Raw genomic sequence first — 56,499 nt, forward strand, 5'->3', positions numbered from 1 at the left:
GCGAGCCGCCGGCCGTGTAGCCGATCACGGTAATAAAAGCGGTGCACCGGTATAACTGGATACGACCGCATCAGTTCAACCAGGGACTGGCGCCGGCTGTCGCCGAAGAAAAACTTAACGTAGTGTCCGGGATGGGTTGACCACTACATTCCCGCAAAAAGACACGCGTCAACTCATAAACAGTGGCAATACTACTCGGATCGACATTGATTTACAGGAGGAGATGATGTGTCGAAAGTTTTGCGGGTATGAGTCGGCACGGGGTCAAAGTCATACCCGCATCCATACCCAAAAAAACACCGGCTTTCAGCGTACTGCTGTGCACGCTAGCGGACGCCGGATAACAAAAAACCCCCAGGCTTCACTATGAGCGGTGGGGGTTTTAGGACGTTGCTGAAACTCAGCGAACGTTTAACTGGCGGAGACGGTGGGATTCGAACCCACGATACAGGTATAAGCCGTATGCATCCTTAGCAGGGATGTGCCTTCGGCCACTCGGCCACGTCTCCTAGTCGATCACTCAACTATGTCTGCTTCACCAAACTACGCTGCAGCAGACGACCGTCATAGTATAGACCAGGACCGTTTCGGTCAAGGCTAGCCAACGGTTTTTTTAGAAATATTTATGCTTTTTCCAGTTCGAACGCTTTGTGCAGCGCGCGCACGGCCAACTCCATGTACTTCTCGTCGATCAGTACCGAGATTTTGATTTCCGACGTCGAGATCATCATGATGTTGATGCCCTCTTCCGACAGCGTACGGAACATCTGCGAGGCCACGCCCACGTGCGAGCGCATGCCTACGCCCACCACGGAGATTTTCGAGACCTTGGCGTCGCCGGTCACGCTGGCGGCGCCCAGTTCTTCGCGGGTGCCGTTGAGGACGTCGATGGCGCGCTGGTAGTCGTTGCGCGACACGGTGAACGTGAAGTCGGTTTTACCTTCGACCGACTGGTTCTGTATGATCATGTCCACTTCGATGTTGGCATCGGCCACTGGTCCGAGGATGTGGTATGCCACGCCTGGACGGTCTGGCACGCCCAGCACGGTGATTTTGGCCTCGTCGCGGTTGAACGCGATACCGGAGATGACTGCTTGTTCCATGTGTTTGTCTTCCTCAAACGAAATCAGGGTGCCAGAGTTGGCTTCTTCTTCGATGTCGAGCATCGGGTCGGTCAGCGACGACAGCACGCGGGTAGGCACGCGATAGTTGCCGGCGAATTCCACCGAACGGGTTTGCAGCACTTTCGAACCCAGCGATGCCAGTTCCAGCATTTCTTCGAACGTGATCGCCTTGAGGCGGCGCGCTTCGGACACCACGCGCGGATCGGTCGTGTACACGCCGTCGACGTCGGTGAAGATCAGGCATTCGTCGGCCTTCATGGCGGCGGCAATCGCCACGGCCGAGGTATCGGAACCACCACGGCCGAGCGTGGCGATATTGCCGAGGTCGTCAACGCCCTGGAAGCCGGTGATGATGACGATCTTGCCGTCGTCGAGGTCGCGGTTGACCTTGGCGTCGTCGATCGACTGGATGCGGGCCTTGGTGTAGGCGGAATCGGTTTTAATCGCGACTTGCCAGCCGGCGTAGGAAACGGCTTGCTTGCCGATCGCCAGCAGCGCCATGGCCAGCAGGCCGACCGAGACTTGCTCGCCGGTGGAGGCGATCATGTCCAGTTCGCGTGGATCGGGCTGGGATTGAATTTCTTTGGCCAAGCCGATCAGGCGGTTGGTCTCGCCCGACATTGCCGAAGGTACCACGACGATGCGGTGACCGGCGTCATGCCACTTGGCGACACGCCGCGCGACGTTCTTGATACGGTCCGTCGAACCCATCGACGTACCGCCATATTTGTGCACGATTAAAGCCATAACAGAGAGTTTTCCGCTCATTAAAGGTAAATGGAACCCTAAACTCTACATGCGGCAGTGCAAAATAACAAGTCACAAAGCTCATATTCTCATACCGTATAGGCATATGCACATACAAAATTCGGCAAATGTGCCGAATTCCTACACAGCCTGCCAACGCAGCCGGATCCGCCCTGCTCCGGCGCCCAAATGCTTGCAATCCATGCCGATGCCGGCCGCGAAAATCAGCTCCTTGCCTGCGTGGACAACCGGCAAACGGCCGCGCTCCCAGGCCGGGATATTGAGTTCCTGGAAGTGGTACTTCAGGGGCCGGGTCGGGCGGTTTTCGGCACGTTTGAGGCGTTCGCCGCCACGGCGGAACTCGATCAGTAGTGGCTGGCTGCGCAGCCAGTTTGCGTCGACGCCGGGCGGCAGCGCGTTTGCGGTATCGAGGCCGGCCGACAACGGATTACCGGCATCGATGCTGGACGGCGCTGAAACGATGACATCGACAGCAGCGCTCGGAGCTGCGGTGACGTCAGCGCCCTCGCCCGGCTCCGCAGCGACCGCCGCCACCACATCGAAGTGCAACACACCGCCGTAAGCGGGAAACGCCATCTGCGCCTCACCATTCCAGCGGAACGGCGTGCCCGGGGTCTGGTCGAACTGGTCTTCGCGCGTGCCTTCCAGGTCGGCCAGCTTCGGTGTCAGGTGCAGGCGGTCGCGGTAGCGGCGCACGTGGCAGTCGGGATGCGTGACCAGCACTTGGGCGTCGTCGCGGGCTTCCAGCAGCTGGGTGACGGTTTCCGCCAGCCAGGCCGCGCTCGGCATGCGCAGGCCACGGGTGCCGAACCAGTGGCGCAACAGGTTGTGGATGCGATCCAGGCTAAGCAGGCGCAGCTGACGCATGTCGAGACAGTCGCCATCGAGACACAGGGCCAGGTCTTGCTGCGCCAGTTCGGTCAACAGGCGCTGGGCGGACTGGGCGTGCGATGCGCTGCGCGCCAGCCGCTCCTGGAAGCCGGGGAAGGCATCGGCCAGGGCCGGCATGATGGTGCGGCGCAGCGCATTGCGGGCGAAGCGCGGGTCGTCGTTCGATTCGTCGTAAATATGGGTGATACCGTGCGCGGCCACGTACTGGTCCAGCTGCTTGCGCGATGCGGTGAGCAGTGGCCGCGCCATCACCAGCTGGTCGTTGGCCAGCAGGCTGGCGGCGGTGTTGGCGGCGTCCATGCCCGACAGGCCCGCAGGGCCGGAGCCACGCAGCAGTTGCAGCAGCACGGTCTCGGCCTGGTCGTCCTGGTGGTGTGCGGTAAGCAGCAGTTCGATGCCTTGCTCGCGGCACAGTGCGCCCAAGGCGGCGTAGCGGGCCTTGCGGGCCGCTTCCTCGGTGCCGGTCTTGTCCTTGCGTACCAATTCGACGCGACGTGACTGGAACGGCACGCCAAGGGCGGCGCAGGCTTGTTCGCAGTGGGCCAGCCAGGCGTCGGCGTTGGGGCTGATGCCATGGTGGATGTGGAAGGCGTGCAGTTCGACGCCTTGCTCGGCGGCGTGGGCGTGGGCCAGGTGCAGCAGGGCCGAGGAGTCGAGGCCGCCGCTGAGGGCGATGGCGACTTTTTCGGTGTTGCCGGCTTGTGCGCGGGCGGCGCTGACCGCCTGGGCGAAGGTGCTGGCGAGCGTGGGGATTTGCTGCTTCATTATGTGATTCCAAATGCGAACCGGGGGCGACGCGTTTGCGTGCCCCCGGTTAGGTTCTATGGGTCCCCGCGTGCGCGGCGGTCGGCCGGTGCGGGACACTGATGCTGACGGTCGCGCTGCTGCACCGGCTGACGGCGCATGCGCTCGGTTCTTATTCCTGCGGCGTGGTTTCCTTGAACTTGCCGTAGCCCAGCAGCTTCTGGTGGCGGGCTTCGATCAGGTCCTTGGTTTTCATGCCGTGGAACTGGCGCAGCGAGTCGGCCAGTGCGCGCTTGAGCATGGTGGCCATGGCTTTCGGATCGCGGTGGGCGCCGCCCAGCGGTTCGTTGATGATCTTGTCGATCAGGCCGATGGCTTTCAGACGGTGCGCGGTCAGGCCCAGCGCTTCGGCGGCATCGGCCGCGCGCTCGGACGTTTTCCACAGGATCGAGGCGCAACCTTCGGGCGAGATCACCGAGTAGGTCGAATATTGCAGCATCAGCACCGAGTCGCCCACGGCAATCGCCAGCGCGCCGCCGGAGCCGCCTTCGCCGATGATGGTGGCGATCAGCGGCACTTTCAGTTCCGCCATCACGTACAGGTTGTGGCCGATGGCTTCGGACTGGCCGCGCTCTTCGGCGTCGATGCCGGGGAACGCGCCCGGGGTATCGACGAACGTGAAGATCGGGATGCCGAATTTTTCAGCCAGCTTCATCAGGCGCATGGCCTTGCGGTAGCCTTCTGGCTTCGGCATGCCGAAGTTGCGCATGGCGCGCTCTTTCGTATCGCGGCCCTTCTGGTGGCCGATCACCATGCAAGCCTGGCCGTTGAAGCGAGCCAGGCCGCCGACGATGGACTGGTCGTCCGCATAGGTGCGGTCGCCGTGCAGTTCGTGGAAGTCGGTAAAGATTTCGTTCACATAGTCCATGGTGTATGGACGCTGCGGGTGGCGCGCGATTTGCGCGACCTGCCAGGGCGTGAGCTTGGCGTAGATGTCTTTGGTCAGCTGCTGGCTCTTCTTGGCCAGACGGTCGATCTCCTCCGAGATGTCGACGGCCGAATCGTCCTGAACGAAGCGCAGCTCTTCGATTTTGCCATCGAGCTCGGCAATCGGTTGCTCAAAATTGAGGAAAGTCGTTTTGGTCATTGTACCTCCGGGATTATTCTTGGCTGCGCCCCTCAAGGGAACCGATCAGGACGGGCAAAAACGGCCTCGCACAGCGATAAAAGGGGACCTCGAAAAACCGTAGCGAGCGGTTCGTTATCGTCGCGAGTAGCGCAAGCGTACGGAGGTACGCTGAGCAACGCAGCGGCGATAGCGGACCGCGCAGTAGGTTTGTCGAGGTTCCCTAGAGTGGTTATTCTACAGTAACCGGGTCCAGACTACGCCATAAGTACCACGTTGCCACGGTGCGCCAGGGTTCCCAGTTGGCCGACACTTCGCGCGCATCGCTGCGCGAAACAGGTTCACCTGAGAAATAGTTCTGGCTGATGCCCTGGATCAAACCTGGGTCATCAAGCGGCAAAACATTGGGACGCAGCAAATTAAATATCAAAAACATCTCCGCTGTCCAGCGCCCGATACCACGAATTTGCACCAGCTCGGCAATCACGGCTTCGTCTTCCATCTGGCCCCAGAGGGCGCTGTGGACCCGTTTGTTCTTGAAGTGGTCGGCCAGGTCGAGAATGTACTCGGTCTTGCGCTTGGACAAGCCACAGGCGGACAGCTGCTCGGCGCCGGCCTTGATCACTTGCGCGGGCGTGCACTTGGGACACGCGAGCAGCAGCTTGCGCCAGGCGGCGTCGGCCACCTTGGGCGTGACCTGCTGGCCCACGATGGAGCGCGCCAGCGTGGTAAACGGGTCGTCGTGCCCCACCAGGTGCAGGTCGCCGAACTGCGGGATCAGCTTTTTCATGATGCGGTCGCGCTTCATCAGCTCGATCTTGGCCTGTTCCCAGTACGGCGGCACGGCCGATAGCGGACCGGTGGCATCGGGCGCGGAGGCCCCGTTATCCTTGGCGGTGACCATTATGCGCGGCGCCAGTTGGTCGTGCCGTCGGGTTTGTCCTCGAGGATGATGCCGGCGGCCAGCAGGTCGGCGCGGATCTGGTCCGATTCGGCGAAGTTGCGCGCCTTCTTGGCTGCTGCCCGCTGCGCGATTTGCGCGGCAATGGCGGCGTCGCCGGTGGTATCGGTTTCACCGACAGCCGCCTGCAGGAATTGCTGGGCGCTGCGGCCCAGCAAGCCAATCACGTCGGCCAGGCCTTTCAATTGACGCACCAGCGCCGGCGACTTGCTCTTGTTGATCTCGCTGGCGAGGTCGAACAGCACGGCAATCGCCACCGGCGTATTGAAATCGTCGTCCATTGCTTGCGCGAAGCGCACGGCGTGGGCTTCGGTCCAGTCGAGGTGGGCGCCATCGCCGTCCACGCCGTCAAGCGCGGTGTACAGGCGCGTCAGGGCCACGCGGGCGTCGTCGAGGTGGGCATCGGAGTAATTGAGCGGGCTGCGGTAGTGGGCGCGCATGATGAAGAAGCGGATCACTTCGGCATCGAATTTTTTCAGCACGTCGCGGATGGTGAAGAAGTTGCCCAGCGATTTGGACATCTTTTCGTTATCGACGCGCACAAAGCCGTTGTGCACCCAGTAATTGACCATGGTGCGGCCGAACGCGCCTTCGGACTGGGCGATCTCGTTTTCGTGGTGCGGGAACTGCAAGTCAGCGCCGCCGCCGTGGATGTCGAAATGTTCGCCGAGCAACGCCGAGCACATGGCCGAGCACTCGATGTGCCAGCCCGGACGGCCCTTGCCCCACTTGGAATCCCATTTTACTTCTTCCGGCTCGGATTCCTTCGACGCTTTCCACAGCACGAAGTCGAGCGGATCGCGCTTGCCGGTGTTGACATCGACGCGCTCGCCGGCGCGCAGGTCGTCGAGCGACTTGCCGGACAGGCGGCCGTAATTGGGGAAGTTGCGCACCGCGTAGTTGACGTCGCCGTCGGTGCCCTGGTAAGCCAGGTCTTTTTGCTCGAGCGTTTCGATCAGCGCCAGCATTTGCGGCACGTATTCGGTGGCGCGCGGCACCAGCGTGGGCGGCAAAATGCCGAGCGCGCCCGTATCTTCGTCCATGTATTGCGTGAAGCGCGTGGTCAGCTGCGAGATGGTTTCGCCGTTTTCCACCGCGCGGCGGATGATTTTGTCGTCGATGTCGGTGATGTTGCGGGCGTACGTAACGTCGTAGCCGGTGGCCAGCAACCAGCGGTACATCACGTCGAACGCCATCATCATGCGCGCGTGGCCAATGTGGCAGTAGTCATAAATGGTCATGCCGCACACATACATGCGGACTTTGCCAGCCTCGATGGGAACGAACGTCTGCTTGTCACGCGCCAGCGTGTTGTAAATCTTTAAATTGCTCATCGGACTCTTGCGTATTCTTGTCGTGATGCCACGTGCTTCGACAATACGAAAGACGGGCGCGGCACCGTAAGGGCGCACCTGGATTCGCTTTGCCTTGGAAGACTGCCGGGCCTCGGTCGTGTTATTGTTTCCACCTGCCAGCAGGTAGAATGGCATGGTTTTGGAGAAGTATAGCATTGATAAAAACCGCATAGTCCACTAAAGGAAGTCCACATGCATCAAACCCAGCCTTCATTGTTCGGCCGTGTCGGCGCCCTGCTCGCCGGCCTGGCCCTGTCCGGCGCTGTCGCCATGACCGCTACCGCTGCAACAGCAGCCCCGGCCGAGCCGGCCACCCACCCGCAGGTGGAACTCAAGACCACCATGGGCAACATCGTGCTGGAGCTGGACCGCGAGAAAGCGCCTAAGTCGGTTGACAACTTCCTCGCCTACGTCAAGTCGGGCTATTACAAGGGCACCATCTTCCACCGCGTGATCGACGGCTTCATGATCCAGGGCGGCGGCTACGATGAAAAACTCAAGAGCAAACCAACGCGCAAGAATGTTCCGAGCGAATCGCAAAACGGCCTGACCAACGATGCCTACACCATCGCCATGGCGCGCATGGACGATCCCAATTCGGCCAACTCGCAGTTTTTCATCAACGTGGCTGATAACCAGGGCCTCAATTTCCCCGGCAGCGACGGCGTCGGCTACACCGTCTTTGGCAAGGTAATCGACGGCCGCGAGACCGTTGACAAGATCAAGGGCGTGCTGGTGGACGACAAGGGCATGTTCCAGAATATCCCTGTCACGCCCATCTTCGTCAAGTCGGCCACCATTTTGAAAACCCCGATCGTGCCCAAAAATGTAGAATAGCGCCCTGCCGCTGCTTCGATACTTATTGATAAATTAATTAAGGAATATCATGACCAAAGTCATCATCACCACCAACAAGGGCAAAATGGTTGCCGAGCTGAACGAACAACTGGCGCCTAAATCGGTGGAAAACTTCCTGGCCTACATGAACGCCGGCCACTACACCAACACCATCTTCCACCGCGTGATCGACGGTTTCATGATCCAAGGCGGCGGTTTCGAACCAGGCATGAAGCAAAAGCCAGCTGATGCCACCGTGGAAAACGAAGCCAAGAACGGCCTGAAAAACGAGCCATACACGTTGGCCATGGCCCGCACCTCGGCGCCGCACTCGGCCTCGGCCCAGTTCTTCATCAACATCAAGAACAACTCGTTCCTCGACTACCCGGGCCAGGACGGCTGGGGCTACGCCGTGTTCGGTAAAGTTGTCGAAGGCACCGAAGTCGTCGACGAAATCCGTAAAGTCAAAACCACCCGCAGCGGCATGTTTGCCGACGTGCCAGCAGAAGACGTGATCATCGAAAGCATCGAACTGGCTGCCTGATTCTTGATGAGCAATACCCTGACCGGCGCGCGCGCGTCCGACGTAAGCGCGCTGTTCATTTCAGACCTGCACTTGCAGGCCGCGCAGCCCGCCATCACGGCAGCGTTCCACGACTTCCTGGAACGCCATGCGCGGCATGCGCCCCAGCTGTACCTGCTCGGCGACCTGTTCGAGTACTGGGCCGGCGACGACGACCTCGACGATCCCTTCAACCGCGACATCATCACCGCGCTGCGCCGCGTCAGCGATGCGGGCACCGCCATCTACTGGATTGCCGGCAACCGTGATTTTCTGGTCGGTGCGGACTTTGCCGCAGCCGCTGGCGTGACCTTGCTGCCGGAAGTGTTCGTGACGAACATCGGCGGCCAGCGCCTGGTGCTGGTGCACGGCGACGCCCAGTGCACCGAAGACGTCAAATACATGGAATTTCGCGCCATGGTGCGGCAACCGGCATGGCAGCAGCAGTTCGTGGCAATGCCGCTGGCGCAGCGCAAGGCCATCATCGCCGGCATGCGCGAAAACAGCCGCAAGGATCAGGGCGCCAAGACCATGGAGATCATGGATGTGACGCCGCAGGCAATTGCCGACCTGTTTGCGCAAACCAATACGAACATCATGATCCACGGCCACACCCACCGCCCTGCCCTGCACTTGGCGGGCGCTACGCGCCGCTACGTGCTGCCCGACTGGGAGCCGGAAGCGACGCCGCCGCGCGGTGGCTGGATTGCCATCGATAGTGCTGGCGTAATCACGCGCCACGATGTACGTGGCGCAGTTATTTCCTGAGTTTTAACGCAACGCCGCCATTGCCGCATTCAGCCGCTTGATCAGCGGCTGGTTCAGATCCCGCGTTTGCGGCGTCCAGCGCTCGATGGTGCGGCGCAGTTCCACTTCCAGCGCGCGCGCCTTGTCGGCATCGCCGGCGCCGGCCGCCCAGATCGCGTATTCCGCCTGGGTGGTAAAACCGCTGTAGCGGCTCAACGCGTGCTCGAACTCGGCGCGCGCCTCGTCCTGGCGCCCCGCCGCTGCCCACGCCTGCGCCAGCAACAGCGACACTTGCTCGGCCCGGAAGCCGTCGTTGGCGGCGCGGATGGTTTGCAGGTGTTTTACCGCATCGTCGGCGCGGCCGGCAGCGAACGTGGCGCGCGCGGCACCAAAGCGGATTTCCAGGTCGCCCGAGAACGGGCCCTGCAGGCAAGCCTCATAAGTTGTCGCCGCCTCCGCAGCATTGCCGCCTTCGAGCAGCGCGCTGGCCAGGCGCATCTGGTTTTGCGCGGTGGGCGTGTAGTCGTAGGCTTCGCGCGCTTCGCGCAGTTCGCGGCCCGGGTCCAGGGTCTTGACGGCCACGTTGGCGACCTTGCGCGCGCCCTGGTTGATGCGCGAGCTGGGCAGGTAGATGGCGATGAAGTAAACCACGCTGCCGATCAGCGGAAACATGAACAGGATCAGCAGCCAGTAAATCGGCTGGCCATTGCGCACCGCGTGCACGGCAAAGAAGATCGCCACCAGGATGTGGATGCCGATGCCAAAAATTTCCATTTGCTGCCTCTACAGTATCGTCAAGGGAGCGATTGTAGAAGCTTCGCCGCGCCATCACAACCCTGGTTAATTAAGGACGGGGCCGCGCATGGCGAAACTGAAGGTCGTGGCGGCGTCATCGGACACCACGGCGATCTCGCCACCATGCGACTTGGCAATCTCGGCGACGATGAACAAACCGAGGCCCAGGCCCTTTTCGCGGCTGCCCGGATTACCACGGAAGAACGGTTTGAATAGCTGGGCGGCCAGCTCCGGGGCAATCGGTTCGCCCTGGTTGGAGACCTTTAAGTCGAGCTGCCCGTCGGCCTGGCGCACGGTGACCAGCACCGGCTGCGCCGGGTCGCCGTGCACCAGCGCGTTTTTAAGTAGATTGGACAGCAGTTGCCCGAGCCGCCCGGCGTCGGCCATCACGCCGCCCTGCATATCGAACTCGGCGACGATGGCGCTGTGCGGATGGGCGCCGCTCAGCTCGGCAATCACCTGCTCGAAACTCGCTTGCAGCGCATGCTGCGGTTCCATCGTCACCGCGATGCCGCCGCCCATGCGGCCCCGGGTAAAGTCCACGACATCGTCCACCAGGCCGGCGATGCGCATGGCGCTGCGGCGGATACGGTCCACCACCTTGCGCGACGCCGGCGTCAGGTTGCCCATGCCGAGCAAATCGGCGCCGCTGACGATGGAGCTGAGCGGCGTGCGCAAATCGTGGCCCAGCACCGCAATGAACTGCTCGCGCAACTCGCCCGACAGCTGCTCGTTCGACAGCGCGTGTTCCGCCTCGGCCAGCTTGCGGTCGTTTTCCAGCTGCACCGAGATAAGCTGGGCGAACAGCTTGAGGGTACTGGTCACCTTGTGCGTGGATAACTCGTTGGGTACCGGGTCGAGCCCGCACAGGGTGCCGAAATAGGCGCCGTCGGGGCGGAACAGCGGTATCGAAAAATAACTCTGAAAGCCGTAGATGCGCGGCGTGTGATGGTGGCGGTAGCGGTCGTCGTCGGCCACGCTGTCAATCACCACCGGCAGCCGGGTATCGCGCACTTCCTCGCAAATGGTGGTGGTAATGTCGAGGCCATCGCCTACCTTGAGACCGATGTCGAGCCGGTCGAGCACCGCACAGGTGGTCCACGAATCGGCCGTCACCCGCGCCACGCAGACGAAGCGCAGCCCGGTCAGGGCCGCCACCGTTTCGAGAATGGTGGGGACGGCCTCGATCGACTGGATCTGCGCAATGTCGGCGGCGATGCCGTGCTGCAACGGTAAGCCGGGCATGTCAGCGGCCACCGGGGGCCGATTCCGCCGGCCGCAGCCGCGCCACCAGCGCGCCGGGACGGGTATCAATGGCCGTCAGCTCGAACTGCACGCCGGCATAGCGCAAGTCTTCCGGCTTGAAGGTGTGCAAGGCCACGTTTTTCACCAGGGTGTCGCTGAGCAGGTTGGCCACGCTGGCCAATTGCGTCTGCTTGCCGGCGTCCATATTATCGAGCGCAAACCGGTCCACATGGGTGTCGGCGATGTACACGGTATTGCGCACAGGATCGACGTTAAGACGGCCCGACACCGCCATCGCGCCGCGCCACGACTGCCGCCCCAGCAGTGGCGTGACGTTCAGATCGAAGGTCAGCGCCACCCGGTTGTTCTCGGCCAGGATGGCCAGTTGCGGACGACTGAGCTCGACGTCGAAAATGCCCAGCACGCGGTGGTGCATGGGAAACTTGCGGTCCAGGTTCTGTTGCAGCTTTTCCTGCCTGACTTCGACGTCGCGCGGGCCGATCAACCCGGCGCAGGCCGACAGCACGCCGGCCAGTACCAGCAACGACAGGGACAGCGAAAAATAGCGTTTCAGCTTGGTCATGGTGGTTCCATCGATGAGATAGCGCCATTATGACCCACCTGCCGCGCGGTGTCGCGGGAACTAGGCCGCGATGTGGAGCGGACGCTGCGGATCGAAGGTATCGGGCGCCACCAGCTCGCCGAACGCCACGTTGCGCGAGGCGATGTCGTGGAAGGCGCCCACCAGGCCGATCTCGCCGCGCCGGATGGCGGACCGCAGGAACTCGCTGCCGTCGATAATTTCCGCTAAGGAATTTTCGACGTTGTGGCGCGCCACGCGGTCGCGCAGTTCCTTGTCGCCCAGATGGCTGTGTTCGCCGCATTGGTGGATCGCCCACTGGATCTTGCCGGTGATGGCGCCGATGCTGTGCGAACCTTCCTGCTGCATGGCCAGGCCGATTGCGCCGCACGACGAGTGGCCTTTCACCACGATCAGCTTGGCGCCAAGCTTGGCGGCGATTTCCAGGCTGCCGATGATTTCGCGGCTGATCACGTTGCCGGCAATGCGGATAGTGAGCAGGTCACCGAGGCCCGCATCGAAAATGATTTCAGGCGACGTGCGCGAGTCGATGCAATTGACCACCACCGCCATCGGATGTTGGCCGCCAGCCGTGGCGCTTGCCTGGTGCACATAATCGTTCTCGAAGCGCCGTCCCTCGCGAAAGCGCTGGTTGCCCTCCTTGAGCACTTGCAGCACGGCCTCGGGCGCCAGCTTTTTCTGGGTGGCGTGGTCGAGCACCGGTACGAACTGGTCGGGCGCATCCTGGCGATACACCTCGCGCAGGCCCACCACGCTCAGCTGCACGTCGCGCTCGGCCGCCACGGTGCGGTAGTCTTCGATCACTTCCATCGCATCGTGGTCGATATAGTCGGTGCCAGATGCGTTGATCACCACCTGCGAGCCGGCAGGGATGTTCCACAGCGCTTCCTTGATGGTGGCCTTGTTCAGGAACGACACCTGGTTCGGCAATTCCATCTTGATCACGTCGCCGATATGCAGCTTGTACTGCTGCAGCGAGTACGGGTTGCGGAAGTTGCTGCGCAGCAGATAGAACAGGCCGGCAACCAGGCCGATCACCACGCCGGTCAGGAGGTCGGTCGCGACAATCGCCACCACGGTGATCACGAACGGCATGAACTGCGTGCCGCCTTTGCCGTACATCTCGCGGAACACGGCGACGTTGGCCAGCTTGTAGCCGGTGGTGATCAGGATCGCGGCCAGGGCCGCCAACGGGATCATGTTCAGCACGGGGCTGAGCAACAGCACGCCGCCCAGCAGGAACACGCCGTGCAGCACGGCCGAGACCTTGGTCCGGTTGCCGGACTGGACATTGACGGTGCTGCGCACGATGACGGACGTCACCGGCAAACCGCCGAGCAGGCCGGCCAGCATATTGCCCACGCCCTGGGCCAGCAGTTCGCGGTTGGCCGGCGTTTCTCGTTTTAGCGGATCGACCTTGTCCACGGCTTCTACGTTGAGCAGGGTTTCCAGCGACGCCACGATGGCAATCGTGATGCCCACCAGCCAGACGTCGAGGTTGGCCAGGTGGCGCAGGTCGGGCAGCAGCAGGAAGGCGCCGGGGTTGCTGGCGTCAAGCGGCGGCAAATCGACCAGGTGGGTCGCGGAAATTGCCAGCGACGGCACAAAGGCAGCGAAAAAGGCGTTCAGTCCGATGGCAAACGCCACCACGAACAGCGGCGCCGGCAGCATCTTGAATCGTCCGAGCGGCGTTTTGCCCCAATACACCAGCATGAGGATCGACAGCGCCGAAATGAGCAGCGCGCCCGGCGTGATGAACTCGACCGCCCGGCCCAGCATCGAGACCAGGTTCTCGCCATTGCCCTGGAAGAAGGAGAAATTGTCGGCGTTCTTCGGATCGTAACCGAACGCGTGCGGAATCTGGGTCAGGATCAGCAAGATGCCGATCGCCGCCAGCAGCCCCTTGATCACGCTCGACGGCACGTAATTGGCGATAAAGCCGGCGCGGCACCAGCCCATCACCACTTGCAGCGCGCCGGCGATCAGGATTGCCACCAGCAGGATCTCGAAGCCGCCGAGCTTGGTCACCGACGCCAGCACCACCGCCGCCAGGCCGGCCGCCGGGCCGCTGACACTGGTTTGGGAGCCGCTGAGAGCGCCCACCACGATGCCGCCGATAATGCCGGAGATAATCCCCGACATCAGCGGCGCGCCGGAAGCGAGCGCAATGCCCAGGCAGAGCGGCAAAGCCACGAGAAAGACCACGAGGGCGGCCGGAATATCATATTTAAGATTCTTCATGATGGGCGTCCATATTAAAAATGTGAATGGCGGCCGGCGCAATAAATCAAGGCGCAGGACGTCCTCCCGGGTAAGATGGGATAAAACAGAAACAAGGAGGAATACAAAGTTTTTATATTGCGCTGCGGTTATTCCGCGCGCAATGTCCTGCTCTGTCATGCCGAAGGATCACCTGGCATTGATGGAGGACTTGTCTGGCGTTGAGCTTGAAAAGAAATATAGCATGGACTTTTGCAGTGCACAAAAGTTTTTCACGTGAATTTGCATTAATATTTTTATTGCCAGCACTTAAAATTTTTCACTCAGATATTCAAATTATCCATTGGAAATTAAAAGATTTTTATTCTCGGCAATGTGAATAATCTTTATGCAAATCCAAATAAAACCATGCTCAGTATTATTACGTAGTTGATTGTACGTAGTGAATCGTGGCGTGGCATGGCGTCATAAACAGAGTCGGGCGCCGCGTTTGCGCGCAGCGCCCTACAATGCTGAATGAACAACACCATCCGCATCGGCTGTGCCGGCTGGAGTATCGGCCGCGACGTGGCCCCCTCCTTTCCCGGCGCCGGCAGCCATCTCGAACGCTATGCGCGCGTGCTGAACGCGGTGGAAATCAATTCGTCTTTCTACAAGCCGCACCAGGCTTCCACGTACGCGCGCTGGGCCGCCAGCGTGCCCGACGGTTTTGGGTTTGCCGTGAAGCTGCCGCGCAGTATCAGCCACGACCAGCGGCTGGTCGAAATCGAGGCGCTGCTGGCCGCGTTTGCCGGGCAAGCCAAATCGCTTGGCGACAAGCTTGGCTGCATCCTGGTGCAACTGCCGCCCAGCCTGCGATTCGATACCAGCGTGGCCGAGGATTTCTTCACCCGCCTGCGCCGGCACTTTGCCTGTGCCCTGGCCTGCGAGGCGCGCCATGGCAGCTGGTTCGGGGACGACGCCACGGCGCTGCTGCGCGCCCACGGCATTACCCGCGTGATCGCCGATCCGCCGGCAGGTGCACCGGGGCCGTTCGTGCCCACGACCGACATGGTGTACGCGCGCCTGCACGGCAGTCCGCGCATGTATTACTCGTCGTACGCCGACGCGTACCTGGACCAGGTGGCAGCCTGGATCACCGGGCGCGATGCCTGGTGCATCTTCGACAATACGGCCTCCGGCGCGGCGCTGCCGAACGCGTTGGACCTGCAACGCCGCGGTGTAGAGCTTCAACGTTAACTTTGCCCTGGCAGTTTGGACAGCAGCTTATCGAGCGTGATCGGATAGTCACGCACGCGGGCGCCGGTGGCGTTGTAGATGGCGTTGGCAATGGCAGCGCCCACGCCGCACAGTCCCAGCTCGCCCACGCCCTTGGCCTTCATCGGCGACGACAACGGATCGGTTTCGTCGAGGAAGATCACCTCCTGGTGCGGAATGTCGGCATGCACCGGCACTTCGTAGCCAGCGAGGTCGTGGTTCACAAAAATGCCGGCGCGCTGGTCCACCGCCAGTTCTTCCATCAGCGCCGCGCCCACGCCCATGGTCATGGCGCCGATCACCTGGCTGCGCGCCGACTTGGGGTTGAGGATGCGGCCTGCCGCGCACACGGCCAGCATGCGGCGGATGCGCGTCTCGCCCGTGTCAACATCCACGCCCACTTCCACGAAGTGCGCGCCGAACGTCGATTGCTGGAATTTTTTGGCCAGGTCGCCGTATTCCATCATGTCTTCGGCCACGAGTTCGCCCGCTTCGGCCGCCTGGCGCAGCGGCAGCGATTTGCCGCCGGCGCTGACCTGGCCGCCGCTGAACTCGGTGGTCTCGGGATCGAGCCCCAACTGGCGGCTCACTGCCTCGCGCAGCTTTACGCACGCGGCGTATACGCCGGCCGTGGAACTGTTGGCGCCCCACTGGCCGCCGGAACCGGCCGACACCGGATAGTCCGAGTCGCCCAGGCGCACGATCACGTCTTTTACGTCCAGGCCCATCATCTCCGCTGCCGTCTGGGCAATGATGGTGTAGCTGCCGGTGCCAATGTCGGTCATGTCGGTGTCCACCGTCACCTTGCCCTGGCGATCAAGTTTGACGCGCGCGCCCGACTTCATCACCATGTTGTTACGGAAGGCCACCGCCACGCCCATGCCGACCAGCCAGCGGCCGTCGCGCACCTGGCCCGGCCTGGCCTTGCGCGCACTCCAGCCGAAGCGCTCGGCGCCAGTGCGCAGGCACTGCACCAGCTGGCGCTGCGAAAAGCGCCGCTCGCGCTTGGCGGGATCGACCTTGATGTCGTTGATGATGCGGAACTGCACCGGGTCGAGCTTGAGCTTTTCCGCCATCTCGTCCATCGCCATTTCCAGCGCCATCAGTCCCGGCGCCTCGCCCGGCGCGCGCATCGCATTCCCTTCGGGCAGATCGAGCAGCGCCAGGCGCACGCCGGTCAGGCGGTTGGCGCCTGCGTACAGCAGGTCGGTCTGCTGCACCGCGTTCTCGGGTTTGCCGCCATCGAGGTTGCCGGACCAGCTTTCATGGCCGATGGGCTCGCCCGGTTCGAGCACCGTATCGAGGTGCGGAGTGTCGCCCGGCAGGCGGTGGAAGTCGGCAATCGGAATTACCCGCGCAGTGCCATCGGCGCGCACCGTTTCCACGGTGGCGTCCAGCACGCGCATGGCCACGGCCATATCGCTTGGATGGGTGGCGATGCAGGCGCTGCTCGAGCCGATCACCGCGTGCTGGCGATTGACGCCGCCGATGGCCGAACAGCCGCTGCCCGGCACGCGCTTGTTGCACGGCTGGTTCGTGTCATAGAAATACGGGCAGCGCGTGCGCTGCAGCAGGTTGCCGGCCGTGGTGGCCTTGTTGCGCAACTGCCCCGACGCGCCGGCCAGCAGTGCACGCGACAGCACGCCGTAATCCTGGCGCACGCGCGGATCGGCCGCCAGGTCGGTATTGCTTACCAGCGCGCCGATGCGCAGGCCGCCGTCCGGCGTGGCTTCGATTTTGTCGAATCCCAGGCCGTTGACGTCGATCAGGTGCGAAGGCGTCTCGATCTCGAGCTTCATCAGGTCCAGCAGATTGGTGCCGCCAGCGATAAAGCGGGCGCCGGGCGTGCGGACAAACGCCTCGGCGGCGGCGGCCGGGGTAGCGGCGCGCTGGTAGGCGAACGCTCTCATGCTGTACCGACGGCTGGGCGCCGGCCAGCGATGGCACGACGGCGGCAGTCGCCGATGCAGCTCCCGCTTTCAGTACGTCGCGCCGGCTGAGTTTGAAATCGGTAAGGTCATTCATGTGGGACTCCCTGAGGTAGTACATCTGACGGCATTATTTGGCTGGCTGCTGGTCCAGCGCCGTACGCGCACGGGCAGCGGCTTCCGGTCCCACGCGTTTGGCCAGCACCTCGGCAAACTGGCGCAGTTGCTGGTGCGTGAGTCCCTGATGGAGACTGATCTGCGTATGCGACAGCAGTTGCGGTTCCACGCCAGTCATGGCGGCCAGCGCAGCAACGGTGGCCAGCTCGCGGCTTTGCCAGTCGAGATTGGTGCGCGCAAAAATATCGCCGAACAGATGGGTTTTCAGGTACTGGTCGATGGCCGGGGCGAATTCGAACACGGGGCCCTTGACCGGGGCGCCGGTCAGCCTGGTCTGGTTGGCGGTGCCCACGGCCAGCAATTCTGCACCCTCCGGTATCGGTCCGGGGCCGGCGCCTTCCGGGTCGTTGATGCCGCGCTGCTTGCGCGCTTCCACGGTTTTCATCAACACTCCGAGCGCATTGAGGGCGCGCGGGAAGCCGGCATAGGCATACATCTGCACCAGGATTTCCTTGCAGTCGCCCACCGACAGGCCGGCATCGAGGCCGCTGTCGAGCGCAGCGCCCAGGCGTGGCAGGTCGCCGGTGGCGGCAAAGGCGGCAATCGGACCGATGGCCTGCTGTTTGGGGGAAAGGCGGGAAGTGACGGTTTCAGTAGTCATGGAAGCTTGCTCCGGTGGGGCTGCGCTGGCGGAAGTGGTGAATGCCATGAGCGCCAACATTACCGGCAACACAGCAGCGCAAAAATTAACGGGACTGATATTGTTCATCGGTGACCTTTTCTTGCCATTGGACGCTCTTGCCAGCCTGGCTGCCGGTGACGGCAATATGGGTGAGCGCGGTGGTGGGACCAGCGCCATGCCAGTGCTTGACGCCCGGCGGGCACCACACCACGTCACCGGCCCGCAGTTCCTGCACCGGCTTGCCCCATTCCTGGGTCAGGCCGGCGCCAGCCGTGACCACCAGGTACTGGCCGGCCGGATGCGTATGCCAGGCCGACCGCGCACCGGGCTCGAAGGTGACGTAAGCGGTAGAGGTGTTGATCGACTCGTTGGTGGCGGTGAGCGGATCCACCCGCACCCGGCCCGTGAAATTCTCGGCCGGGCCGGCCACCGAGGCCACCGTGCCGGACTTGATGATGCGCTGGGCCGGTGCGGTAGCAGCCGGTTGCTGCGGTTGAGCCTGGGCCAGGCCGGCCAGCAGCGTCACCGCCAGCGGCAGAATGCGCCAGATACGTATAACCATGTGTGAGTTCCTTGATCGAATAGTGTCAACGTGCAGAAAACCCAATGTAGCTGCTCCGCTATCGAGCGCATAGAGGCAAAAAGCGCATGGGCTTATTAGCGTGGCTCATCAATCCGACAATTCAGGGTAATGGACGTTGGCCAAAGCCGATTAGCCTCACGGCATGCCAGGAGTTGCTGGTATCCTTGCAGATCACGAAATTCCCCCCTCGCCACTGTGATACAGCTAGATCCTACGACCATCGTTCTGACTTCGACTCTCATGGCGGCGGCGATGACCATCGTGTTGTTTTCCGCCTACCGCAGCTTCCCTGCCGACGTGCGAGGGTTGGGCCATCAGTCGCTTGGCATGTTATCGCTGACGGCGAGCGGCTTGCTATTCTGCGCAGGGCCACTGATGCCGGAGGCGGTGTTGCTGTTCGTGGCCAATAGCACGATGCTGGGCGCCGCCGGGCTAATGCTGATCGGCACCCAGATCTTCTACGGCCGCAAGCCAAGCTGGTGGTGGCTGGCGCTGGCGTGGGTAGCCGGCATGGTCTGTCTGATCGGCTGGTATGTGATCACCCAGGACTACGCGTTGCGGGTGGCAGTGTTTTCATCGTTGACGCTGTCGTTCTACGTGGCGCAACTGGTGCTGCTGGTGCGCCATGGCGAACGCCACTTCTCCAGCTGGTTCTTCGGCGCGCTGTTGCTGGTGCAGTCGCTGGTGCTGCTGGTGCGGTTGCTCGCGGCGCTCAGCGGCGCGGTCGGCACCAGCAACGCCAGCAACGGCGCGGTACAGGGCATTTTCCTGTTGACCGCCAACTTCATGACGCTGATGTTGGCGGTCGGCTTCATGACCGTCGCCACGCGGCGCCTGCAGGTTGTGATGGAGCATCGCTCCAACTCGGACCCGCTGACCGGGGTGCTGAACCGGCGCGGTTTCGCCGACGCCTACCGCCGCGAGGTAGCGCGGATGAAACGCCATGGCCAGCCGATCACCCTGCTCAGCATCGACCTCGACTACTTCAAGGCCATCAACGACCAGCACGGCCACGCAGTCGGCGACCAAGTGCTGGTGCATGCGGCACGCACTACCGTCTCGGCCCTGCGCGAGATCGACCTCGTTGCGCGCTTCGGCGGCGAGGAATTCATCGTGCTGCTATCGGGCACCACGGCCGAGCAGGCCAAAGCGATGGCGCAACGCATCCATGGGTTGCTGTTCGCAGCGCGCGGCGGCAACGTGCCGGACTACACGGTCAGCATCGGCATCGCCAGCCAGCAGTCGCCAGACGAGAGCCTGGAAGCGCTGATGGCGCGCGCTGACGCCGCCCTCTACCGCGCCAAGGCCGCCGGCCGCGACCGCAGCGAGACGGTGTAAGCGCGCAGGCCGGCGCTAGCCGGCCGAGACCATCCCCCTGTGCAAAATGATTGTCTTTTTGATTTTTGGTGTTATAGTTCACTACAACACCATATCAAAAGGACTCCATGTATGTCAGCGACAGACTGGAATGACAACGCGCCGATTTATCGGCAGTTGAAGGACAAGGTGGTCGGCATGATGCTCGACGGCTTGCTCAAGGCAGGCGATGCCCTGCCGTCGGTGCGCCAGGTGGCGGCCGATTATCAACTCAACCCAATCACGGTGTCGCGCGCCTACCAGGAACTGGTGGACGAGGCGCTGGTGGAAAAACGCAGGGGGCTAGGCATGTATGTAACCGAAGGTGCACACGACAAACTGCTGGCGAGCGAACGCGAGCGCTTCATGCGCGAAGAATGGCCGGCCATGCTCGAACGCATCCGCCGCCTCGGCCTCGACACTGCTGCCCTGCTCGGCGCCGCCGCGCCGGCACCATCGGGAGCGCAGCCATGAACGCCGCACTGAATCCGGATGCCGTGATCACCGCCACCGGCATCAGCAAGTGCTACGGCAAACATACCGCGCTCGACAACGTCAGCTTTACCATTGGCGCCGGCCGCATCGTCGGCCTGGTCGGACCGAATGGCTCGGGCAAGACCACCACGCTCAAGGCCATCCTGGGCCTGACGCCGTTCGAGGGCGGCTTGTCGGTACTGGGCCGCGACCCGCGCACCGAGCGCGAACTGCTGATGAACGACGTGTGCTTCATCGCCGACGTCGCCATCCTGCCGAAGTGGCTCAAGGTCAAAGACGCGATCGACTTCGTGGCCGGCGTGCACCCGCGCTTCGACCGCGCCCGCGCCGAGCAGTACATTGCCAACACCAAGCTCACGCCGAACATGAAGGTCAATGCCATGTCCAAGGGCATGGTGGTGCAGCTGCACCTGGCGCTGGTGATGGCGATCGACGCCAAATTGCTGGTGCTCGACGAACCCACGCTGGGTCTGGACATCCTGTACCGCAAGCAGTTCTACCAGAACCTGCTGGAAGACTATTTCGACGAACAGAAGACCATCGTCATCACCACCCACCAGATCGAGGAAGTCGAGCACATCCTGTCGGACTTGATGTTCATCGAGAACGGCCGTATCGTGCTGGCCGCCAGCATGGATGAAGTGGGCGAACGCTATGCCGAGGTGATGGTCGAGCCGCAGTTCGTGGCCGTGGCCAGCGCCCTGGGCCCGATCTCGCAGCGCACGGTGTTTGGCAAATCGGTGATGCTGTTCGACCGCGCCGACCGTACCCAACTGGCCACCTTCGGCGAAGTGCGCACGCCCAGCGTGGCCGACCTGTTTGTCGCCACCATGAAAGGACAACCACAATGAAGACCATGAAATGGCTGATCAAGCGCGAATTGTGGGAGCACAAGGGCATGCTGGTGTGGACGCCGCTGGTGATTGCGGGACTGATCGCGGCGCTGGCGCTGCTGGCGGTATTCATCGGCAAGGACATCCAGTTGTCCGGCGACGCCATCACCGCGCAAAGCTTCACGGTCAGCATCCAGGGCCAGGCGCGCGCTACCCTGGTGAGCACGCTGGCCCAAGGCTATATCGTCTCTGCCGTGCCGGTGTACCTGGTGCTCGGCTTCCTGGTGTTTTTCTACTGCCTCGGTGCGCTCAACGACGAGCGCCGCGACCGCAGCATCCTGTTCTGGAAATCGTTGCCGGTATCGGACCAGACCACGGTGCTGTCCAAGGTTGTCACGGCGCTGGTGGTCGCGCCGCTGATCGTGGTCGGTATCGCAGTTGCGCTGTCGCTGGTACTGCTGCTGGCGGTGGCGGCCAAGCTGTCGCTGCACGGCACGGTGCTGTTCGGCGACCTGCTGGCCTCGCCCGAGCTGTACCTGACGCCGCTGCGCGTGCTCGGTCTGCTGCCCGTCTACATGCTGTGGGCGCTGCCCACGGTGGGCTGGCTGCTGATGATCTCGAGCATGGTGCGCTCGAAAGTGTTCGTGTGGGCCGTGGGCCTGCCGGTAGGCGTGGGGCTGCTGCTGGTGTGGATGCAGAAGGTGCTGGGCTTCGATCTCAACGTCGGCTGGTTCATCAGCAACGTTACCAACCGCCTGTTGCTGGGCGTGGTGCCGGGATCGTGGATGTGGTTCGACCGCAGCCGGCTGGCGCTGTCGGAAGAACACGGCCTGCCCACGCCGACCGACGCCTTCCTGTATTCGTGGTCCACGCTGGCTAACGTGGGGTTGTGGGTCGGCGTGGTCGCGGGTGTGGCGATGATTGCGGTGGCAATACGCGTGCGCCGCCGCCGCGAAGAGGGCTAAGCGCCTGATCCAGCCTCCAGCGCGGCGTTGCAACTCCTAGCCGTACGTTCGTACTGTCTTCGTCGCTGCGCCTTGCTCTGAAGGCTAGATCAGGCGCTTGCAGCGTTTCTGATTATTCAAACTGCTGGCGGAAGGCGGCGAACTGCGCCGTCAAGTCCTCGACCTGGCGGCGCAGCTGCTGCACTTCCTGCTCCAGCGCGCCGATTTTTGTCCCCTGCCCCGCACCGCCGACCGAGCCGCCCAGGCTGGTGGCGGTTTCCTCGCGTGCCAGCGCTTCTTCACCGGCCAGCAGGTGGCCGTAGCGCGGCTCCTTGGTGCCGGGCGCCAGCGGCAGTTTCGACACCAGCGGCGGATATTTATCGATCAAAAACTGCAGCGCATGCTCCACCTCGGCCACCGACTTGAAGTCGTGCAGGCGGCCGCTGCGGGTGCGGATTTCGCCGGCCGTCTGCAGGCCGCGCAGCATCAGCATGGTCAGCACGGCCAGCTTGTCCTGCTCCAGCGTGAACTTGATGCGCAGGCGGTGCTCGTACTTGGTCACGCGCGCGCCGGCCTGGGTGATGCCGTTGACGTACTTGGCCTGCATCAGCCGCTGCAACACCTCGGCCACCGTGTCTTCCGAAATCGACATCACCGGGTCGCGGCTCGACAGCTGGTTGCAGCCATTGACCAGCGCGTTCAGTGACAGCGGATAGTTGTCGGGCGTGAGCGCTTCCTTCTCGGCCAGCACGGCCAGCACGCGCAACTCGAACGGATCCAGAATGTCAGTGCCTTCGGGCGTTGTTTCCATGTGCAGCGTTCCTTCTTGTGGTTAATCGCGTTATTCGACGAGCTTGTTCAATTGATCGGAATTTAATTTATCACATTCAGGCACGCCCTGGCACTCGAGCCCGGCAGCGCGCATGGTGGCCATCAGCCGCTCGATGCGCGCTTCCTGTTTGACGGCGTTTTCGATCAGGCCGCGCAAGGCTTTCGACAGCGGATCGTCGCCGTTTGGCGTGACGCCGTACGCGGCAAACGGATTGGCGGCAGCACCGAGCAAATCCTTCTGGACGACGTGGGCCGGATTGCCGACGGCAGTGGCGCCCGCAGGTACCGGTTTGAGCAGCACCGCGTTCGAGCCCACCTTGGCATAGTCGCCCACGGTAAAACCGCCGAGCACCTGGGCGCCGGCGCCGATGATCACGCCCCGTCCCAACGTCGGATGTCGCTTGGCGCCCGTGTGCAGCGACGTGCCGCCGAGGGTGACGCCCTGGTAGATGGTGCAGTCGTCGCCGATCTCGGCAGTCTCGCCGATCACCACGCCGAAGCCGTGGTCGATGAACACGCGGCGGCCGATGGTGGCGCCGGGATGGATTTCGATGCCGGTGACGATGCGCGCGCCATACGAGATGAAGCGACCCAGCCACTTGGCGCCGTGCCACCAGCACCAAGACGCCCAGCGGTGCATGACGATTGCCTGCAAACCGGGATAACAGGTGAGCACTTCCCAGGCGTTGCGGGCAGCGGGGTCGCGTTCGATGATGCTGTTGATGTCTTGGCGCAGATGGTGGAACATGGGTGTTCGAGTGACAACGGAAACGCGTATGGTAGCGTATCTGGAGGGGGCGTGCCGGAGTGTGTTGCAAGGGCCTCCCGGCAGGAGGCCCCGTGATAATTAAGCTTCTTTGGCGATGCGCTGGCGGCGCGCTTCGTACAGGCAGACGCCCGACGCCACCGACACGTTCAGACTCTCAACCGAGCCGAACATTGGAATGCTCACCAGCACGTCGCAGGTCTCGCGCGTGAGGCGGCGCATGCCCTCGCCTTCCGAACCCATGACCAGCGCGGTCGGGCCGGTGAAGTCGGCTTCGTACAGGCCCTTCTCGCCGTCGTCGGACGTGCCGATCAGCCAGATGTCGCGCTCTTTCAGCTCGCGCAGGGTACGCGCCAGATTGGTCACCGTGATGTAAGGCACGGTTTCGGCGGCGCCGCTGGCCACCTTGGCGGCAGTGGCGTTCAGGCCCACGGCGCGGTCTTTCGGTACGATCACCGCGTGTGCGCCGACACCGTCGGCCACCCGCAGGCAGGCGCCCAGGTTGTGCGGATCGGTAATGCCGTCGAGCACCAGCAGCAGCGGCGGACCGTCGATGGCGTCGAGCAGCTCATCGAGGTTGCGCGCCAGCGCCAGCTGCGACGCAAAGGCGATCACGCCCTGGTGGCGGCGGGTGCCGACGATCTTGTCCAGGCGGGCCGAATCGACCGGCATGATGCGCACACCGGCAGCCTTGGCGTTGGCCACCAGGTCTTTCATGCGGCGGTCGTCGCGCGTGGCGTCGATGAAAATCTCTTCCACCGACGACGCCTCGTGACGCAAGCGCGAGGTCACCGCGTGGAAACCAAAAATCATTTTGTTCTTCATTTACTTATCGCTTCTTCTTACTTTTTGCGGCAGGTTTTGCTGCCTGGGGTGCTGCCGGGGCAGACGCCGCGGCATTGTTCTTGCTGCGACCGCCACGCGAGCGGGACTTGGGTTTGCTGCCGCCGTTGTTGCCACCATGATGGTCCGCTGCCGTGGTTTTCACCTCGTGGCGCTGCGACGTGGTCGGACCGGGCTTGATGTTGGTCTTGCGATCCTTGCCGCCAGTGTTGCCACTGCCTTCCGGCTTTGGCGGCGGCGCGTCGGGACCGGACAAGCGCAGGTCGATCTTGCGCATTTCCAGGTCCACCCGCACCACTTGCACGGTCACGCGGTCGGTCAGCTGGAAGCGCTTGCCGGTGCGTTCGCCTTTCAGTTCGTGGCGGGCGTCGTCGTACTGGAAGTAGTCGGAGCCGAGGTCGGTCACGTGGACCATGCCTTCGACAAACAGCTGGTCGAGCTGGACGAAAATGCCGAACGTGGCCACGCCGGTGATGATGCCGGTGAATTCCTCGCCCAGCTTATCCTGCATGAAGTAGCACTTGAGCCAGGCTTCGACGTCGCGCGACGCTTCGTCGGCGCGGCGTTCGTTGGCCGAGCAGTGCACGCCCAGCGCATCCCAGATCGTCAGGTCGGCAGCTTTTTTCTCTTTGCCTTCGGCCTTGTCCTTGGCCTGCTGCTTGCGCGTGGCGTTCGACACATTGGTGTTCAATACGCTCGACTCGGGAATCTTCGGCTCGTATTTTTTGCCGGCCAAAATCGCCTTGATGGCGCGGTGCGTCAGCAGGTCGGGATAGCGGCGGATCGGGCTGGTGAAGTGGGCATATGCTTCGTACGCCAGGCCGAAGTGGCCGATATTATCCGGGCTGTACACGGCTTGCTGCATCGAGCGCAGCAGCATGGTTTGCAGCAGCGACGCGTCCGGGCGTTCCTTGATCTGGCGCATCAGCGACGCGTAGTCGCCGGCGGCCGGCTTGTCGCCGCCCTCCAGGGTCAGGTTCACCTGCTTGAGGAACGTGCGCACCTGCTTGAGTTTTTCAGCGGTGGGGCTGGCGTGGATACGGTAGGTGCCCGGATGCTTGTTACGGATCAGCAGATCAGCCGCGCAGACGTTGGCGGTCAACATGCATTCCTCGATCAGACGGTGCGCATCGTTACGGGTGCGCGGGATGATCTTTTCGATCTTGCCGGTTGATGGATTGCTGACGATATAGGTTTCGGTGGTCTCGAAGTCGATCGCGCCGCGTTCGCTGCGCGCTTTCAACAAGGCCTGGAACACGTCGTACAGGTTGTCCAGGTGCGGCACCAGGCCCGGGCGGCGCTTGGCAGCCGGTCCCTTCCTGTCGCCGAGGATGTCCGCCACTTCGGTATAGGTCAGGCGCGCGGCCGAGTGGATCACGGCAGGATAAAACTGGTACGCCTTGATTTCGCCCTTGGCGGTGATCACGGCGTCGCAGACCAGCGTCAGGCGATCGACCGCCGGGTTCAGCGAGCACAGGCCGTTCGACAATTTTTCCGGCAGCATCGGGATCACGCGGCGCGGGAAGTACACCGACGTGCTGCGCTCCAATGCGTCGGTATCGAGCGCATCGTTCGGTTTGACGTAGTGGCTCACATCGGCAATCGCGACGATCAGGCGGTAGCCGTTGGCGCGGCCGATCTTGACCGGTTCGCAATAGACCGCATCGTCGAAGTCGCGCGCATCTTCGCCGTCGATGGTGACCAGCGGCACGTCGCGCAAATCGACGCGCTCGCCCAGGTCGGCTTCGCGCACGTGGTCGGGCAACTTGTTGGCCTGCTTGAGGGCTGCTGGCGAAAACACGTGCGGCACGTTGAACTTGCGCACGGCGATTTCGATCTCCATGCCCGGGTCATCAAGCGAGCCGAGAATTTCAACGATTTTGCCCACTGGCTGCTTGAAACGCATCGGTTGCTCGGTCAGCTCCACGCTGACGACCTGCCCGGCCTTGGCCTTGCCGACCGAACCTTCCACCAGGACGTCCTGGCCGATGCGCTGGTCTTCGGGCGCCACCACCCAGGTGCCGTTTTCGTTGAGCAGGCGGCCGATGATGTGGGTATTGGCGCGGCTGACGACTTCGACAATCGTGCCTTCCTTGCGGCCGCGGCGATCGACACCGACCACCTTGGCCATCACGCGGTCGCCGTGCAGCACTTTCTGCATTTCTTTCTCTGGCAGGAACAGGTCTTCGCCCGGCTCATCCGGGATCACGAAGCCGAAACCGTCGCGGTGGCTGCTGACCTTGCCGGCGATGAAACCGGTGTCTTCAGCAAGGGTGAAATTGCCGGCGTCATCGACGACGATCTGGCCGTCGCGCTGCATGGCGTTCAGGCGGCGCGACAGCACGGCCTGGGCGTCGGTCGCTACGTCGAGCGACTTCGCTACCGCGAGCAGGTCAAGCGACCGTTGGGCGCTGCGGAAGATGCCGAGAATTTCCTCACGGCTTGGAATGGTGTGTGTAATTTGGCTCAAAAGTTATTTCTATGGTGTTGTTATTGACAGTATTGGGTAAATCCGGCCTGGCAAAAATCGTCGGGGATACTGATATTGTGCATATATATGCCAGACGACAGCCGTAGTGTACTTGGAAACGCGGCGATAGCCTAATTCGTACGCACTATGGGCAATTTTTCAAACATTTTCTGAAAATGACGTTTGACATCGCGCAAGATTGCTCTATAATCTTGGTCTCTTGCAGCGACAACGTTGAAAAACGAAAGCAAAGCAGGAATGCTAGACCGGGTTGATGTGCAGTATGGAACGCAAGTTCATCTGGCACGAAACCTACCCTTTTTAGCATATGCAGCATCAGTGCCCACGTGGCGGAATTGGTAGACGCGCATGGTTCAGGTCCATGTGCCGCAAGGTGTGGGGGTTCGAGTCCCTCCGTGGGCACCACAGAATTCCNCCCACGTGGCGGAATTGGTAGACGCGCATGGTTCAGGTCCATGTGCCGCAAGGTGTGGGGGTTCGAGTCCCTCCGTGGGCACCACAGAATTCCGCAAAGAAGCCGCAGACTTTTCACCGAGTCTGCGGCTTTTTTCATGCCCGTACGCGTTGAACGCAAATAATTTCGAGCGAATGCTTGACGACTTGCGCAGTGTCCCGTATAGTTCTGGCCTCTGATGCAGAACACGCAGCAGAACAAGCAGTAAATTAGCAGCAACAGTGCCCACGTGGCGGAATTGGTAGACGCGCATGGTTCAGGTCCATGTGCCGCAAGGTGTGGGGGTTCGAGTCCCTCCGTGGGCACCACNAGTGCCCACGTGGCGGAATTGGTAGACGCGCATGGTTCAGGTCCATGTGCCGCAAGGTGTGGGGGTTCGAGTCCCTCCGTGGGCACCACAGAATTCCGCGAAAAAGCCGCAGACTTTTCATCGAGTCTGCGGCTTTTTTCATTCCCGACCGCACCATAAATTAATTTCACAAAAGCATGCTCATGCCCTTGACGCAGTGCCAGTGCTACTTTAAGATTCGGGCCTCTGTTGCAGAACACGTAGCAGAGAGCAGCAAAGCAGCAACAGTGCCCACGTGGCGGAATTGGTAGACGCGCATGGTTCAGGTCCATGTGCCGCAAGGTGTGGGGGTTCGAGTCCCTCCGTGGGCACCACNAAGCAGCAACAGTGCCCACGTGGCGGAATTGGTAGACGCGCATGGTTCAGGTCCATGTGCCGCAAGGTGTGGGGGTTCGAGTCCCTCCGTGGGCACCACAGAATTCCGCAAAAAGCCGCAGCCCTCTTTCGAGGTCTGCGGCTTTTTTCATGCTCAGGCCAAAGCGGCTTTCACGGCATCGGCCAGCGGCTGGGTCGGACGGCCGATCAGCTTGCCCAGCGTGCCGCTGTCGTCGAACAACGCGCCCTTGGAAGCGGCGAAGTCGGAATTGGCCAGCAGGTCGGCTACTGCCGGCGGCAGGCCCACCGTCACCAGCAGTTCGCGGTACTCGTGCTGGCCCAGGTTGTGGTACGGCAACTCGCGGCCAGCCTGCTTGCCCGTCTCCGCCGCCAGGTCGCTCAGCGTGAAGGACGTATCGCCCGCCAGTTCATACACCTGCGCTACCGGCTGGCCGCTGGCCAGCACCACGGCAGCGGCTTGCGCATAATCGTCGCGCGCGGCGGCGGCAATCTCGCCGTCCGAGGCGGCGCCGCTCAGCGCGCCATGTTCGAGGGCGCCCTTCAGGCCGGCCGTGTAGTTTTCCAGGTACCAGCCATTGCGCAGCAAGGTGTAGGTCAGGCCCGAGGCGCGGATCGCGTCTTCGGTTTCGCGGTGTTCGCTGGCCAGTCCGAGCAGACTGGTGTCGGCGTGCAGCACGCTGGTGTAAGCCAGCAGTGCAGCGCTGGCGCGCACGGCCGCATCGATTACGTTCTGGTGCTGGGCGGTGCGGTTACCGATATCGTTGGAAGAAATCAGCAAGACCTTGCTGGCGCCGGCAAAGGCCGTGTCGAGCGAGGCCGGATCGTTGTAATCGGCCTGGCGCACGTGCACGCCCAGCGCCTGCAAATCGGCAGCCTTGGCCGGATCGCGCACGGCGGCAACGATTTGCCCGGAAGGCGTGGTTTTCAGCAGGTGGGAAATGACGAGGCGGCCCAGTTGGCCGGTAGCACCGGTAATGACGATCATGTTGTTTCCTTTTTTAAATTCGATAAGCACCAGCGTAAAGTGGCACGGTTAGGTTTGTCTTAAGGTGAACTGACAGCGTCCATGGTAATCGCTGTACTTACTTTTTGTAAGTACATACAATTTGGTAAGTACACCTCCGACTTTGGATAGATGATGAACGAACAAAAATCGCTGCGTGCGGCTTTGCGCGACAACCAGTTGCAGCCGCGCGTGCTGGCGGCCGAATGCCCGTCGCGCGCCGTGCTCGGCCACATTACCAGCCGCTGGGGCGTGCTGGTGCTGATCGTGCTGCTCGACCGCACCCACCGTTTCAGCGAGTTGCGACGCGCGATCGGCGGTGTGAGCGAGAAAATGCTGGCGCAAACGCTCGACGCCCTCGCCTATGATGGCCTGGTGCTGCGCGTGGCGCAGCAAGTCGTGCCACCGCACGTGGAATACAGCCTGACCACGCTGGGCCGCGAGGCGGCCACGCGACTGGAAGTACTGGTGGACTGGATCGAGAACAATTTCCCGCTGATCGAGCAAGCCCAGAAAGCCGCCGCCATCGAGGCGGCATGAATTCGATCTTCGCCGCCGATCTTGTAATACACTAACCATGCCATGACGCTGACGCCCTCCTCCGCTACGCCGCACACGATACTGGTTGCCACCAGTTCGGCGTACGACCACGCCGGCCTGGAGCAGACACTGGCGCGCCACGGCTACCATGTGCGCGTCGTCAGCCGCGGCAACGAGGCGCTGGAGGTGGCGCGCAGCGGCGACGTGGCGCTGGCCGTCGTCGATGTGGCGCTGGCCGGCAGCGCCAGCCTGGAGCTCTGTCAACTGGTGCGCCAGTTGTGCGGCCCCCAGGTGCCGCTCTACCTGCTCTCCACCGCGCCCCATCCCGAGGAACACGCGCGCGCGCTCCACATCGGCGCCACCGACTACCTGCCGCTCTCGATGGAGGCGGACGACCTGGCCGAAAAAATCCTGGTACGCCTGCACGCGATATTACCTGCGCCAGCCACGCGCGCGCTGCCCACCATGGCCACGCTGGAAGTCAACTATCACACCATGCTGGCCGGCTCGCCCGACACCATCCTGCTGATGCAGCGCGGCACCAACCTGCTGCTCGACGTCAATCGTCGCGCGCGCCAGCATTTCGGCCTGACCGAGGCGGAGCTGGTGCAAACCGACCTGCCCTCGCTGTGCCCGCCGTTGCAGCCCGATGGCCGCACCTCGAACGCGGTGTTTGCCGAGCAGGTGGCAGCGGTGATGGGCGGCGCCACGCAAATGGTGGCGCTGACCATGCGGCACAGCACCGGCCGCCTGATCGACTGCGAACTGCGCATGGTGCCGCTCAATTCCGGCGAGCACCGGCTGATGCATGTGCGGGTGGTCGATGTCACGGCCCGCAACCGGGCGGCAGCGCTGCGCGACGGCAAGAACAAGCTGCTGGAAATGATCGCCCGTTCGGCGCCGCAGGGCGAGATCATGGAGCGGCTGATGCTGCTGATCGAGTCGCAATCGCCGGATGTCATTTGCACGGTGATGCTGCTGGGTCCGGACGGACGCACAGTGGCAGCCGCAACCGGCCCACGCATGCCGCGCGCGTATCTCGATGCGCTGGTCGGACTGCCCATCGGCCCTTCGGCAGGCTCGTGCGGTACAGCCATGTACCGCCGCGCCACCGTGATCGTGGCCGACATCGACCATGACCCGCTATGGACGCCCTACCGCGAGGTGGCCGCGCGCTTCGGCCTGCGCGCCTGCTGGTCGATTCCCATCATGCAGGACAGCAGCACGGTGATCGGTTCGTTTGCCATGTACTACCGCACCGCGCGCACACCGGCCGACGACGAACTGGACCTTATCGGCACCGCCTCGCACCTGGCCGGGATTGCCATCACCCGCGCCCGGCGCGAGGAAGAATTGCTGCGCCACCGCGAGCACCTGGAAGAGCTGGTGGCGGCGCGCACGCTGGAACTGCTGCAATCGAAGGAGCAGGCCGAGCAGGTCAACGAAGAACTGACGGCCGCGCTGGAAAACCTCAGCCTGACCCAGGAGGAGCTGGTGCGCCGCGACAAGCTGGCCGCGCTGGGCGCGCTGGTGGCGGGCGTGGCGCACGAACTGAACACGCCAATCGGCAACAGCCTGGTCATGGCCAGCACCATGAGCGAACGCACGGCCGAACTGCGGCGCGAGCTCGAAGGCGGCCTGCGCCGCTCGGTGCTGGAAACCTATCTCGACCAGGCCGCCAGCGCCGACCAGGTGGTGCTGCGCAACCTGAACCGGGCGGCAGCGCTGGTGGCCAGCTTCCGCCATATCGCGGTCGATGGCGCCAACTCCCAGCGCAGCCGTTTTCTGCTGGGCGAACAGGTGGGGCATTTACTGCATGCCATGGAAGCCGACCTGCGCCGGCAGGGCGTCACGCTCGAACAGGAAATCGACCAGTCGCTCAAGCTCGACAGCTACGCCACCCCGCTGCTGCAGGCGCTGCGACAGCTGATCGACAACGCCGTGGTACACGGCTTCGGCAGCGGCAAGCTTGGCAAGGCCGGCACCTTGCGGGTGGCAGCCTACGACAGCAGCGGCGGTGGCGACAGCGGTGGCGAGATCGCCATCGACGTCATCGACGACGGCATCGGCATCCCCGGCGGCAACCTGCCGCGCATTTACGATCCGTTCTTCACCACCCGCATGGGCGCTGGCGGTTCGGGGCTGGGCCTGTACGTCACGCACAACATCGTCACTGGCGTGCTGGGTGGTCACATCGACGTGGCCAGCAAGGTGGGGCTGGGCACCCGGTTCACCCTGCGCCTGCCAAAAACCGCACCACTTTGAGGGCGCGGCGATTTGCTGTACTCTTGCGCCATGACTAAATACTTTCTCGGAGTCATAACATTATTGTCGCTGGCTATGACCTGTGGGCAACTTCAGGCCGGGCCGGCGCAGTACTGGCAATGGCAAAGCATCGTCGATGCCAAGGTGCTGACCTGCTCGCCCACGCAACTGGGGCCGGGCTGGAAAAAGTTCCGTGGTCCGTTCAGGGACAGCCGTTGCGAAAAACTGGTTATTATTTACTAAAAAGCCAATAACAACATGGGGACCACCCCGGAGCATCAGCCCATCATTCACATGAGGAGACCGTATGTTCACCAATCCCGAGCAGTTTGCCAACGCCACCAAAGCCCTGTTTGAATTTCAACTGGAAACCTTCAATACCCTGACCGCCCGCGCGGTGCAAGGCGTGGAGCAAGTCGTCGCCCTCAATATGGCCACCGCCAAATCGAATATGGCCGACGGCCTGGCCACCGGCAAGGAAATCAGCCAGGCCGCCGATCCCAAGGCCGCGATGAGCCTGGCGGCCGCCAAGGTGCAGCCGGGCGTGGCCGGCGCCACCGCATACAACCAGCAACTGGGCGCCATCATTGCCGACATCCGCGAAGAATTCACGCGCGCCGCCGATGCCCACATGGCCGAAGCCAAGACCAACCTTTCCGCGCTGATCTACGACGTCACCAAGAACGTGCGCCCCGGCTCGGAAAACGCGGTGCAAATCGTCAAGGCCGCGATCGACAACGCCTTCACCGGCTACGAGCAGGTGACCAAGGCCACCAAGCAGGCGGTGCAGTCGGTCGAAGAGCAAATCGCCAAAGCCAATGCGCTGGTCGAGCAAAAGGCGGCCGAAGCGGCCAAGGCAGCCGGCGCTGCAGCCAACGCCAGCAACGGCTAACAGACATTTCACTGGGCATTGGCAGCGGAAAGCGATACACTGTACATAAATACAGCCATCGCCTCTCCCTGCCGTGCCCGCAATGACCCCAGTTTTCTCCAATCCGCTCGATAACCCGTTCTACTACCTGGAAAATTTTCACCGGGTACTGACGTGGATCGCCGACCGTTACGACGACCTGCTCACGGCCGACGAGCGCGATTTCCTGCACCGCTTTCCCACCCTGCCGCAGGCCTCGCGGGCCCTGCTGGTACGGATGGTCATGCGCAAGGGCACGGTCTTTCGGGCCAGTAAATTAAGCTATGCCGAAATCGGCGACACCCACGCCGCCGCCCTGCCGCTGGCCGGGCTGGGCCTGATCGAACCCGATCCTCACCTCGACCTCGACCAGCTGTTCGAGCTGCTGCAAAAACCTGAAATCAGCAAAATTTTTCAGCTCGGCGCCAACGTGCGCCACCTGCGCAAGGCCGACCAGCTGGCCGCGCTGCGCGAACAGTTCGGTACGCCGCAGCCGTATTCGCAGTGGTGGCCCGAGTCCGGCGACCACGCCTACCGCAACCTGGTGCAAGACCTGTGCGACCGCCTGCGCCTGATCTTCTTTGGCAACTTCCACCAGGACTGGACCGAGTTCGTGCTGTCGGACCTCGGCATCTTCCAGTACGAAAAGGTGGAGTTTCCAGCAGCGGCACGCGGCTTTCGCACGCGGCGCGATATCGACGATTTCCTGGCCCTGCACCGCTGCCGCGAACGCTTCGAGCTCGGTGAAGACCCGGCCACCATCATGGCCGACCTGCCCGCCTGCGCCGAGGACAACGAATGGCTGCTCAGCCGCCGCCACAAGTTTACGTTTGCCATCGGCCAGCACCTGGAAAAACTGCGCGACTGGCCGGGCGCACACGCCGTGTATGCCGCATGCCCGTACCCGGGCGCACGCGCCCGCGCCATCCGCGTGCTGGAAAAGGACGAGCAGCCGCGCGCCGCCTTCGACCTGCTGCAGCAAGCCATGGAAGCACCGGAAACCGAGGCCGAACGCCAGCAACTGCTGCGCATGGCGCCACGGCTGGCGCGCAAGCTCGGTCACGCCAAGCCGCCACCTGTGCCGCCCGCCAAACCGCTGCGCATCGACCTGAGCCTGCCATTGCCCACCGAGCACCACTACGTGGAATTCGTCGTGCGCGACCACCTGGCACGCGACGATGCCCCGGTGTACTACGTGGAAAATTCGCTGATCAATTCGCTGTTCGGGCTGCTGTGCTGGGAAGCCGTGTTCTGCCCGGTGCCGGGCGCCTTTTTCCACCCGTACCACCGGGCCCCGGCCGACCTGCACAGCGCCGATTTCCAGCGCCGCCGCGCCGCGCAATTTTCCGCCTGCTTCGCCCAGCTCGACAGCGGCGATTATCGCGCCACCATCCGCGCCAACCACGGTGCCAAGCGCGGCATCCAGTCCCCCTTCCTGCACTGGCAGGCGCTCAGCGACGATTTGCTGGACCTGGCGCTCGAGTGCATTCCGCCCGTGCACCTGCGCCGCGCCTTCGAGCGCATCCTGCAAGACATCAAGTCCAACCGCACCGGCTTCCCCGACCTGATCCAGTTCTGGCCCGCCGAGCGGCGCTACACGATGATCGAAGTCAAAGGTCCGGGCGACCGCCTGCAGGACAACCAGCTGCGCTGGATCGACTACTGCGCCACGCACGAAATGCCGGTGGCCGTGTGCTACCTGCAGTGGGCGGCCTGACATGGAAACCGCCGGCACCTACACCATCGCCGTGCGCGCGCTGTGCGAGTTCACCGCCAAGGCGGGCGACCTCGATCTGCGCTTCACGCCGTCGCCCACGGCGCAGGAAGGCATCGCCGGCCACGCGGTGGTGGCAGCACGCCGCGCCGACGGTTACGAGACCGAGATCTCCTTGTCCGGCGACTTCGGTCCGCTGCACGTGCGCGGCCGCGCCGACGGCTACGACCCGCGCACCAACCGCCTCGAAGAGGTCAAGACCTATCGCGGCGACCTGGCGCGCATGGCAGACAACCAGCGCCAGCTGCACTGGGCGCAGGTAAAAATCTATGGCTACCTGTTTTGCAGCAATCGCGGGCTCGACACCATCAAGCTGGCCCTCGTGTATTTCGACATCGCCAGTCAGAAGGAAACCCGCCTGCAGGAAGAGTACAGCGCGCTGGACCTGCAGGAATACTTCCAGCAGCAATGCGGCCTGTTCCTCGACTGGGCGCGGCAGGAACTGGCGCACCGCGCCGCCCGCGACGAACAGCTGAAAGCGATGCGCTTTCCGCATGCGGACTTTCGCCCCGGCCAGCGCCAGCTGGCCGAAGCCATGTACAAGGCCAGCAACCGCCGCGTATGCTTGCTGGCGCAGGCGCCCACCGGCATCGGCAAGACCGTGGGCAGCCTGTTCCCGATGTTGAAAGGCGCGTGCGCACATGGCGTCGATAAAGTGTTTTTCCTGGCTGCCAAAACCTCGGGCCGGCAAATGGCGCTCGACGCGGTGGACGTGATCCGCCACGGCGCCCCGCTGCTGCCGCTGCGCACGCTGGAGCTGGCATCGAAGTCCACCGCCTGCGTCAATCCGGACAAGGCCTGCCATGGCGAGTCGTGCCCGCTGGCCAGGGGGTTTTATGACCGTCTGCCGGCTGCGCGCCAATCGGCGCTCGATATCACCAACCCGCCGGCCGACGGCGTGGCGTTTTTATCGCTCGACCGCGAAACCTTGCGCGCGGTGGCGCTGGCCCACGACGTCTGTCCGTACTACCTGGGCACCGAACTGGCGCGCTGGTGCGACGTGGTCATCGGCGACTATAACTATTATTTCGACCTGAGCGCCATGCTGCACAGCCTGACGGTACTGAACGACTGGAAGGTCAGCGTGCTGGTGGACGAGGCGCACAACATGGTGTCGCGCGCGCGCAAGATGTATTCGGCCGAACTCGAACACGCCAGCCTGCGCCTGCTGCGCAAGACCGCGCCGCCCGAACTGAAAAAGCCGCTCGACCGCGTGCACAAGCTGTGGAACCAGCTCGAAAAAGAGCAGGACGTCGACTATAAATCGTACGCCACGCTGCCCGAAAAATTCATGATCGCGCTGCAAACCACGGCTGCCGCCATCTCCGACTACATGGCCGAGCATCCCACCCACCACGATCCAGAACTGCAGGAGTTTTATTTCGGCGCGCTGCTGTTCGGGCGCCTTGGCGAATCGTTTGGCGACCATGCGCTGTTCGATATCGAAAAAACCGAGGGCGCGCGCGCCAGCCATGCCGATTCGCTGCTGTGCATCCGCAACATCGTGCCGGCGCCGTTTTTGAAACCGCGCTTCGACAGCACTCACACCACGGCGCTGTTTTCGGCCACGCTCAGTCCCTGGAATTATTTCGGCGACATGCTGGGCATGCCCGAATCCACCGCGTGGGTGGACGTGGAGTCGCCATTCGTGGCCGAGCAGTTGTCGGTGCAGGTGGCGTCGCACATCTCCACCCGTTACCAGCACCGCCAGCAATCGTTGAAACCAATTGCCGCGCTGATGGGCGAACAGTACCTGCGCCAGCCCGGCAACTACCTGGCGTTCTTCAGCAGTTTCGATTACATGGAAAAGGCGGCCAATGCGTTTGCCGAGCGCTACCCCGACGTGCCCACCTGGCGCCAGTCGCGCCGCATGGACGAAGCGGAACGCGCCCACTTCCTGGCGCGCTTCACGCTCGAGAGCCGGGGTATCGGTTTCGCGGTACTGGGCGGCTCGTTCGGCGAAGGCGTCGATTTGCCCGGCGCGCGCCTGATCGGCGCGTTTGTCGCCACGCTCGGCCTGCCGCAAATCAATCCCGTCAACGAGCAGATCCGCCTGCGCATGGACGCCATCTTCGGCGCCGGCTACGACTACACCTACACCTATCCCGGCATGCAGAAAGTGGTGCAGGCAGCAGGCCGCGTGATCCGCACCCAGTCCGACCAGGGCACCGTGTTCCTGATCGACGACCGCTTTGGCCGCCCCGAGATCCAGGCGCTGATGCCGGCGTGGTGGAGTATCGATAGGGCGGCGGTGCCGGTGGTATCGGCCTGACGAATTCCCGCGCGTTACTGAAAGTGCTGCTGGCGCAGGTCCTGGATCAATGACTGCGCGGCACGACGACGCGCCTGGCGCTGCCACAGCGTCGATGCGCAGCGCTAGAAACGCCGGGGGCAGCCTCCCATCAGCGGTTGGCCGAAGCTGGCGTGGCCAGAGCCCGCCGCGCTGTTGGCGCTCATACTGGCCTTCTCTGGATAAAACAAACAATACTCGCCTAGCGCGGTGATGATGCGGTAAATGCGCCTGGGGTCGTTGGGCGCGCTGAACAGCTCTATCTTTGCCGACTCGAACCATTTCGGTTTGACCGCCGCGCTGGCCTCGGCAAAGCCCCGTTCCAGGCGCGCCTGCGGTGTATCGAGCGGCGCGGCGATCAGCTTGCGTTCGCCGGCGCGCAGCTCGCGGTCGATGGCGCCGACAGCCTTGAGCGCCTGCTCGCGCACATCGGCGGGTAGCTCTGCGGGCCCAGGTTGCGCGGCCAGCGGATCGACGTAGGTCGTCTGCTCGGCCGGGGCAGCTGCGGGTGCTGAGGCTGTCGAAGTTGTTGCGGTTGTTGAGGTTGTTACGGCTGTTGAAGCTGCCGCTGCTGCCGACGCTGCCGGCATTTGGGGCGTAGTGGGCGTTGCGGGCCGCGCGGATACTGGCTTCGGCGGCCGGGCATCCGATGCCTCCGGCGCAACTGGAGCAGCCGATGACATCGGACTGGCCGCCTGCAAACGCTGCTGCACTACCGGACTTGGCACGGGTTCAGGCATCGGCAAGCGTTGCGCTGGCTGCACCCTCAGCGTGGCAGCGACCGGCGCTGCGGCCAACGGCAGCAGCTGTATCCATACCCGGCGTTCGCTTGAAACTGGCACCGGCACCGGCCGCATGGCCAGCCATAGCAGCGCCAGGTGCAGCGCCACCACCATGGCCGCTCCCGCCGCCAGGCGCGGACGCCGATCCGCATACGTCGTGTAGGCGGCAAAGGAAATCGGTGCGGAGAATGCTGTCATGGTGTGCCTGGTGCGTTAGCCACAATAAATCCAGGCGCAATTGTACTTTTCTCAAGTGCCGGGTCCGGCGCCGATCGCAGCGTCCCGCCAGGCGCTACCTACAGCAGCGCCGCGCGCACCTTTTGATAACCGCTGCGGCTGACCGGCAGCCGGCTGCCGTCCTTGAGGATGGCGACGTGGCTGTCGCGCGTGGCCTGCTCGATGCGATCGATGCGGCCGATGTTGACGATGCACGAGCGGTGGATGCGCAGGAAGCGCGCGCCGTCGAGCTGCTCTTCCAGCTCCGCCAGGCGCTGGCTTTTCAGATAGTCCTTGCCGTCGGCGCGGATGCGCACGTAATCGTCCTGCGCTTCGATGTAGTCGATCCGGTCGCAGGCCACCACGTGGACCCTGGCGCCGTCGCGGATCAGCACCCGGTCCAGCGGGTGCTTGCGGCTGGCGGCATCGCGCACCAGTCGTTCGATGGCGGCGTCGCCAGTGCCTTTGATAATATTGGCGCGCGCGTGGGCCAGTGCCTGGTCCAGCCGCTGCTGGCTGAAGGGTTTGAGCAGGTAGTCGAGCGCGTGGAATTCGAACGCCTTGATCGCGTACTGGTCGAACGCGGTGGCGAAGATGTAGCGGGTGTGGTTGCCGGCCAGTTCGGCCACCTCGAAGCCGTCGAGCTTGGGCATCTGGATGTCGAGCAGGACCAGGTCGGGCGCCAGCTCGGTAATGGCTTTTACCGCCTCGAAGCCGTTGGCGCATTCGCCGACGATCTCGATATCGGCATGCGCACCGAGGTACTCGCGCACCACCGCGCGCGCCAGCATTTCATCATCGACGATCAATACCCGCATCTGCTATTCCCTGTCGTCTGTGGTGTGCGCCGGCATGGCGATGTCCACGTTGAAGTTATTGTCCTGGCAGCCCCACCGGATGCTGGCCTCGTGCTTGTAGGCGCGGGCCAGGCGCTGGCGCACATTGGCCAGGCCGATGCCGCTGCCGCCGGTGCCTGCATGCAGATCCTCGTCCACCGGATTGTCCACCCGGATGTGCAGCAGCGAACCGGTGCGCTGCGCCGCGATGCGGATCACGCCGCCCTCGGGCAAGTTGCAGATGCCGTGCTTGACGGCGTTTTCCACCAGCGGCTGGATCAGCATGGGTGGCACCAGGCAGGATTGCGCCGCGTCGTCCACCGCGCACTCCACCCGCAACCGGTCGCCGAAGCGCACCTGTTCGATGGCGAGGAAATGCCGGATCAGCACCAGCTCCTCGCCCAGCGTGACCATCCTGTGCGCTTCCATGCCCAGGCTCTGACGAAAGAAGCTGGCCAGCTCCAGCGTCATGCGGCGCGCGGCGCCGGCGTCGCAGGAAGTGAGCGCGCTGATCGAATTGAGGCTGTTGAACAGAAAATGCGGATCGATCTGGGTGCGCAGCATGCGCAGTTCGGCCTCCTGCGCCAGCAATTGCGATTCGAGTTCGCGCCGCTCGGCGCTCCTGGCCCGCACGAATTCGATCACCAGGTAGTGCACTGCCGCCGCGCAGCCGTAGAGCAGTATGCCCAGGCCCACGATCAGCGCCGAGAGCTGCGGCGTGAGCACGATGCCGGCCCACTCCAGGTCTGGCAGCGCGGTCACCGCATTCCACAAGTGCCCGGCCAGCAGCCACAGCACGCCCGATACCACCGCTGCCACCGTCAGCACCGCAGCAACGGTGCCGGCCGGGCGCGCACCGAGCGGGTAGGCGCGGCACAGGTAGTAGGCGGAGTAGCCGGCCACCAGCGCATAGACCATGTTCAGCGGGATCGCGAACAGCATGGCGTTGGCCAGCGGCGTATCGCTGGTCAGCGCGATCACGCCACCGAGCGCCAGGCCGAAGAACAGCCACACCACCATGTAGATGGCGGCGCCGCGACGGTTCGAGAACGCTGCGAGCATCGTGGTACGGGCCTGCTAGTTGCGCACTTCCAGGCCGCCGAGGATGGCATAGCCGCGCACGACCAGGCGCTTGCCGGTGCCGGCGGGCGGCGCGGTCTTTTCTTCGAAGCCGCCGATGATCGCGGTACCCTCCATCACCACCACCCAGTCCACCGGCACCTTGATGGTGATGCCGCCGGCCAGCGAGAAGATATTGAGCACGGCATCGCCCTGAATCGAGGCCTGGCGCAGGTCGAGATCGGCGCTGCCGAGGATGGCGGTCACTTCGCCGCCGCGAAAATTCTGCGTATTCACGCGCCGGTTGGCCGTGCCCACCACCGAGACGAAGTTGATGACGTCGTCGCCGTCGGTGTCGCGCTGCGCCTTGACGTATTCGTCGCCGGGCACCTGGAACGCGGCCTTGGGATCGTCGCCGCCGGCCCAGTCGCCGCTGTTGCCGGTGCCATTGGCGGCATTGCTGGCTTTATAGACGATGCCAATACCGACAATGATCAGTACCACGGGCCAGATATCGCGCCAGTCGAAATCGAGGAAGCCGATGCCGCGCAACACGCCGATACTGCCCACGCAAACCAGCACCACGCCCACCACGTTGCCGGAATTGGTACGCGTGTGGGTGAGCTTGAGCACCCCGGCCAGCAGAAGCGCGGTGGGCACCAGCAGGCGGCGGAAATCGAGGTCGATCCAGCCCAGGTTATCGACCAGGAATAGCAGGCCGATGACGACCACCAGCAGGCCCAGCACCATTTGCGCCTTCGGATTGGTTTTGGCGATGCGGCTCATTTTTGCTCCTTGTGGGCGTCGAAGATATTTTCCAGCAGGGGGCGCAGCAGCAGGCCGACGCCGCAGGCTACGATCAGCGCCGGCCAGGTATCGCGGAAGCCCCAGCCCCAGATATGATTGAACGATACGTACCACCAGCCGGCAAAGAAAAAGCTCCACAGGCCGCTGAGCAGGTAGGCTGGCGTGGTGGGCGGAATCACTTGCGTCAGGCCGCTGATCACCAGCAGCCAGGGCCAGTAGCGCCACAGCTCGGACACGCGCAGATCGAGGTCGATCAGGTCCGCGCGCTGCAACAGCACGACCACCCCCACCACGATCAGGCCGATGCCCCACACCAGTTGCTGGCGCCATTTATAAACGGTTTCCACATTCATGTTCGGTTCCCCCTTGTGACATGACCATCACAATAACGGGGAACCGCCGGCTGGCAAACCACAAATCGGCGAATGACGGAAATGCACCGGTGAACGGCGCTCAGGCGAAAAAAAACCCACACCGCCGGTGGCGGGTGGGTTTTTGGATAAAGGCTGCAGTGCTTAGCGGCGGGAGCGTGGATTGGCCTTCACAGGAATGAGAGCAGGTTCAAACAACATCAGGCCCCAGCCCAGTTGACGGCGAATTTCCTCGGGCGTTGGCGGCGGCTTGAACTCACGCGTCCGGCGCTCTAGCCATGCTCGTACCAAATGCTTCGAAGGATGCAAAGTCTGCGACATGCCCGTCTCCCAAAAATTGAGTGAAGCAAATGTAGAATGTAGTGAAGCCTCGGGGGCCTCGCAAAACCGTAGCAGGCGGCGCAGTAGGTTTGGCGAGCCCCAACCAAAAAAAATTCTGGTGCCGGTACTTGAGGCTACCGGCTTACCTGCTGCCGAGCGACATCTGCAAGAATGCGCTCCAGGCACGCGCAGCCACTATAGCGTAGCGCTGCCGCATACTCTGTACGCGGCCTCACACTTGATGATAGTTATAACTTCTGCTGGAGAAAATCGAGGAAGCAACCGATGCGCCGCGCCAGTTGCGTGTTGCGGTAATAGACGGCGTGGATCTGCTGGCGGTAGCCGGTGTAGCTGTCTTCGAGCACCTTGACCAGGTGGCCGTCGGCGATGTCGGCGCGGGTCATGAAGTCGGCCAGGCACACGATGCCCTGCCCGGCCAGCGCCAGCTGGCGCAAGGTCTCGCCGCTGGAGGCCGACAATGAAGGCGTGATTACCAAGCTGTTGCCGTTGGCGTGTTGCAGCGGCCAGCTGTTGCCCTGCTCGTACTGGGCAAAGCCCAGCAGCGAATGGCCGGCCAGGTCTTCCGGCGTGCGCGGTGCACCGTGCCGCGCCAGGTAGTCGGGACTGGCCAGCACGTACAGCGGGCTGGCGGACAGCGCCCGCGCGTGCAAGGTGGAGTCGGGCAGCGTGCCGATGCGGATCGCAATGTCGGTGCGGTGTTCGATCAGGTCGGTGATCTGGTCGTTGCTGCTCAACTCGAGCCGGATCTCCGGGTACAGCGCGCGGAATTCCGCCACGTGCGGCACCACGCAATGGAGCATGAACGGCGAGGCCGCATCCACGCACAGGCGTCCGGCCGGCTGCTGGCGGCGGATGCGGATGGTTTCCTCGGCTTCTTCCATGGCGCCCAGGATGGCGCGCGCGCGCTCGAGGAACAACTGGCCTTCTTCGGTCAATTCCATGCGGCGCGTGGTGCGCGTGAGCAGCGAGGTAGCCAGCTTGTCCTCGAGCCGCGACAACGCCCGGCTCACGCCCGACGTGGTCTGGCCCAGGTGCACCGAGGCAGCGCTGAGGGTGCCGCTGTCGATCACGGTGATGAAGGTTTTCAGATCGTCCGAATTAATGTCCACTTGGTTCAACTCTACTTGATTGATCGTTCACGCCACGTACAACAGCACGGCGGCAAAGTGGCAGGCGCTCCCGCCCAGCACGAACAGGTGCCACACGCCGTGGCCGTAGCGCCACTTGTGATCGGTCACGAAAAAAGCGATGCCCACCGTGTACACCAGGCCGCCTCCGGCGATCCACAGGAAGCCGTCCAGGCCCAGCGCCGCAATCAGCGGTCTGGCGCCGATCACGCCCACCCAGCCCATGGCCACGTAAATCACCAGCGACAGGATGCGCTTGCCCTTGGCGAACCACAGCTCCTGCACGATGCCCACCAGCGCCAGTCCCCACACCACGCCGAACAATGACCAGCCCCACGGTCCGCGCAGGCTCACCAAAGTAAACGGCGTATAGGTCCCGGCGATGAGCAGGTAGATGGCGCAGTAATCCATCTGCCGCAGCACGTCCTTGGCGCGGCCGCGCAAGCTGTGATACAGCGTGGAGACCAGGTACAGTCCGAACAGGGTGGCGGCAAAAATGCTGAAGCTCACCACTTTCCAGGGGTCGCCGCTGCGCGCGGCCAGTACGATCAGCACAATGCCACCTGCCGCCGCCAGGGCTGCACCCACCGTGTGGGTAATGCTGTTGAAGCGCTCTCCGTAATACATAGGGCTTCCGATGCTGGTAAAGCGAACCATTGTATAGCGCGCCGGCTGCCGTGATACTTAGCAAAAACTTAATGGTAGCACATAAAAAATTTATTCAAAGCAATGTTACAAACTGCGACACTATCGCTTGACGATTGCGCGACAGATGTCGCACAATAACCCCACTCGTCGCAAAACAGGAAAATCCATGTTCAATCCCATCCCGTCGGTCAGCGAACTGACCTTGCTCAAGGCGCTGTGGAAGCAGCAACCGCTCAGCGCCCGCGAAATCCACGATGCCGCCGCCGACGAACTGGCGTGGTCGTTCTCATCGACCCGCAAGACGCTCGACCGCATGCTCGACAAGGACATGATCACGGTTCACGTCATGCACGGCGTCAATGTGTACAGCCCCCGGCTCGACAAGGTCGGCACGCTGGCCGCGTTTGCCCACGACTTCGGCCGCCGCGTGATGGAACTGGACGCACCGCTGCCAGTGGCGATGTTCACCGGCAGCAAGCTGGTGGACCAGCAGGAGCTGTCCCGGCTCGAACAAATGCTCAACGACTGGCCCGACGACGAGGCGGAACAGCCATGAGCGCGCTGACAATGGCAACGCCCACGCTGCTGCTATGGCAATGGCTGCTGGCCTGCTTCGGCTGCGTGCTGGCCGGCCTGCTGGTGCATGCGGTGCTCACACTGGCAGCACGCACCTGGCCGGCCCTGCGCGGCCAGCGCCTGGTGTGGCTGGCCGCGCAAGCCGTGGTAGCCGCGGTGACGCTGCTGCCGTTTCTGCCGGCGCTGGACCGGGCCATGGCGCCAACGTTGACTGTCGTCGTGCCCGCGCCGCTGGCCCCGGCGCTGCCTTCGTCAACCGTACGTGCCGGGACCATACCTGCTGCGGTCACTGCGCCGCCAGCCGCTTTCACTGCGGCCATAGGTGTGGTTGCCGATACCAGAATCAGGGCCGGTGCGAGCGCTGATACTACCGTTGCCACGCCTGCGACTGCGACTGCGACAGTCAATACCGCGCCATTCACCATTACCGCAGCGGCGCTGCTTGCCTGGGTACCGTTGCTCTGGGCCGCCATCTACTGCGCCGGCCTGGCCTGTGCCGTGCGGCGCCTGGCGCGCGCCTGGCGGTTGTGGCGCGGCCTGCTGGGCGGCGCGCGGCGTCTGTCGCGGCAGGCGCTGGGTGCGCACGGCGGCTTCGACGCGCGCCAACTGTATGACATCGCCCGCCATCGCGTGACGGTGATGGAAACCGATGCGGCGGTCTCGCCGATGCTGGTGGGCGCCTGGCGGCCGGTGCTGCTGCTGCCACGCCACCTGCGTGATTTTCCCGTGATCGAACAACAGATGGTCATCGCCCACGAACTGCAGCACCGCCGTGCGCGCGATCCCTGGCTGCTGGGCGTGTCGGCCCTGGTACAAACGCTGTTGTGGTTCAATCCTGCGCCACGCTGGTTCGGTGCGCGCCTGGCCTGGGCGGTGGAACTGGCGTGCGACCGCCGCGTGCTGGCCGGCCGCCCGCCGCAGCAGCGCAAACAGTACGCTGGCGCGCTGCTGGCCCAGTGGCGCGCGCAACTGCTTGCGCCGCCTGCAACCGCCCTCGCCTTTGGCGGCGCCGATGCCCACACGGTGGGTGAGCGTATCGAACAGCTGCGCCACGCCAAAACGCCAGCCTTGCCAGCTGCCGGCGCCTGGACCGTGGCGGCAATGCTAATCGGCGTGCTGACTGGCGGCGCATTGCTGCGCCCTGCACTGGCGGTAAGCACTCTGCCGCTATTGGCAGCGGGCACTTTGCCGGTGCCAGCAGGATCTGCCGGCCAAGCCACTGCGGCCGCTGTGGCTGCTGCGCCAGCGGCCTCGGTGTCAACGTCAGCACCCATCGCCTGGCACAACCCGCTCGACAAAATGCGTGTCTCCGGCTTTTTCGGCGTGATGCGCAGCGTTTCACCACGGCCCAACCAGGGTCTCGACTTGCCGGCGCCAGTGGGCACGCCGGTGCGCGCAGCTGCCGCCGGGACCGTGCTTGCTGCCGGCAAGCTCGATGAGAACAACGGCCGCTACGGCACCACCATCGTCATCGCCAGCGGTGATGGCAATGAGGCCACCCAGGCGCTCTACGCCCACCTGGACACCACGGCGGTGCACCCGGGCGCGAAGGTGGCGGCGGGCCAGGTCATCGGCACCGTCGGCGTGACCGGCTTTTCCACCGGCCCGCACCTGCACTTCCAGCTGCGCCAGAACGGCCGGGCCATCGATCCGGCCACCGTGCTTGCCGGTCTCGACCAGCATGCGACCGGGCGCGCACTTGCCGTGCGGCGCCAGCAACTGGGCTACTAACCACCGATAACCATGCCTGCATCCGCCACCCGACCGGTGGCGGACAGGACTCCTATCGCCCGCGTTTTGGCGATCCGTTTCAAGAACCCCGCACAGGAACCTCCATGTCACTTCCGATTCTTGCGGCCAGCATGCTGCTGGCCGCGCCATCGACGCCCGCCACGCCCATCGCTGCCGAAGCAACGCAGCAGATCGAAATCACCGCCGCCCGCGCCGACGTGCGCCAGCGCGAAACCACCACCGCCATCGTCGTCACTCACGCCGAGCTGGTACGCCAGGGCGATCAGACCCTGGCCGACGCCCTCAAGCGCCTGCCCGGCATCAGCATCTCGGGCGTGCCCGGCCAAGGAGGCGAGATCAGCATGCGCGGCCTGGGCAAGGGTTACACCCAGATCCTGCTCAACGGCGAGCCGGTGGCGACCGGCTTCTCGCTCGACTCGGTGGCGCCCGAGATGATCGAGCGGGTGGAAATCCTGCGCAGCGCCACGGCAGCGTCGAGCAACCAGGCGGTGGCCGGCAGCATCAACATCATCCTGAAAAAGGCGGTCAGGCGCGGCCAGCGGTCGCTGGCCGCCAGCGCCACCCGCCGTGGCGGCACCACGTCGCCCACGCTTACCGCGCAGTTGTCGGACCAGGCGGATAGCCTCTCGTACAGCATAGCCGCCACGCTGTCGCGCCAGCGCACCGAGGAAGCCATCGCCGACGACGAAACGCTGACCGACGCTGACGGCGTGGTCACGCTGCGGCGCCATACGCCGCAACCAAAGTCCATCCGCAACGACAATTTGACCTTGACGCCGCGCGCGAGCTGGGCCCTGGGCGGCGGCGACACCCTCGCCTGGCAGGGTTTCGCCAACCTGCGCCACTTCGATGTGCGCAACCGCGCCAACGAACAAACGCTGGTGGGCAGCGCCAGCGAATTTCCGCATTTTGTGTCGGACTACCACGCCCGCATCACCATGCTGCGCAGCGATCTGCAGTGGAACCATAATCTCGCCAACGGCGACAAGCTCGAAACCAAATTGGGCGCCAACAGCAACCGCCGCAGCACCGGCTACGACTTTTACGGCATGGACGCGAACGGCGCGCGGGCCGTGCACCGCCACGTCGATGCCGGTCCCGCCGAAACGGCCGTGACGTTCACCGGTACCTGGCGCCACCCGGTGGGCGCGCGCCACGCGCTGGCGATCGGCTGGGACGCCAGCCGGGCGCGCCGCGACGAAGACCGCAGCGAAACCATTTTCGACGGCGCCGGCATGCAGACGGAGGCCAGCAACGCCGACTACAGCGCCGTGGTCAAACGCCTGGCGCTGTTCGCGCAAGACGAATGGGAAATATCTAAACAGTTTTCGCTGTATGCGGGACTGCGCCACGAGCGCCTGCAAACGGCCAGTCGTGCGCTGGCAGCCAATTCGCCCGATGCGCTGGACGTCACGTCGGCCGTGTGGAGTCCGTCGCTGCAGGCACGCTACGCACTGCCGAACCGGGACGTGCTGCGCCTGGCGCTGGCGCGCACGTATAAGGCGCCGACGCTGGCCAAGCTGGTGCCGCGCCGCTACACCATGGACAATAACAACAACCCGACCAATCCCGACGAACAGGGCAACCCGCAGCTGCGCCCCGAGCTGGCCTGGGGCCTCGATGCCGCTTACGAGCGCTACCTGGGCGACGGCGCCCTGGCCAGCGTGAGCGTGTACTGGCGCCGCATCCGCGACGTCACGCAAACCCGCCTGTTCCAGGAGGGCAGCGTGTGGGTGGAGACGCCATTCAACAACGGCAACGCCAGCGTGCATGGCATCGAACTGGAAGCGAAGCTGCCGCTGCGTCGCCTGCTGGGCTGGGCGGCGGCGCCGGCGGTGGACCTGCGCGCCAACCTGGCGCGCAACTGGTCGCGCGTGGACAGCGTGGCCGGCCCCCATAACACGCTCGAAGAACAGGTGCCGGTCACCGCCAACCTGGGCGCGGACTACAAGCTGCCCGGCGGCGCCTGGACCGTCGGCGGCGACTTCACCTACAAGGGCGGCGTCACCACGCAGCAATCAACGCAGCTGCGCCTGGGCACGTCGCCAGGCCGCCAGCTGGACCTGTATGCACTGTGGAAGCTCGACGCCCAAACCCAGCTGCGCGTGTCGGGATCCAATCTGCTGCACCAGCAGTCCCGCGACTGGCAGCAGTTCCAGGCCACCGGCCTGCGCGCGCGTTCCACCATCACGCCTACCAGCGCGGCCGTGCGCGTGATGGTGGAACACCAGTTCCGGTAGCCGTGCTGTGGTATGGTTTCACCCATGACCACAGTACCGACTTCCCCCGCCCGCACCGATCAACCGTACCAGCGCTGCATGATCATGGGCGGCGGCGGTTTCCGCTTCGGCATCTACATCGGCATGTATGCCGCACTGCGCGAGGCGGGCAAGGCGCCCGACGTGATCGTGGCCAGCTGCGGCGGCGCGATTGCCGCCGCCATCATCCACAACCTGCCGGAGCCGCAGGCGCAGCGCGACTGGCTGGCGTCGCGCGCCATGTACGACTTCTGGTGCGGGCTCAAATCCACGCGCCACGCGGCGCTGCTGGCCACGCTGGCGCGGGCGGCGCGGCGCACGCTGTCGTCGGCGCGCGCGCCGGTGATACCGGACCTGTTCGGCGACTTCCTGTTCGACATTCCGTCGCAGCTGCCCTTCCCCACGCCCGCCGGCACGCCGGAGGTCGATGTGGCCATCATCGGCGGCAAGCTGCTGTTCGATGCGCACGAGGTGGGACGCCCGCGCGGCCAGCGCAAGCTGTTTGCCGAAACCGTATTTTGCGGCGAGCGCGCGGCTGCCGCGCTGCGCGGCATGGCGTCGCCGCTGGCCGATCCGCGCTGGGGCGAACATGCCGTGGCGCCGGAGCTGCTGATCGACAGCGGCGTGCCGATCACCGAGGCCGCGCGCATCTCGATCGCGGACATGATCTACTTCCGCTGCCGCCAGTACCAGGGCGCGGAATACATCGGCGGGGTGCTCGACCTGTTCCCGGTCGAGATCGCCCGCCAGCTGGGCACCGAGGTGGTGATGGAATTCAAGGAGGCGTTCGACCAGGTGTTTTCAATCCCGGCCTGGCGCTCGGTGCTGGGCCTGAACGGCAATGCGCGGCTGCGCTACGCCAACACGTACCTGGCCGACCTGCGCATCGATTCGTCCGATATCTCGAAGGCGCTGGCGCGCCAGCAATTGCAGCAAAAGCTGCACTGGAGCCGCAACCGCATCGAACTGGCGATGCCGCCCACGTACGACATCTTCGTGCAGCACGCGCGCGACCAGTGGCAATACGGCTACGACCGCGCCCGCGAGGCGCTGGCGCACCCGATCGGCCGGCATCCCGACGTACGGCGCGCAACGCGCTACAGCCGCCCTTTCAGCAATCAATAATACTATTTACACATCTCGCGCCAGGATTCCTCGAATTCGTCGTGCGGCATATCCTGCGCCAGCATGGTCAGTTCGCGCGCCACCGAAATATAGCGCTGGTAGCCGAGGTAGGCGCCAAACGCATCCTTGGCGTTGACCTCGCCGCACGGCGCGCCGCCCTTGCCGATGAACTGGTTGCGAAACTGCGCCGACGCCGGTTCGCGGATTTTCTCGCGGACGTATTTCTCGCCCATGGCAATCACCGCGCTCGCTTCGCGCTGCTTTTTTTGCGCGCGGGTTTCGCCGCAGCCGGCCAGAGCCAGCATGGCGGCCACCGCCAGCAGCCCGGCGCCATGCCGGCGCAAGGTGTGTGAAAAATTCATATGGTTGCTCATCTTGTCCATGATGCCAGATACACCCCACTTAACGCATCACCCCTCGGCATTGTTGACAACCACCGACTTTGTTAAACTGACCAGCTTTATAGCACTGCAACTGGAGACCGACCGCATGTCACACAACCTTCCCGACCGTCTGGTACGCACCGTACAAACCCTGCTGGCCTGCACCATGTTGTTGGGCAGCTATGCGGGGGCAGCAGAAAAGCTGGCCAATGTCACCATCCTGGCCACCGGCGGCACCATTGCCGGCAGCGGCGCCAGCTCCACCACCACGGTCGGCTACACCGCCGCCACGGTCGGTGTCGATACCCTGATCAAGGCCGTGCCGGAGCTGTCGAAAGTGGCGCAGGTAAAAGGCGAGCAGGTATTCCAGATCGCCAGCGAGAACATGACCAATGAGCATTGGCTGGCGCTGGCCAAGCGCGTCAACACGCTGCTGGCGCAAGCGGACGTCGACGGCATCGTCATCACCCACGGCACCGATACGCTGGAAGAAACCGCGTATTTCCTCGATCTGACCGTCAAGAGCAAAAAGCCGGTAGTGCTGGTGGGCGCAATGCGTCCCGGTACGGCGCTGTCGGCCGACGGTCCGATCAACCTGTACAACGCAGTGCTGCTGGCCGCCAGCAAGGACGCGGTCGGCAAAGGCGTCCTGGTGGCGTTGAACGACCAGATCCATAGCGCGCGCGATGTCAGCAAGACCAACACCTCCACACCGGACAGCTTCAAGACGCCGGAACTGGGCCTGCTCGGCTACATCCAGGGCAGCAAGCCGTATTTTTACCGCGCTTCCACCCGCAAGCACACGGTTGATGCCGAGTTCGACGTCAGCAAACTGACCACCCTGCCGCAAGTCGATATCGTCTATGGCTACGCCAACGTCGGTCCGGTGGCGCTCAATGCGCTGGTGGCGGCGGGCGCCAAGGGCATCATCCATGCGGGCGTGGGTGACGGCAGCCTGGCGGCCACGGTAAAACCGGCGCTGGTGGCCGCGCGCAAGCAGGGCGTGGTAATCGTACGCGCCAGCCGCGTCGGCCAGGGCATCCTGGCACGCAACGGCGAAGCCAACGACGACGAACTCGATTTCGTTGCGGCCGACACCCTGAGCGCGCAAAAGGCGCGCATCCTGCTGATGCTGGCGCTGACCAAAACCGCCGACACCCGTGCCATCCAGCAGATGTTCTATACCTATTGATTCATGGGTAGTCCGGTCGCCGCATCTGGAACAGGCCGTCGGGCGTGATCTCGAAGTAATCGGCCGGGCCGCCGGCACGCAGGATGGTCTGCGAGCCGGCCGTATCGTAAATACCATCGCGCAGCAGTGCCTGCGCGATGTGCACCCCCACCACCTCCCCCATCACCAGCCACGTATTGGTGGCGTCGCCCGATGCGCCTTGCAGGCGGATGATCTGGCTGCACTTGCATTCGAACGACACCGGGCTCGCTGCCACGCGCGGCACGCCAACGATGCGCGACGGCGCCGTAACCAGGCCGGCCAGCGCGAACTCGTCCACCTCGGGCGGCGCCGCAGCGCAGCTGGCGTTCATGGCCTCGGCCAGCGGGCGCGTGGCCAGGTTCCAGACGAACTCGCCGGTTTCCTCGATGTTGCGCAGGGTATCCTTGCGGCCGATGCTGGCAAAGCCGATCAGCGGCGGCGTGTAATTAAAGGCGTTGAAAAAGCTGTAGGGGGCCAGGTTGAGCACACCTGCAGCCGATTGCGAAGAGATCCAGCCGATCGGGCGCGGGCCCACGATGGCGTTGAACGGGTCGTGCGGCAGGCCGTGGCCTTGTGCGGGCTGGTAGAAATAGCGGTCGTCCATGATGCTCCTGGAAAGTCGGCGCCGGGCGGCGCCAACACGTATTCTGGCATAAGCCGTAAACGACTGCGGGGCGGGCACTTGCGCGCCCGCCCCGCAGGGAATGACAACCAGTTAGCTTACGCTTGCTTGGCAGCCTTGCGACGACGTGCCACCACGCCCAGCAGGCCCAGGCCGGCGATCATCATCGCGTAGGTCTCGGCTTCTGGCACTGGTGCAACAGCAATGTTCAGGTCCGAAGCATAAGAGCCACCGCCATTGCCGTTGACCAGACCACCGACCTGGAAGTAATACGAACCGGCGGTCAGGCCCATGTTGGTGATTTCCCAGCCATCTTTGGCATTCACGCCGTTGCCCAGGGTATTTACACCAGTGTACGTGGTCAGCACAGCGCTGGTGGTTGGATCATATTTGACCAGGTTGTAGCTGGTGATGACCAGATCCTTGACGGTTGTCGAGCTCAGGTAGCTCGAAGTCAACGACGAGGTGGAGTCGAAGTTACTGCCCAGGGTGAACATGAATTTATCGCTAAACGTATCGTTTTGATTAGCTTTGTAGAAGGTATTGCCGAAATAAGCGTTGTATCCGCCTTCGCCGTCAGCTTTCAGGTCGATCGTAACGGTTTTACTGACTTCGGCTGCGTAAGCAGAGGAAGCGATCAGGGATGCGCCAGCGATCAGGGATGCGAGCAGTACTTTTTTGATTTTCATTTGTCTTTTTCCGTAACGTTATAAATTTGCCTATCGAGCAATGACCCTTACCGAATGCATTCATTCGATGTCATCAAGCATATATTTTTGTGCAAAAGCCAACTGTGCGCTAACTAACATTGCTGAGCATAATATTAAGATTGCCTTAGGAATCTCATTTTGAGAGAGTTGCTCACAAATTCTGTGGATAAGCCTGTTAACAAACGCTGGGGGTGGATGCCAAGCAGTTGTTTAATAAGGAAAATATTTCGTTGCGCAAATTTAACGCAGCGAAAGTTATCCACTGACATTACACTAGGCAAGTTTGCTGAACCGACCACAGGAAGACCATGAACCACCGCCTGCATACCCTCGCCCTCGCCATCGCGCTGCTGGGCAGCATCGTAACCCCGGCCCGGGCCGCCGACGAACCGGCCGCCTCCACCGTTGCCCGCGTGCGCGAGCAGTACACCAAGTACGAATACCGCATCCCGATGCGCGACGGCACCCGCCTGTTCACGACCGTGTACGTCCCCAAGGACGCCAGCCGCCGTTATCCGTTCCTGATGGAACGCACGCCGTACAGCGCTGGCGTGCATGCCGATGATGAGTTGCACTACGGCGTCGATTTCTATCCCGCGCGCCTGGGCCCGTCACCCGAATTCCAGCGCAGCGGCTATATCTTCGTGCAGCAGGACGTGCGCGGCCGCTATATGTCGGAAGGCAAATGGCAGGAAATGACACCGCACGTGAACCCGCGCCGCGCCAGGGGCGAAGGCAATGAAAGCGAGGACATGCACGACACCGTCGAGTGGTTGCTGAAAAATGTTCCCAACAACAATGGCAAGGTCGGCATCCTGGGGATCTCCTATCCGGGCTTTTATACCTCGGCCAGCATCATCGATTCGCACCCGGCCATCAAGGCTGCGTCGCCGCAGGCGCCGGTGACCGACCTGTACATGAACGACGACTCCTACCATGGCGGCGCCTTCATGCTGGCGGCCAATTTCGACTTCTACGCCGCCTTTGTCGAAGCCCAGAACCCGACCCCGCTGCCTAAAAGCTGGAGCAACTTCGACTACGGCACCCCGGACGGCTACGACTTCTTCCTGTCGCACCTGACGCTGTCCAACATCACCGACACCATGACGGCCTCCCAGCGCGCCTTGCTGATGCCGACGATTGCCAACTGGAACTATAACGACTTCTGGAAAACCCGCAACATCGCGCCGCACCTGAAAAACATCAAGGCGGCGGTGCTGACCGTGGGCGGCTGGTACGACGCCGAGGATTTACAAGGCCCGCTCACCACCTACCACGCCATCAAGCGCAATAATCCGGCGATCTACAGCGGCCTAGTGATGGGGCCATGGTCGCACGGCGCCTGGCGCCGCTACGACGGCCAGAGCCTGGGCAGCGTGCAGTTCGGCGCCAGGACCGGCGAGTACTTCCGTAAAAATATCGAGTTTCCGTTCTTCGAGCAGCACCTGAAAGGCGTGGCCAATCCCAACCAGGCGGAAGTACATGCCTTCGAGACCGGCAGCAATGTCTGGCGCGAGTACGCGGCCTGGCCACCGAAGCAGGCGCAGGCACGCACCTTGTACCTGGGCGCCAACGGCACCCTGGCCTGGCAGCAACCGGCGACCGGCGGCGACGGCTTCGACGAATACGTTGCCGATCCGCGCAAGCCGGTGCCGTACACCGGCTATCCGGCCATCGGCGTGCCCAAGGAATACATGGTGGGCGACCAGCGTTTTGCTTCGAGCCGCACCGACGTGCTGACCTACCGCAGCGAGCCGCTGGACGAAGATGTGACCTTGAGCGGTCCGGTGAAACCGCGCCTGTTCGTCTCCACCAGCGGCACCGATGCTGACTGGATCGTGAAACTGATCGACGTCTATCCCGACGACTACCCGGCGGCCGGCAAGCCCGACGGCCCGCGCACCGATGTCGAGAAACCGGCCATTCCCATGGCCGGCTACCAGCAACTGGTGCGCGGCGATCCCTTGCGCGGCAAGTTCCGCAACGGTTTCGAGAAGCCGGAGCCGTTCACGCCCGGCAAGGTCGAACCGGTCAATTTCAGCATGGCCGACATCAACCACACGTTCCGTCGCGGCCACCGTATCATGGTTCAGATCCAGAGCTCGTGGTTCCCGCTGGTGGACCTGAACCCGCAAACTTTTGTCGATATCCCCAAGGCCAGGCCTGAGGATTTCCGCAAGGCTACCCAGCGCGTGTACCGCGCCCCCTCGATGTTTTCGGGCATCGAGGTGCAGGTGCTGCCGGGTCCCCGCTAAGCAACCAGGCCAGAAACCGGTACGATTGCGCCAGTTTCTGGCTTCCAGTGCGGATTCAGCCTCCCATTTTGGAGAGGATTTCCGTTGCCTGACACAGTAAAGTTGCAACACTACTATTTCCAATAGGAAAACTCTATTGAGTTTATTTAATCTATAAACTTAACAGAATTGGTTTTAGGAAATATGATAGCGGCATCAGCTTCACTATCGTCGTTGGCTCTTAAGGAATCCCCATGGAAAACAATCACACCGGCCTCGGCGTCGCGGCCCGCCTGCGGATCGGCTTCGGCATCATCCTGGCGATGATGCTGGCTTTGACCGCCCTGAGCGTGGTCAAGGTCAACGCCATCGACAACAGCCTGCAGCACATCAGCGAGGTCAACAACGTCAAACAGCGCTACGCGATTAATTTCCGTGGCAGCGTGCATGACCGTGCAATTGCGCTACGCGATGTCACGCTGGTGGCGGACGCCGATGTGGCCGCCGTGGCCGCCCTGATCGACAAGCTCGACGCCGACTACCAGCAATCGGCGCGCCCGATGGACGCCCTGTTCGGCCAGGCCAAGGCCAGGGTGATGCCGGAGGAACGCGCCTGGCTGGACAAGATCAAGCAGAACGAAGCGCGCGCCACGCCGCTGGTCAGGCAGATCATCGAGGCGCGCCGCGCCGGCGATATCGACGGCGCGCGCGGCCTGATGCTGGGCCAGGCCAGGCCGGCCTTCATCGACTGGCTGGCCAGCATCAACGGCTTTATCGACCAGGAAGAAAAAATGACCGAGGCCGAGTCCGAACTGGCCCGCCACGGCGCCCACAACTTCCAGGCGCTGGCCTTGCTGGCGGTGGCGATCGCGATGGCAATCGGCGCCGTGGTGGCATGGCGCGTCTCGCAACACTTGCTGCGCGCACTCGGCGCCGAGCCGTCCGAGGTGAAAGCGCTGGCCAACGCCGTCGATCGTGGCGAGCTGTATCACCAGGTCAGCCTGCGTGACGGCGACCGCGACAGCATCATGGCGGTGCTGGTCAAGATGAGCGGCAACCTGCACGCCACCGTCACCGAAGTGCATGACGCGGCGCAGGCCGTTTCCAGCATCAGCACCCAGATTTCGGCAGGCAACCAGGACTTGTCCAGCCGCACCGAGGACCAGGCCAGCTCGCTGGAAGAAACCGCGTCGGCCATGGAAGAGCTGACCGCCACCGTCAAGCAGAACGCCGACAGTGCCCGCAACGCCAGCAAGCTGGCGCGCGAAGCATCCGGCGTCGCCAGCCAGGGCGGCGACATCGTCGGCCAGGTGGTGCAGACCATGAACGCCATCGACGCATCCTCGCGCAAGATCGAAGAGATCATCAGCGTGATCGACGGCATCGCTTTCCAGACCAATATCCTGGCCCTGAACGCAGCGGTGGAAGCAGCGCGCGCCGGCGAACAAGGCCGTGGTTTTGCCGTGGTCGCCACAGAGGTGCGCAACCTGGCCCAGCGCAGCTCCACCGCCGCGCGCGAAGTCAAGGCGCTGATCGACGAATCGGTGGAACGCATTCACACCGGCACCGACCTGGCCGAACACGCGGGCAGCACCATGCAGGACATCGTCAGCAGCGTCAAGCGCGTCTCCGACATGGTCGAATCGATCGCCAGCGCCAGCGAGGAGCAACGCGTGGGTATTGAGGAAGTCAACCGCGCCATCGCCCAGATGGACCAGGTGACGCAGCAGAACGCGGCGCTGGTCGAAGAAGCGACCGGCACGGTCGATACCCTGCATGACCAGGCCGCCCTGCTCAATCACGCGGTTGGCGTGTTCAAGACCGAGCGCAGCGCCGTGGCGGCGCCGGCAGGCCGGTCTGCACGCACAGCGGAGCCGCAGTTGCTGCTGGCCGCAACGGCATGACGCTGCCGGTGCTGTTGCGGCAAAACTCGGAACCGGAGCGGGTGCGGGCGTTGCAGCAACTGGGCGTCCTCAACACCAACACCAGCGCCTACTTCGACAGCGTAACCGCGCTGGCGAAAACCCTGTTCGACGTCTCGGGCGCCTATATTTCGCTGCTCGACAGCGACCGCCAGTGGATCAAGTCGGCAGTCGGTTACTGCCCGCCAAACACCGACCGCGACAAGGCCTTCTGCCAATACACGATCGCCCAGGCCAGCGTGCTGGTGATCGAAGACACGCTGCGCGATCCCCGCTTTGCCGGCAACCCGCTGGTGGCCGGGCCGCAAGGCGTGCGCTTTTACGCCGGCGCGCCGCTGGTGACGCAGGACGGCTACGCCATCGGCGCACTGTGCCTGATCGACCAGCGCACCCGCGCGCTCCCTGCCAGCGACCAGCAGCGCCTGGCCACGCTGGCCGGCCTGGTGATGGCGCACATCACGCTGGGCCGCGCGGTGGGGCACGTGGATGCGGT

At 63.4% G+C, this 56,499-nt stretch carries 50 protein-coding genes, 6 tRNA genes and 1 pseudogene (1 of these 57 only partly in view); 27 read left to right on the forward strand and 30 right to left on the reverse strand.

Annotated elements, in window-relative coordinates:
- Positions 1–416: 416 nt before the first annotated feature.
- From ASF04_RS04210 to cysS, 6 genes are all read right to left on the reverse strand, one after another.
- Positions 417–509, reverse strand: a tRNA-Ser gene (locus tag ASF04_RS04210).
- Between the two features lie 114 nt (positions 510–623).
- Positions 624–1,871, reverse strand: a complete 1,248-nt coding sequence (locus tag ASF04_RS04215; RefSeq protein ID WP_019922212.1) for an aspartate kinase — start codon at positions 1,869–1,871, stop codon at positions 624–626.
- Positions 1,872–2,012: 141 nt separating this feature from the next.
- Complete coding sequence (gene tilS / locus ASF04_RS04220) at positions 2,013–3,548, reverse strand: tRNA lysidine(34) synthetase TilS (protein ID WP_056138454.1); 1,536 nt, start codon at positions 3,546–3,548, stop codon at positions 2,013–2,015.
- 151 nt (positions 3,549–3,699) lie between these two features.
- Positions 3,700–4,674 carry an acetyl-CoA carboxylase carboxyltransferase subunit alpha gene (locus ASF04_RS04225; RefSeq protein ID WP_019922210.1) on the reverse strand — a complete coding sequence of 325 codons (975 nt, stop codon included), beginning with the start codon at positions 4,672–4,674 and terminating at the stop codon, positions 3,700–3,702.
- A gap of 211 nt (positions 4,675–4,885) precedes the next feature.
- Positions 4,886–5,557, reverse strand: coding sequence for a DNA-3-methyladenine glycosylase (locus ASF04_RS04230; protein WP_056138456.1), 672 nt, complete (start codon positions 5,555–5,557; stop codon positions 4,886–4,888).
- On the reverse strand, positions 5,557–6,948 hold the full coding sequence (gene cysS / locus ASF04_RS04235) for a cysteine--tRNA ligase (RefSeq protein ID WP_056138458.1): 1,392 nt from the start codon (positions 6,946–6,948) through the stop codon (positions 5,557–5,559). The genes ASF04_RS04230 and cysS overlap by 1 nt, the downstream gene beginning before the upstream one ends.
- Positions 6,949–7,161: 213 nt before the next feature.
- Here cysS and ASF04_RS04240 point away from each other — a divergent pair, with 213 nt between their 5' ends.
- From ASF04_RS04240 to ASF04_RS04250, 3 genes are read left to right on the forward strand one after another with little or no spacing between them, the layout of a single operon-like run.
- Entirely contained in the window at positions 7,162–7,806 is a 645-nt protein-coding gene (locus ASF04_RS04240) for a peptidylprolyl isomerase (protein WP_056138460.1), read from the forward strand.
- 49 nt (positions 7,807–7,855) lie between these two features.
- Positions 7,856–8,350 carry a peptidylprolyl isomerase gene (locus ASF04_RS04245; protein WP_019922206.1) on the forward strand — a complete coding sequence of 165 codons (495 nt, stop codon included), beginning with the start codon at positions 7,856–7,858 and terminating at the stop codon, positions 8,348–8,350.
- A 6-nt stretch (positions 8,351–8,356) separates the two neighbouring features.
- A complete protein-coding gene (locus ASF04_RS04250) occupies positions 8,357–9,136 on the forward strand; it encodes a UDP-2,3-diacylglucosamine diphosphatase (protein WP_056138461.1) in 780 nt (259 codons plus the stop codon).
- Between the two features lie 3 nt (positions 9,137–9,139).
- On the opposite strand, the gene ASF04_RS04255 is transcribed toward ASF04_RS04250, so the two are convergent.
- From ASF04_RS04255 to ASF04_RS04270, 4 genes are all read right to left on the reverse strand, one after another.
- The gene (locus ASF04_RS04255; protein ID WP_056138463.1) at positions 9,140–9,889 is read right to left on the reverse strand and encodes a tetratricopeptide repeat protein; all 750 of its coding nucleotides are present in this window, start codon (positions 9,887–9,889) and stop codon (positions 9,140–9,142) included.
- A gap of 66 nt (positions 9,890–9,955) precedes the next feature.
- Positions 9,956–11,155 (reverse strand): ATP-binding protein, encoded by a 1,200-nt coding sequence (locus tag ASF04_RS04260; protein ID WP_056138467.1) that lies wholly within the window; start codon positions 11,153–11,155, stop codon positions 9,956–9,958.
- A gap of 1 nt (position 11,156) precedes the next feature.
- Positions 11,157–11,738 (reverse strand): DUF1439 domain-containing protein, encoded by a 582-nt coding sequence (locus ASF04_RS04265; RefSeq protein WP_056138469.1) that lies wholly within the window; start codon positions 11,736–11,738, stop codon positions 11,157–11,159.
- 60 nt (positions 11,739–11,798) lie between these two features.
- Entirely contained in the window at positions 11,799–13,997 is a 2,199-nt protein-coding gene (locus ASF04_RS04270; protein WP_056138470.1) for a bifunctional SulP family inorganic anion transporter/carbonic anhydrase, read from the reverse strand.
- 495 nt (positions 13,998–14,492) lie between these two features.
- Here ASF04_RS04270 and ASF04_RS04275 point away from each other — a divergent pair, with 495 nt between their 5' ends.
- Positions 14,493–15,215, forward strand: coding sequence for a DUF72 domain-containing protein (locus ASF04_RS04275; protein WP_056138472.1), 723 nt, complete (start codon positions 14,493–14,495; stop codon positions 15,213–15,215).
- On the opposite strand, the gene ASF04_RS04280 is transcribed toward ASF04_RS04275, so the two are convergent.
- The 4 genes and pseudogenes from ASF04_RS04280 to ASF04_RS04290 all read right to left on the reverse strand — a co-directional run bounded on the left by ASF04_RS04280 (position 15,212) and on the right by ASF04_RS04290 (position 18,522).
- Positions 15,212–17,143 (reverse strand): molybdopterin cofactor-binding domain-containing protein, encoded by a 1,932-nt coding sequence (locus ASF04_RS04280; protein ID WP_082488546.1) that lies wholly within the window; start codon positions 17,141–17,143, stop codon positions 15,212–15,214. The genes ASF04_RS04275 and ASF04_RS04280 overlap by 4 nt on opposite strands.
- Positions 17,144–17,165: 22 nt before the next feature.
- Positions 17,166–17,282 (reverse strand): annotated as a pseudogene (locus ASF04_RS27310) (twin-arginine translocation signal domain-containing protein); the annotation flags it as partial.
- Positions 17,283–17,291: 9 nt separating this feature from the next.
- The gene (locus tag ASF04_RS04285; protein WP_056138474.1) at positions 17,292–17,939 is read right to left on the reverse strand and encodes a carboxymuconolactone decarboxylase family protein; all 648 of its coding nucleotides are present in this window, start codon (positions 17,937–17,939) and stop codon (positions 17,292–17,294) included.
- Positions 17,940–18,024: 85 nt separating this feature from the next.
- Complete coding sequence (locus ASF04_RS04290) at positions 18,025–18,522, reverse strand: cupin domain-containing protein (protein WP_056138476.1); 498 nt, start codon at positions 18,520–18,522, stop codon at positions 18,025–18,027.
- A gap of 273 nt (positions 18,523–18,795) precedes the next feature.
- Here ASF04_RS04290 and ASF04_RS04295 point away from each other — a divergent pair, with 273 nt between their 5' ends.
- The 4 genes from ASF04_RS04295 (at position 18,796) to ASF04_RS04310 (ending at position 22,192) form a co-directional block, all read left to right on the forward strand.
- Entirely contained in the window at positions 18,796–19,881 is a 1,086-nt protein-coding gene (locus ASF04_RS04295) for a GGDEF domain-containing protein (protein ID WP_082488548.1), read from the forward strand.
- A gap of 111 nt (positions 19,882–19,992) precedes the next feature.
- Positions 19,993–20,373, forward strand: coding sequence for a GntR family transcriptional regulator (locus ASF04_RS04300; RefSeq protein ID WP_056138481.1), 381 nt, complete (start codon positions 19,993–19,995; stop codon positions 20,371–20,373).
- Positions 20,370–21,245 (forward strand): ABC transporter ATP-binding protein, encoded by an 876-nt coding sequence (locus ASF04_RS04305; RefSeq protein WP_056138483.1) that lies wholly within the window; start codon positions 20,370–20,372, stop codon positions 21,243–21,245. The genes ASF04_RS04300 and ASF04_RS04305 overlap by 4 nt, the downstream gene beginning before the upstream one ends.
- Positions 21,242–22,192, forward strand: a complete 951-nt coding sequence (locus ASF04_RS04310; RefSeq protein ID WP_056138485.1) for a hypothetical protein — start codon at positions 21,242–21,244, stop codon at positions 22,190–22,192. The genes ASF04_RS04305 and ASF04_RS04310 overlap by 4 nt, the downstream gene beginning before the upstream one ends.
- A gap of 112 nt (positions 22,193–22,304) precedes the next feature.
- Here the strand turns inward: ASF04_RS04310 and ASF04_RS04315 are convergent, their stop codons facing one another.
- The 4 genes from ASF04_RS04315 to rnr all read right to left on the reverse strand — a co-directional run bounded on the left by ASF04_RS04315 (position 22,305) and on the right by rnr (position 27,081).
- Positions 22,305–22,982, reverse strand: coding sequence for a YceH family protein (locus tag ASF04_RS04315; RefSeq protein ID WP_056138486.1), 678 nt, complete (start codon positions 22,980–22,982; stop codon positions 22,305–22,307).
- Positions 22,983–23,012: 30 nt separating this feature from the next.
- A complete protein-coding gene (gene cysE, locus ASF04_RS04320; protein WP_056138488.1) occupies positions 23,013–23,750 on the reverse strand; it encodes a serine O-acetyltransferase in 738 nt (245 codons plus the stop codon).
- A 99-nt stretch (positions 23,751–23,849) separates the two neighbouring features.
- The gene (rlmB, locus tag ASF04_RS04325) at positions 23,850–24,593 is read right to left on the reverse strand and encodes a 23S rRNA (guanosine(2251)-2'-O)-methyltransferase RlmB (RefSeq protein ID WP_019922191.1); all 744 of its coding nucleotides are present in this window, start codon (positions 24,591–24,593) and stop codon (positions 23,850–23,852) included.
- Between the two features lie 4 nt (positions 24,594–24,597).
- Positions 24,598–27,081, reverse strand: coding sequence for a ribonuclease R (gene rnr / locus ASF04_RS04330; RefSeq protein WP_056138490.1), 2,484 nt, complete (start codon positions 27,079–27,081; stop codon positions 24,598–24,600).
- 341 nt (positions 27,082–27,422) lie between these two features.
- On the opposite strand from rnr, the gene ASF04_RS04335 reads away from it, so the two are divergent.
- The 5 genes from ASF04_RS04335 to ASF04_RS04360 all read left to right on the forward strand — a co-directional run bounded on the left by ASF04_RS04335 (position 27,423) and on the right by ASF04_RS04360 (position 28,319).
- Positions 27,423–27,507 (forward strand) — tRNA-Leu (locus ASF04_RS04335).
- 272 nt (positions 27,508–27,779) lie between these two features.
- A tRNA-Leu gene (locus ASF04_RS04345) sits at positions 27,780–27,864 on the forward strand.
- A 5-nt stretch (positions 27,865–27,869) separates the two neighbouring features.
- Positions 27,870–27,954, forward strand: a tRNA-Leu gene (locus ASF04_RS04350).
- A 180-nt stretch (positions 27,955–28,134) separates the two neighbouring features.
- A tRNA-Leu gene (locus ASF04_RS04355) sits at positions 28,135–28,219 on the forward strand.
- A gap of 15 nt (positions 28,220–28,234) precedes the next feature.
- Positions 28,235–28,319 (forward strand) — tRNA-Leu (locus ASF04_RS04360).
- Between the two features lie 55 nt (positions 28,320–28,374).
- Here ASF04_RS04360 and ASF04_RS04365 read toward each other — a convergent pair.
- Positions 28,375–29,226 carry an SDR family oxidoreductase gene (locus ASF04_RS04365; protein WP_056138492.1) on the reverse strand — a complete coding sequence of 284 codons (852 nt, stop codon included), beginning with the start codon at positions 29,224–29,226 and terminating at the stop codon, positions 28,375–28,377.
- A gap of 153 nt (positions 29,227–29,379) precedes the next feature.
- Between ASF04_RS04365 and ASF04_RS04370 the strand changes: the two genes are divergently transcribed.
- The 6 genes from ASF04_RS04370 (at position 29,380) to ASF04_RS04395 (ending at position 37,005) form a co-directional block, all read left to right on the forward strand.
- The gene (locus ASF04_RS04370; protein ID WP_152881255.1) at positions 29,380–29,784 is read left to right on the forward strand and encodes a helix-turn-helix domain-containing protein; all 405 of its coding nucleotides are present in this window, start codon (positions 29,380–29,382) and stop codon (positions 29,782–29,784) included.
- Between the two features lie 42 nt (positions 29,785–29,826).
- Positions 29,827–32,049, forward strand: coding sequence for an ATP-binding protein (locus ASF04_RS04375; protein WP_056138498.1), 2,223 nt, complete (start codon positions 29,827–29,829; stop codon positions 32,047–32,049).
- 30 nt (positions 32,050–32,079) lie between these two features.
- On the forward strand, positions 32,080–32,292 hold the full coding sequence (locus tag ASF04_RS04380; protein WP_056138500.1) for a hypothetical protein: 213 nt from the start codon (positions 32,080–32,082) through the stop codon (positions 32,290–32,292).
- A 64-nt stretch (positions 32,293–32,356) separates the two neighbouring features.
- Positions 32,357–32,941, forward strand: coding sequence for a phasin family protein (locus tag ASF04_RS04385; RefSeq protein WP_056138502.1), 585 nt, complete (start codon positions 32,357–32,359; stop codon positions 32,939–32,941).
- 82 nt (positions 32,942–33,023) lie between these two features.
- Positions 33,024–34,676 carry a VRR-NUC domain-containing protein gene (locus tag ASF04_RS04390; protein ID WP_056138504.1) on the forward strand — a complete coding sequence of 551 codons (1,653 nt, stop codon included), beginning with the start codon at positions 33,024–33,026 and terminating at the stop codon, positions 34,674–34,676.
- 1 nt (position 34,677) lies between these two features.
- Positions 34,678–37,005, forward strand: a complete 2,328-nt coding sequence (locus tag ASF04_RS04395; RefSeq protein WP_056138506.1) for an ATP-dependent DNA helicase — start codon at positions 34,678–34,680, stop codon at positions 37,003–37,005.
- A 104-nt stretch (positions 37,006–37,109) separates the two neighbouring features.
- Here the strand turns inward: ASF04_RS04395 and ASF04_RS27315 are convergent, their stop codons facing one another.
- The 8 genes from ASF04_RS27315 to ASF04_RS04430 all read right to left on the reverse strand — a co-directional run bounded on the left by ASF04_RS27315 (position 37,110) and on the right by ASF04_RS04430 (position 43,190).
- Complete coding sequence (locus ASF04_RS27315) at positions 37,110–38,003, reverse strand: hypothetical protein (protein WP_156368525.1); 894 nt, start codon at positions 38,001–38,003, stop codon at positions 37,110–37,112.
- A gap of 98 nt (positions 38,004–38,101) precedes the next feature.
- On the reverse strand, positions 38,102–38,839 hold the full coding sequence (locus ASF04_RS04405; RefSeq protein WP_056138511.1) for a LytTR family DNA-binding domain-containing protein: 738 nt from the start codon (positions 38,837–38,839) through the stop codon (positions 38,102–38,104).
- Between the two features lie 3 nt (positions 38,840–38,842).
- On the reverse strand, positions 38,843–39,919 hold the full coding sequence (locus ASF04_RS04410; RefSeq protein ID WP_056138512.1) for a sensor histidine kinase: 1,077 nt from the start codon (positions 39,917–39,919) through the stop codon (positions 38,843–38,845).
- A gap of 15 nt (positions 39,920–39,934) precedes the next feature.
- Positions 39,935–40,702, reverse strand: a complete 768-nt coding sequence (locus tag ASF04_RS04415) for a LiaI-LiaF-like domain-containing protein (RefSeq protein WP_056138514.1) — start codon at positions 40,700–40,702, stop codon at positions 39,935–39,937.
- Positions 40,699–41,076, reverse strand: coding sequence for a LiaI-LiaF-like domain-containing protein (locus ASF04_RS04420; RefSeq protein ID WP_056138516.1), 378 nt, complete (start codon positions 41,074–41,076; stop codon positions 40,699–40,701). The genes ASF04_RS04415 and ASF04_RS04420 overlap by 4 nt, the downstream gene beginning before the upstream one ends.
- Before the next feature lie 162 nt (positions 41,077–41,238).
- Positions 41,239–41,415 carry a hypothetical protein gene (locus ASF04_RS27820; protein ID WP_164474762.1) on the reverse strand — a complete coding sequence of 59 codons (177 nt, stop codon included), beginning with the start codon at positions 41,413–41,415 and terminating at the stop codon, positions 41,239–41,241.
- 248 nt (positions 41,416–41,663) lie between these two features.
- Positions 41,664–42,545: a LysR family transcriptional regulator gene (locus tag ASF04_RS04425; RefSeq protein WP_056138880.1), complete on the reverse strand. Its 882-nt coding sequence runs from the start codon at positions 42,543–42,545 to the stop codon at positions 41,664–41,666.
- A 27-nt stretch (positions 42,546–42,572) separates the two neighbouring features.
- Entirely contained in the window at positions 42,573–43,190 is a 618-nt protein-coding gene (locus ASF04_RS04430) for a hemolysin III family protein (RefSeq protein WP_056138518.1), read from the reverse strand.
- Between the two features lie 187 nt (positions 43,191–43,377).
- Here ASF04_RS04430 and ASF04_RS04435 point away from each other — a divergent pair, with 187 nt between their 5' ends.
- From ASF04_RS04435 to ASF04_RS04450, 4 genes are all read left to right on the forward strand, one after another.
- On the forward strand, positions 43,378–43,767 hold the full coding sequence (locus tag ASF04_RS04435; RefSeq protein ID WP_056138521.1) for a BlaI/MecI/CopY family transcriptional regulator: 390 nt from the start codon (positions 43,378–43,380) through the stop codon (positions 43,765–43,767).
- Positions 43,764–45,518: a M23/M56 family metallopeptidase gene (locus ASF04_RS04440; RefSeq protein ID WP_056138522.1), complete on the forward strand. Its 1,755-nt coding sequence runs from the start codon at positions 43,764–43,766 to the stop codon at positions 45,516–45,518. The genes ASF04_RS04435 and ASF04_RS04440 overlap by 4 nt, the downstream gene beginning before the upstream one ends.
- Positions 45,519–45,622: 104 nt before the next feature.
- Positions 45,623–47,779, forward strand: a complete 2,157-nt coding sequence (locus tag ASF04_RS04445; protein WP_056138524.1) for a TonB-dependent siderophore receptor — start codon at positions 45,623–45,625, stop codon at positions 47,777–47,779.
- A 24-nt stretch (positions 47,780–47,803) separates the two neighbouring features.
- Entirely contained in the window at positions 47,804–48,922 is a 1,119-nt protein-coding gene (locus ASF04_RS04450; protein ID WP_227012138.1) for a patatin-like phospholipase family protein, read from the forward strand.
- A 2-nt stretch (positions 48,923–48,924) separates the two neighbouring features.
- Here ASF04_RS04450 and ASF04_RS04455 read toward each other — a convergent pair whose 3' ends face one another.
- The gene (locus tag ASF04_RS04455; protein ID WP_040377851.1) at positions 48,925–49,284 is read right to left on the reverse strand and encodes a hypothetical protein; all 360 of its coding nucleotides are present in this window, start codon (positions 49,282–49,284) and stop codon (positions 48,925–48,927) included.
- Positions 49,285–49,411: 127 nt separating this feature from the next.
- On the opposite strand from ASF04_RS04455, the gene ASF04_RS04460 reads away from it, so the two are divergent.
- Positions 49,412–50,497, forward strand: coding sequence for a type II asparaginase (locus tag ASF04_RS04460; protein WP_056138528.1), 1,086 nt, complete (start codon positions 49,412–49,414; stop codon positions 50,495–50,497).
- A gap of 1 nt (position 50,498) precedes the next feature.
- Here the strand turns inward: ASF04_RS04460 and ASF04_RS04465 are convergent, their stop codons facing one another.
- A complete protein-coding gene (locus ASF04_RS04465) occupies positions 50,499–51,122 on the reverse strand; it encodes a flavin reductase family protein (RefSeq protein WP_056138531.1) in 624 nt (207 codons plus the stop codon).
- A 116-nt stretch (positions 51,123–51,238) separates the two neighbouring features.
- On the reverse strand, positions 51,239–51,829 hold the full coding sequence (locus ASF04_RS04470) for an FxDxF family PEP-CTERM protein (RefSeq protein ID WP_056138533.1): 591 nt from the start codon (positions 51,827–51,829) through the stop codon (positions 51,239–51,241).
- Between the two features lie 329 nt (positions 51,830–52,158).
- Between ASF04_RS04470 and ASF04_RS04475 the strand changes: the two genes are divergently transcribed.
- The 3 genes from ASF04_RS04475 to ASF04_RS04485 form a co-directional block, all read left to right on the forward strand.
- A complete protein-coding gene (locus ASF04_RS04475) occupies positions 52,159–54,105 on the forward strand; it encodes a CocE/NonD family hydrolase (protein WP_056138535.1) in 1,947 nt (648 codons plus the stop codon).
- A gap of 233 nt (positions 54,106–54,338) precedes the next feature.
- Positions 54,339–55,988, forward strand: coding sequence for a methyl-accepting chemotaxis protein (locus tag ASF04_RS04480; protein ID WP_056138536.1), 1,650 nt, complete (start codon positions 54,339–54,341; stop codon positions 55,986–55,988).
- A protein-coding gene (locus ASF04_RS04485; RefSeq protein WP_056138538.1) for an EAL domain-containing protein crosses the window boundary here: on the forward strand, positions 55,985–56,499 show its start. Its footprint extends 1,306 nt past the window's final position; the window shows 515 of its 1,821 coding nt (coding positions 1–515); it begins with the start codon at positions 55,985–55,987; its stop codon lies beyond the right edge, outside the window. The genes ASF04_RS04480 and ASF04_RS04485 overlap by 4 nt, the downstream gene beginning before the upstream one ends.

The organism is Duganella sp. Leaf61 (genome assembly GCF_001421905.1).
GTDB lineage: Bacteria > Pseudomonadota > Gammaproteobacteria > Burkholderiales > Burkholderiaceae_D > Rugamonas > Rugamonas zoogloeoides.

What these genes read in the sequence shown, in the direction of transcription:
- ASF04_RS04215 (WP_019922212.1), bottom strand. Translation starts at nt 1,871, where the DNA reads ATGGCTTTAATCGTGCACAAATATGGCGGTACGTCGATGGGTTCGACG.
- tilS (WP_056138454.1), bottom strand. Translation starts at nt 3,548, where the DNA reads ATGAAGCAGCAAATCCCCACGCTCGCCAGCACCTTCGCCCAGGCGGTC.
- ASF04_RS04225 (WP_019922210.1), bottom strand. Translation starts at nt 4,674, where the DNA reads ATGACCAAAACGACTTTCCTCAATTTTGAGCAACCGATTGCCGAGCTC.
- ASF04_RS04230 (WP_056138456.1), bottom strand. Translation starts at nt 5,557, where the DNA reads ATGGTCACCGCCAAGGATAACGGGGCCTCCGCGCCCGATGCCACCGGT.
- cysS (WP_056138458.1), bottom strand. Translation starts at nt 6,948, where the DNA reads ATGAGCAATTTAAAGATTTACAACACGCTGGCGCGTGACAAGCAGACG.
- ASF04_RS04240 (WP_056138460.1), top strand. Translation starts at nt 7,162, where the DNA reads ATGCATCAAACCCAGCCTTCATTGTTCGGCCGTGTCGGCGCCCTGCTC.
- ASF04_RS04245 (WP_019922206.1), top strand. Translation starts at nt 7,856, where the DNA reads ATGACCAAAGTCATCATCACCACCAACAAGGGCAAAATGGTTGCCGAG.
- ASF04_RS04250 (WP_056138461.1), top strand. Translation starts at nt 8,357, where the DNA reads ATGAGCAATACCCTGACCGGCGCGCGCGCGTCCGACGTAAGCGCGCTG.
- ASF04_RS04255 (WP_056138463.1), bottom strand. Translation starts at nt 9,889, where the DNA reads ATGGAAATTTTTGGCATCGGCATCCACATCCTGGTGGCGATCTTCTTT.
- ASF04_RS04260 (WP_056138467.1), bottom strand. Translation starts at nt 11,155, where the DNA reads ATGCCCGGCTTACCGTTGCAGCACGGCATCGCCGCCGACATTGCGCAG.
- ASF04_RS04265 (WP_056138469.1), bottom strand. Translation starts at nt 11,738, where the DNA reads ATGACCAAGCTGAAACGCTATTTTTCGCTGTCCCTGTCGTTGCTGGTA.
- ASF04_RS04270 (WP_056138470.1), bottom strand. Translation starts at nt 13,997, where the DNA reads ATGAAGAATCTTAAATATGATATTCCGGCCGCCCTCGTGGTCTTTCTC.
- ASF04_RS04275 (WP_056138472.1), top strand. Translation starts at nt 14,493, where the DNA reads ATGAACAACACCATCCGCATCGGCTGTGCCGGCTGGAGTATCGGCCGC.
- ASF04_RS04280 (WP_082488546.1), bottom strand. Translation starts at nt 17,143, where the DNA reads ATGAGAGCGTTCGCCTACCAGCGCGCCGCTACCCCGGCCGCCGCCGCC.
- ASF04_RS04285 (WP_056138474.1), bottom strand. Translation starts at nt 17,939, where the DNA reads ATGACTACTGAAACCGTCACTTCCCGCCTTTCCCCCAAACAGCAGGCC.
- ASF04_RS04290 (WP_056138476.1), bottom strand. Translation starts at nt 18,522, where the DNA reads ATGGTTATACGTATCTGGCGCATTCTGCCGCTGGCGGTGACGCTGCTG.
- ASF04_RS04295 (WP_082488548.1), top strand. Translation starts at nt 18,796, where the DNA reads ATGACCATCGTGTTGTTTTCCGCCTACCGCAGCTTCCCTGCCGACGTG.
- ASF04_RS04300 (WP_056138481.1), top strand. Translation starts at nt 19,993, where the DNA reads ATGTCAGCGACAGACTGGAATGACAACGCGCCGATTTATCGGCAGTTG.
- ASF04_RS04305 (WP_056138483.1), top strand. Translation starts at nt 20,370, where the DNA reads ATGAACGCCGCACTGAATCCGGATGCCGTGATCACCGCCACCGGCATC.
- ASF04_RS04310 (WP_056138485.1), top strand. Translation starts at nt 21,242, where the DNA reads ATGAAGACCATGAAATGGCTGATCAAGCGCGAATTGTGGGAGCACAAG.
- ASF04_RS04315 (WP_056138486.1), bottom strand. Translation starts at nt 22,982, where the DNA reads ATGGAAACAACGCCCGAAGGCACTGACATTCTGGATCCGTTCGAGTTG.
- cysE (WP_056138488.1), bottom strand. Translation starts at nt 23,750, where the DNA reads ATGTTCCACCATCTGCGCCAAGACATCAACAGCATCATCGAACGCGAC.
- rlmB (WP_019922191.1), bottom strand. Translation starts at nt 24,593, where the DNA reads ATGAAGAACAAAATGATTTTTGGTTTCCACGCGGTGACCTCGCGCTTG.
- ASF04_RS04365 (WP_056138492.1), bottom strand. Translation starts at nt 29,226, where the DNA reads ATGATCGTCATTACCGGTGCTACCGGCCAACTGGGCCGCCTCGTCATT.
- ASF04_RS04370 (WP_152881255.1), top strand. Translation starts at nt 29,380, where the DNA reads ATGAACGAACAAAAATCGCTGCGTGCGGCTTTGCGCGACAACCAGTTG.
- ASF04_RS04375 (WP_056138498.1), top strand. Translation starts at nt 29,827, where the DNA reads ATGACGCTGACGCCCTCCTCCGCTACGCCGCACACGATACTGGTTGCC.
- ASF04_RS04380 (WP_056138500.1), top strand. Translation starts at nt 32,080, where the DNA reads ATGACTAAATACTTTCTCGGAGTCATAACATTATTGTCGCTGGCTATG.
- ASF04_RS04385 (WP_056138502.1), top strand. Translation starts at nt 32,357, where the DNA reads ATGTTCACCAATCCCGAGCAGTTTGCCAACGCCACCAAAGCCCTGTTT.
- ASF04_RS04390 (WP_056138504.1), top strand. Translation starts at nt 33,024, where the DNA reads ATGACCCCAGTTTTCTCCAATCCGCTCGATAACCCGTTCTACTACCTG.
- ASF04_RS04395 (WP_056138506.1), top strand. Translation starts at nt 34,678, where the DNA reads ATGGAAACCGCCGGCACCTACACCATCGCCGTGCGCGCGCTGTGCGAG.
- ASF04_RS27315 (WP_156368525.1), bottom strand. Translation starts at nt 38,003, where the DNA reads ATGACAGCATTCTCCGCACCGATTTCCTTTGCCGCCTACACGACGTAT.
- ASF04_RS04405 (WP_056138511.1), bottom strand. Translation starts at nt 38,839, where the DNA reads ATGCGGGTATTGATCGTCGATGATGAAATGCTGGCGCGCGCGGTGGTG.
- ASF04_RS04410 (WP_056138512.1), bottom strand. Translation starts at nt 39,919, where the DNA reads ATGCTCGCAGCGTTCTCGAACCGTCGCGGCGCCGCCATCTACATGGTG.
- ASF04_RS04415 (WP_056138514.1), bottom strand. Translation starts at nt 40,702, where the DNA reads ATGAGCCGCATCGCCAAAACCAATCCGAAGGCGCAAATGGTGCTGGGC.
- ASF04_RS04420 (WP_056138516.1), bottom strand. Translation starts at nt 41,076, where the DNA reads ATGAATGTGGAAACCGTTTATAAATGGCGCCAGCAACTGGTGTGGGGC.
- ASF04_RS27820 (WP_164474762.1), bottom strand. Translation starts at nt 41,415, where the DNA reads ATGTCGCAGACTTTGCATCCTTCGAAGCATTTGGTACGAGCATGGCTA.
- ASF04_RS04430 (WP_056138518.1), bottom strand. Translation starts at nt 43,190, where the DNA reads ATGTATTACGGAGAGCGCTTCAACAGCATTACCCACACGGTGGGTGCA.
- ASF04_RS04435 (WP_056138521.1), top strand. Translation starts at nt 43,378, where the DNA reads ATGTTCAATCCCATCCCGTCGGTCAGCGAACTGACCTTGCTCAAGGCG.
- ASF04_RS04440 (WP_056138522.1), top strand. Translation starts at nt 43,764, where the DNA reads ATGAGCGCGCTGACAATGGCAACGCCCACGCTGCTGCTATGGCAATGG.
- ASF04_RS04445 (WP_056138524.1), top strand. Translation starts at nt 45,623, where the DNA reads ATGTCACTTCCGATTCTTGCGGCCAGCATGCTGCTGGCCGCGCCATCG.
- ASF04_RS04450 (WP_227012138.1), top strand. Translation starts at nt 47,804, where the DNA reads ATGACCACAGTACCGACTTCCCCCGCCCGCACCGATCAACCGTACCAG.
- ASF04_RS04455 (WP_040377851.1), bottom strand. Translation starts at nt 49,284, where the DNA reads ATGAATTTTTCACACACCTTGCGCCGGCATGGCGCCGGGCTGCTGGCG.
- ASF04_RS04460 (WP_056138528.1), top strand. Translation starts at nt 49,412, where the DNA reads ATGTCACACAACCTTCCCGACCGTCTGGTACGCACCGTACAAACCCTG.
- ASF04_RS04465 (WP_056138531.1), bottom strand. Translation starts at nt 51,122, where the DNA reads ATGGACGACCGCTATTTCTACCAGCCCGCACAAGGCCACGGCCTGCCG.
- ASF04_RS04470 (WP_056138533.1), bottom strand. Translation starts at nt 51,829, where the DNA reads ATGAAAATCAAAAAAGTACTGCTCGCATCCCTGATCGCTGGCGCATCC.
- ASF04_RS04475 (WP_056138535.1), top strand. Translation starts at nt 52,159, where the DNA reads ATGAACCACCGCCTGCATACCCTCGCCCTCGCCATCGCGCTGCTGGGC.
- ASF04_RS04480 (WP_056138536.1), top strand. Translation starts at nt 54,339, where the DNA reads ATGGAAAACAATCACACCGGCCTCGGCGTCGCGGCCCGCCTGCGGATC.